Raw genomic sequence first — 46,881 nt, 5'->3', positions numbered from 1 at the left:
AGCGCTGTTGAATGGTGGTGGTCATGTGTTTATGATTGCTATGTATTTTTCGAGGTTCGTATGATGTCTTTATTATGGGGGAGGTTGTTAAGGTTTGTAAAGTGTTTTGTGTTGTAGGGTTTTTTATGGGTTGTATAAGTGTAGCTAATGGGTAGGGTGGGGTGCGATCGTCTAGAGCGTCAGTCCAGTAAACGAGGTTGACAAAATAAACATAATGTAAATTTTTATTTAGACCCTAGCAGGGCGAAGCATTTGGACAGAAAATCTTGGGTTTTGTGTAATAAATTGTCGCCCAAATGCTTCACCCCTACACAATACATATTTCCTTGTTTTTGTCAATTTATTCTAGTGGACTGGCGTTGTAGACTCCAGTATTTATTTTGGGTCACATATCCGAAGAGGCAGTTAAACGTGATATTGAAACTCAAAAACAGCATGGTTAATTTGGCTGACTCGTACCGAAGCCGACCTCGCCTTTCATCTCCGGGGACAAGTCCGCGCAGTCTTTCCGGCGAATTTAATCAAAACAGGCCAACCTGAATGGATGGCCTGTCTTTTTTGTGACTTAGTTATTGTGAGGCTACTAATTGCTACCCATTTGGGCGGCGACTTCTTCGGCAAAGTTGGATTCTTGTTTTTCCAGTCCTTCACCGAGTACAAATCTGACAAAGCGACGCACTTGGATGTTTTCACCCAATTTGGCGACTTGCTGCTTGACCAACTCTTCGACTGTGATATTTTGGTCGCGGATGTAGGGTTGATCGAGCAAAGTCATTTCTTTGAGGCGTTTTTCAATTCTACCCTCAACGATCTTTTCTTTGATGTTGGCGGGTTTGTTGCCCAAGTCATCTCGCCCCATTTCGATCGCTTTTTCCCTTTCCACTACTTCCGATGGGATGTCGCTGACCTTGACGTATTCCACGTTCGGGCAAGCCGCTATTTGCATCGCAATGTTCTGCACTAGGGCTTTGAACTCTTCATTGCGGGCCACGAAATCGGTTTGGCAGTTGACTTCCACCAGCACGCCTACTCTGCCGCCTGTGTGGATGTAGCTGCCTACCAGCCCGTCTGTAGCTGCTTTCGTTTCGATTTTGCCGGCACGAGCGAGTCCTTTTTGCCGCAGCCATTCCATAGCTTTGGTTATGTCACCGCCGGTTTCCGAGAGCGCTTTTTTACAATCCATCATACCTGCGCCGGTTTTTTGACGCAGTTCTTGGACAAGTTTTGCAGATATTTCCGCCATTTTGCCGATCGTCCCTAATCTATTTTCCTTGTTAACGCTGATTATTCATCGCCGTCTTCATCTTCATCTTCATCGGGGAAATCGCTCTCATCGTAGTCGATCTCCTCTTCAGCGCCTTCGTAATCTTCGTAGTCTTCATCTTCCGCTGCTTCCAGCTGACCGTGACGACCTTCGTAGATAGCATCGGCTAACTTGCCAACTATTAGCTTGATCGATCGAATGGCGTCATCGTTTGCCGGAATGGGAATATCGACTAAATCCGGATCGCAGTTTGTGTCCAGCAGCGACACGATCGGAATATTTAATTTCTGACATTCTTGCACTGCGTTGTATTCGCGCCGCTGATCGACAATCACCACTACATCGGGTAGTTTCCGCATCGTCTTGATGCCACCCAAATATTTTTGCAGCTTTTCCATTTCCCGCCGCAAAACTGCTGCTTCTTTTTTAGGTAACAGAGCAAGAGCGCCATTTTCTTCGCGGCGTTCCAAATCTTTCAGGCGTTCCACCCGCGTTTTGATCGTAGCCCAGTTGGTGAGCATTCCACCCAACCAGCGTTGGTTGATGTAGTAAGCTCCACAGCGACTCGCTTCTTGTGCCACAATTCCAGCTGCTTGACGCTTAGTACCGATGAACAGAAACTTTTTCCCCTGTTCCGCAGCAGTCCGCATATAGGTGTAAGCGTCTTCCATCAACTGGGCTGTTTGTACCAAGTCGATGATGTGGACTCCATTGCGGGATGTATAAATGTAGGGAGACATTTTGGGATTCCAACGACGAGTTTGGTGACCAAAATGGACTCCCGCTTCCATCATTTGAGCCAATGAGACAACTGGCATATTTTTTTGAACTCCTTTCGGGTTAATCCTCCATCCGAGCGGATTTCTTGCGAGGCTTACTCTTGTGCAAGAAACACCCGAAATCTCGGATGTGCGATTTAGACAACATCCTTTAACCTAGCACAGTTTGGGCGCTACCTGGAAACTTGCGATCGAATTATTGAGTAAGATCTATTTCGTGGTTACGACTTAGCTGGGTAGCTTCTTTCGTTGCCGAATCGTAAGACCAAGCTTGAATAACCACTTTACCTGTTGGCAAAGTGGAAGGATTGATTGTGGCAGTCCAACCTGAGTTTTTATAAGCAGGATTGTTCAAAGCTTTGGCAACATCGGGTCTTCCTATATTTACGGGAGCTACTGCCAGCACTTTTTTATTGTCTGCTTGCGTAATAATCACGCTGTCAGCTACTTTGCTCTTGTTAGCTAGAACAGCCCAACCGCTCACCTTGATGGGAGTTGATTTTGAAATCTTATGAGTTGGGGCACTAGAGTCATTTATGACATCTAAAACACCATACAGGCTGCCTGGTGTTGGTGCTTTGAATTTTACTTCGCTGACATTTTTTATTTGAGTGGTAGATACGCTTACTGTCGAGGATGTTTTCTCAACAGCTGGAGATGCTGCTGTTGGGGCAGATGCGGAAGAAGAATTATCTGGTGAAGTTGTATTGCTTGCGCTCTCGGAGTTGCCAGAGCAAGCAGCTAATGAAACAGCTAGTACTGAAATTAAACCAAAAATTTTTGCCCGTTCAAGCATATGTATGTCTGAGATTAAAGTAAGTTGCTGTGCCTTGGAAGCTTCAACTTCCACCAAACACCCGACAAAAGGGACGTGCCCGCTAAATAACTTTATTAAGATATCATAAATTCGCTAACTTCTGGTGCAAAGGAGGTAGAGTATTTTACAGCAGTTGGAAAAATATTTCAGGCAAGCCGACTTTTTTTTACCGCATTTGAGCATAAGCAGCGTAAACGGCTTTGACGTTGTACCAATTCAAAAAGATTCGCGCTATTTCCAGGGCTAATTGCGGTTTTCCTCTATCGATGAGAGCTTGCAAAAGCCCTGCCATTGTACGTTCGTTGAGGTGACCGCCAAGGGAGAGGAGTCCCCAAAGCAGTCGGTGCAGCCAAGTCATTTGGATGGCCATCCGCACTTCCCAGGTGGGGTGTTTTTGGTAGAACAGAACGCCCATGCGTCCTCGCTGAATTTCTTTGTCGATCAGTTGCGGTAGCTGGTCTAAGCGAAAAGGTGGATGCCAGTGGTAGCCGATCGCAGCGGGACATTTAATTAGTTTGAGACCGAGTTTTTTGAGTCGGACGCCCAATTCTAGGTCTTCCCAGCCATAAAGTTGAAAGCGGGTGTCAAAGAGTCCGGCTTCTGAAAACCAGTGGCGGGCGATCGCTACATTCCCCGTCGCAAAGTAAGCTGCCGAGAAGTCGGTCAGCTTGTATGGTTCGGAAGTGGGGTTATTAAAGTTACAAGTGTTGATGACGCGCCCGTAGGTAAACAGACGATCGCTCCCCACCGATCGATATCCCTGCATCAACGTATCTGCGTGCGCTTGCAGGAAATTTTCTGTCACTACCAAATCGCTATCGATAAAAACGATCGTATCCCCTGTAGCTTTTTCTACACCGAGATTGCGGGCAGCGGCTGGCCCTTGGTGGTCTTGCTGGAACGATCGTACATGAGGAAACTCAGCCGAATGCGCCGACAGCCATTCCAAAGTACCGTCAGTCGAGCCATCGTCCACCAGCACAACTTCGTAGCCAGTAATGCAGCTAGCAGCACCCAAACGCTGATATTCCAAGGCGCGAAGGCACTTTTCCAAAATGGGTTTGCGATTGTAAGTTGGGATAACGACGCTGAAAAACACCGGTAAAGTTACTCATTGCTATTCGCCCGCTCATTGTATCGCAAAGAAAGGGGCTTGAAAGTCAAAAGTCAAAAGTTAAAAGTCAAAAGTCAAAATTACTGATTTTCCGGTTCTATCTCGATCTGGTCATTCTGCACCTTCCCTAATTTGCCGTTTTGCCATTCTGCCGTTTTCTCTCTCTCCCGGTCTACCTCTCCCGCCCTCTCCCTCTTCTTTTTGACTTTTGACTTTTGACTTTTGACTTTTGACTTTCTCTAGCCTCTAACTATAAATATGTGCTTTGTCCGACAAGAATGAGTGTACGAGTGGGGGATAATAAAAACTCGTTGTTTTGCTGGATGGAAATAATGGGTCGCGTCAACAAAGTTGTGCTGCTGTTGGCGTATCGATTAAAAAAATAGCTCCGGCGGGAACATATTTAGCACGCGATGCTACGGGAAAGGAAAATTTGGCATGAAAGCTCAAGATTTAGTCGGAAAAACGATCGCATTTGCTGGCTCCGGGGGTTTGGATAGCTGCACCATCACCCGTTGGCTGACAGATATGGGTGTACAGGTGATTTGTTTTACAGCCGACCTGGGTCAACCCGACGAAGAAGATTTGGATGTCGTCCGCAAGCGGATGCTGTTGGCTGGAGCAGTTGATTTTGTGTTGTTACCGGCACGAGAAGCTATCGCAGAAGCGGGTTTGAGTGTGATTCAATCTCAAGCTTGCTACGAGGGACGCTACTGGAATACGACCGGTATCGCTCGCTGCGTGTTGGCGAAAATAATGATTGAAGAAATGCAAAAAAGGGGACTGACTATCTTCAGTCACGGCGCAACGGGACGCGGAAACGATCAAGTGCGCTTTCAACTGATCACCAATATGCTCGCGCCGGAGTTTGAGGTGTACGCTCCCTGGCGCGATGAGGAGTTTCTCGCTCGTTTTCCCGGTCGCAGCGAAATGATTGACTTTTGTCAAGCAAAGGGACTTCCCGTGACGGCGACGAAAGATAAACCTTACTCTACTGATGCGAATATGCTGGGTTTAACCCACGAGTCGGGACATCTGGAAGCGCTGACTACACCGGCACATTTCGTTAAGCCAATTATGGGTTGCTACCCCGCCGATGCGCCAGATGAAACAGGCGAGTTCACTGTGGTGTTTGAAAAGGGTCGCCCTGTATCAGTAAATGGCAAATCTGTCAATCTGGTAGAAGCAATTGTAGAAGCAAATGCGATCGGCGGACGGTATGGTATTGGTATCGGTACTCACTTAGTCGAAAATCGCTTTGTGGGTATTAAATCGCGGGGAGTTTATGAAAGCCCTGGTGTAGAATTGTTGGGAACCTGTTATGCCTTTTTACTGCAACTGATTTTAGATCGTCGCGCCCGCGAATTCTACGACCAGCTATCTTTATTAATAGCTAAGCAAATTTATCAGGGTTACTGGTTTGACTTGGCAACTCAGATGGCACTTTTAGCCATTGGAAGAACCGCAGAACTGGCGACGGGAACTATCACCGTTTCTGTTTACAAAGGAAATATTTCTTTTGTTTCCGCAAGCAATACGCCGCATTCCCTATACTCAGAAGAAAATGCCTCTATGGAAGGTATCGGCAGTTACAATCACGCCGATTCTGAAGGATTGTTGCGCGTTTTCGGCGTGAGTGCGCGTGTTCTGGCTACCAGCGGTCAAATTAAAGGTTGAGCGCGGTAATTGGTCAGCCGATTTTGGATTTTAGATTTTGGATTTTGGATTTTGGATTGGCTGGGCTTTGAATATTGTAGAGATGCTTTATGAAACGTCTCTACAATATTCGGAAAAATTTTTGATGATTTGCATTGAAATGGGAGGTTTTACAGTCCTTTTTCGCTCGATCGAAAACTACGAACAACTGACCGATGACTAATGAGTTTATGAATTTGCCCAGTTTAAAAACTTTCTCCCAAAGCCGCTATTTTCATCCGTTGTTACTGTTAGCATCGATAGCAGTAGGAATTGCTTTGCGCTTCAGTCGTCTGGAGGCAAAGCCGATTTGGACGGATGAATTTGCTACGATAGTTTTTAGCTTGGGCAATACTTTTCATAGTGTACCTCTGGATAGATCGATCGCACCAGATGTTCTCTTCCAACCGCTACAACCGCAACTTAAAGATATTGGCGATGTTATCGAGCGTTTATTTAACGAAAGTACGCACCCACCTTTATATTTTGCCATTGCACATTTGTGGTTGAAACTGTTTGCAATCCAATCCAAAATGGTTTTGCTGTGGGCGTCGAGGACGCTTTCCGTTTTGTTTGGCGTGGCGACTATTCCGGCGATGTACGGTTTCGCTTGGTTAGCTTTTCGATCGCGTGTGGTGGCGCAATTAGCAGCGGCGATGATGGCAATATCGCCCTACAGTATATTTTTAGCACAAGAAGCGCGACACTACACTTTGGCGACTTTATTTATCGTCGCTTCTTTGAGTTTTTTTGTTGTTACCATTAATTATATAGAAAAGCGATCGCCTTTACCAGCTTGGGTAGGATTTAGTTGGGTAGCAGTTAATAGTTTGGGTATCGCTACACATTATTTTTTCACACTTTCATTAGTAATTCAAGGTTTAGTATTATCGGTAATTTGGATAAAAAATAAGATAAATTCTCCGTTGGCAAACGCACCGTTAATTTATTGGTGGCGGATTGTAGCTGTAGCGCTGGGAACGCTCGCGGGAGGATTGGTTTGGCTACCTGTTTGGCAAAATATTCACGGTAGCGAATTGACTAGATGGGTTTATCAAGATCCGCTGAGAAATTTTCTGTTACCTGCGATCAGATTGTGCTTGTGGGCAAATTCTATGCTGTCGATGTTGCCAGTTGATATATTCAGTCTACCTTTATGGGTGGTAATTGTTTTTGGCAGCATAATGATAATTTATTTAATCTGGATTGTGCGTTTTTCATGGCGCGGTTGGAGATGGCAAATCAAACAATCCAATAGCAGTTTTACAGCTAAGGCTTTGGGTGGATATGTTGTAAGTATGTTGGGGTTGATTTTGGTTTTAAATTATGGTTTGGGAACGGATTTAACGTTAGCGCCAAGGTTTCAATATATTTATTTTCCAGTTGCGCTCGCATTATTTAGTTATAGCATTTCTGCATATTGGATGACAGCCACTGGTCAAAGGGAATTTGAAGATAAAATTCCATTACCGCAGCCTCTGTCGCCTGTAATGATAGTTTTGTTAATGGGATTAATGGGAGGGATAACTATAGTTGGGAATTTCGGCTATCTGCAACACGAACGTTGCGATATTGTCGCCAAATCAATATACAATGAATCTCAAATGCCAGTTTTGATTGCATCAACTCACAAACATCACGGTAATACTGGTAGAATGATGGGGATAGCGTGGGAGTTAAACCGCTTAAATCAGGGAACTTATCATAGTAGTCCTTTGTTTTTACTCGCTCACAATTATCAAGGTTTGTGTAAGGAAGCTGTGTGTAATGACCCAAATAACGATCCGGGAATTACGCTATCGGAAACTGTCGCGAAATTGCCTCGACCTCTGGATGTTTGGGTGGTGAATTTCCACGCGCCAATTCTAATTGAAAACCAAAATTGTACTAGCGCGGATGCTCGTTGGCGTAAGGTGGAAGGATATCGATTTAGGCGATATGAATGTAGATAATAGGGGTTAGGGGCTAGGGGTTAGGGGTTAGGGGCTAGGGGTTAGGGATTAGGGAAGAGGGAAGAGGAAAGAGGAAAGAGGGAAGAGGAAAGAGGGAAGAGGAAAGAGGGAAAATATTAATTCTTCCGCCCCCCTGCCCCCTAGCCCCTAGTCCCTAGCTCCTGCTCTCCCATATCGCGCTATAACTGGATTGGTGGGATTGGTTTGATTGGACAACCAAGCCCACATTTGATCGCCGCAAGAAAAATGCCACCACTCGTTAGGATGGCGCTGAAATCCAGATGTTTGCATGACATTGTATAAGAGTTGACGATGAGCGTGATATTGCTGTTCGATCGCATTGGTACTGTTGGCGAAATAATCTGGATAGGAGGTAGGTGAAATTTCGTCAATGGCAGAACCCATATTAATTGTGTTGCCACGTTCGTCAACTAAGGTAATATCGATCGCAGCACCTGTACTGTGTGGGGGCGGTGTGGCTGGATCGAGGCTTGGTGGTGCCCAAAACTGATATACTTGTGACCAGATTTGTTGTCGATCGCTTTCCGATATTTCAGATAAGTTCAATTTCTGAGTCGCAACTATTTGCGCGAAGCTGTACTCAACCATAAATTGTTGCACTTGCACGGGTCGATAGGCATCAAATATTTGGATGCGCCAGTTGGGATGCTGTTGCTGTAGGTAGTTTTGGGCGGTGATGAGGTTGGCGAGGACGCTTTGACGGAGGTAATATGGCGATCGATCTCCGTAAGGTGCTAGGAGTTTTTCGTAGGGATGGGGAGACTCGACGGCGAATAGCTCTAGGGGAATGGGGACGAGGGGTTCGCCACATTCTACAATAGGAATCTGCTGGTAGGGTTTCATGGATTGCTTGCGACGATCGGTAGGTGTTTTTTAGGGTAGAGCATTTTTTGAGGCTGGGTTGCTTTGCTGGCGATGGTTTGAGTGCGATCGAAGCGATCGAGCGGTAGTCGCAAAGGCTGTAACCCTTGCTACGTCTGGGTTTAACGGAAGATTTTCAAACGGGTATTTACAAGTCAAAGCTGGAAATGGTACATTTATTTTCGGTAGTCGCAACCGAACCTCGAAAACTAAATACGATAAGGCTTTGGGAAGGCTGCGGTTTCAGAAACATCTAATCCCTTTCAGAGATTGAAACGTGAATTCATTCAAATCGTAAATTTCCCCTTCCACGTTTCAGAAACATCTAATCCCTTTCAGGGATTGAAACCGATCCTCATTATCGGCAAGGTTTTTTAAATAGTTGTTTCAGAAACATCTAATCCCTTTCAGGGATTGAAACCAATCGCAAAAGTTTAAAGCCCGCCTGGGGTTCAAACCCCAGGCTAATAGCGAAAGTCCACTTAAGTGGACTAAAATCTTTTTGCAGTGGCATCGCTCGGAATTGCACAAGCGGTGATAAATTTCTGCAAACATAAATAAACAAAAATATTATTGCAGTCGGATAAATCCGACTTTCGCTATGACGCTCAGACTTGAGTCTGAGGCGGTCTCTCATCCTCATAACCAAGATTAAAACATCAATATTAATGATGAGAATTTTTCTTCTCACCATTATCTAATGTCGGGACAGGATCGTAACCGCCGGGATGGAAGGGATGACAGCGCAAAATGCGGCGAACGGTCATCCAGCTACCGCGCAAGGGGCCAAAACGCTCGATCGCCTGCAAACCGTACTGAGAACAAGTGGGAGTAAAGCGACACGTAGGCGGAAACAAAGGCGAAATAAACATCCGGTAGCCGCGAATTAACCAAATCAATAAAATTTTCATAGTGCCAACCAAATCTAATAAAGTGGTAAATAGGTTTTTACTAACGCTTCAGTTAAATTTTTACCAAACACAGTGCCACTTTTTGCATCCATCCCCGCCATCTGGTACAAAATTGCGATCGTCGCCATCTGGGTAGGCGGCGTTACCTTAACCGCCGAATTGCTGCATCGCTTCACCTCCACAGACCCAGAAAAAATTCGCAAAGTCGTTCACATTGGCACCGGACAAGTAATTCTGCTGGCGTGGTGGCTGCAAATCCCTGCTTGGGTAGGCATTTCCGCTTCGATTTTAGCAAGTGCTGTCACCCTATTATCCTATAAATTCCCCATCCTGCCGGGAATCAACAGCGTAGGACGCAAAAGTTTGGGCACATTTTTCTACGCTCTCAGTATAGGTATCCTCACCGCTTGCTTTTGGCCCTTGCAACAACCCCAGTACGCAGCATTGGGAATTTTGGTGATGACTTGGGGGGATGGACTTGCAGCCCTCATCGGGCAGCGATTTGGCAAACATCCCTACAAAGTTTGGGATATTCAAAAAAGTTGGGAAGGTTCCCTCACAATGGCACTCGTCAGTTATATAGTCAGCACCGTCATTTTCCTGGGAGTGGAAGGCAATATTTGGCAAACTTGGGTGATACCCATACCCATTGCCATAATTGCTACTGCATTAGAAGCTTTTTCCAAGTTGGGTATTGATAATATTACCGTTCCCTTGGGGTCTGCGGCGTTAGGCTTTTTGTTGGGCCAGTTTTTACTTGGCTAAAGCATCGGTCAATTAATGCCAGAAACGGGGCTTATTTAGCAAAATAGCTTGTTTCAGTGATAATTACATCTACATAAACCCGGTTTCTTGAAGAAACCGGGTTTATTGGCGTATTTATTCACTAAATTGCTAAATACTTCGACAAATAAATAAAAACGTTACAAATTGTTTCATAATGTTAATATAATTAAAACTACTTGCACATATAAGTTTTTGTCTCGTTGTAGCGTTGCTGGTAACGGGTGCGATCGCATCTGTCGATCGGCCATTGATGAGGATTTGTTAACAAAACAGCCAAACCAGCTTTTTCGCCAACAGCAACCTTGGCGGCTTTAAATCACCGTCTGCAAGCAGGATATAGCCATTTCCCCCATCAGCATATTGCAGGAGGAACAGCTAAAAATTTAATAATTATTTCCACAGAAACATTTCTGAAAGAATTAAGGCATTTCTGTTGATAGATAACAAACGAACTCTTGTAGAGCAAGTATAAAGCATTAGGAAATAACACTTATTTTTTGGCAAACCGCAATATGACTTTTTTCAATACCGCTATACCCCCTTTACGTCGAAAAGCCACAAATATCGATTTTAGAAAATATCCAGGCGTGTGGCGCATTAATATCCAAATTGGCAACATTAGTTTACATTCAAGCTTTTATACCAAATTGGATCAAGCCTGCATCTTGTGGGGTGCGATATCGGTTGCTATTTTTGTCACAGCACAGTTTCTCCCCCTAGACTGGAAGTTGCAAGCAGTTTTATGGTCGGTTCTGACCGTTGTCGGTACAGTAGCTATGTTAGAGCTATCTCGGTCTTGGATAAAAGAAGAACCGTTTAGGTCAATTATTTATTGTTGGGCTATTTTGATGCTGGGGGGTCTGATCGTAACTGACTTAGGCGTCTTCCTGAATTGGGGAGAAGTTTTGATCGGTCTGTGTCCTTTGTGGTTGGGCTTAAACGCTCTAGGTTACTTCTATACTGGATTGGCGATGCGATCGCGCACATTCCTATTCACCAGTTTAGTTCACCTCTTGGGCATAGCGATTCTACCCTACGTTGGCGGTTGGCAATTTCTCACCACCGGTGCGGTGATTGGATTGAGCGTATTGTTATTGGCAGAATTTGAATGGGATACCACCGCCTCATGCACCGGGAACCCTGCTAATTATTAGGGGTTAGGGGTTAGGGGAAGAGGGAGAGTGGGGGAGCGGGGGAGCGGGGGAGCGGGGGAGCGGGGGAGCGGGGGAGCGGGGGAGCGGGGGAGCGGGAAGAGGAGGACTTTTAGCTTTTGACTTTTGACTTTTGACTTTTGACTCCCCCATAAAAAGTTCGGTGGAGAAAGGTTTTTTCTCCACCGATCGCATTTGGATAAATTGATAAAAGAGAGCAAAAAGAATTGAGCGATGATTACAGATGTTGAACTTCCATTGGCGCAAATTCGTCACAGTAGGCACTCGCGCCCTATATGTGGAAAAGATGTTGACCACTAACTTGTCAGGAAACCTCCAGCTTGCTTAAACTACCAATCGGATTTCTTTGATTCGGGTAAATCGCCATCAAATGGTTGGACGCCTGTTTGGGGATAAGCATCGTCAGTCGGGCCAAAGATCCGAGCAACTGCTTCCGAGAAAAATTGAGTAACGCTGTCGAACACTTTGTAAATACTCATATAATCCTTCTCCCGTTCTAGTATTGCGAGCCAAGATCGTCTTGGTATCTCTTATTTTTATTATCGATAATTTTGTATCATTAGAACCGTATTGCAATAGTTGTTTGGGTATGTTTGCAATACTTAGCTCGCAGCTCGCCTATTTATTGAGTTTAAGTAGCAAACCATATACTTTCTTAAAATTTCGTTATCTTTGTTTGCGATCGGTCATCTCTCCATCACAAATAACCGACGCCCAAAAGCGGCAATTTTAAGCAAAAATACTATTAACTTTAGTATACAAATATTTTTACTAAGTAAAATACTCCGGGCGATTCCAGCTTCGCGAAATCTTTAACAAAAATACCTTGACACTATTATGGTAAATTTTACTATAATTAGAACAACGAATCTCGCAGGAACCTGGGCCATGACGATCGCCCCCGACCGGATGAGCTTGCTAGCTGCCAATCTTGACAGAACCGAAAGCGCAGAAGATAACGAACTGACGCTATGTTCGGAAGACTTGAGCCTTCTGACCGACCTGTATCAGCTGACAATGGCAGCGTGCTACGCAGGCGAAGGTTTAGACGCACGACAAGCAAGCTTCGAGCTATTTGTACGCCGACTGCCAGAAAACTTTGGCTACCTAATCGCAATGGGCTTGCAACAAGCCTTAGACTATTTAGAGAACTTCCGCTTCACCCCAAAACAGATACAAGCATTGCAGGCGACGGGAATATTCCATCTAGCACCCGCAAAATTTTGGTCGCTACTGGCAGAAGCCCGCTTCAGTGGGGATGTGTGGGCAGTACCGGAAGGGACGGCAGTGTTTGCCAACGAACCGCTATTGCGAGTGGAAGCACCCCTGTGGCAAGCTCAGTTGGTGGAAACTTATCTATTAAATACAATCAATTATCAAACCTTAATTGCCACAAAAGCAGCGAGAATAAGGGATGTGGCTGGAAAACAAGCAACACTGCTGGAATTCGGCACCAGACGCGCCTTTAGTCCGCAAGCCTCCGTGTGGGCAGCTCGTGCGGCTTTAGCCGCTGGCTTGGATGCGACATCGAACGTGCTGGCTGCTGTGAAGCTCGGTCAAAAACCCAGCGGTACGATGGCGCATTCTTTAGTGATGGCATTAACGGCAACATCGGGTAGCGAGGCGGAGGCATTTGCTGCGTTTCACCGCTATTTTCCAGGCGCACCTTTGTTGATCGATACTTACGATGCGATCGCAGCTGCCCAAAGTTTAGCAGAAAAGGTAAATGCCGGCGAGATGGAATTGTCTGGAGTGCGGTTAGATTCCGGCGATTTAGTGGCATTATCCCAGCAAGTGCGATCGCTCTTACCCGGCATACCCATCTTTGCCAGCGGCGATTTAGACGAGAGGGAAATTGCCCGCTTAAAGAGTGCCGGCGCTTGCATCGACGGCTATGGATTGGGAACTCGACTGGTGACGGGTTCACCCGTCAATGGCGTTTACAAACTTGTGGAAATTGATGGTATTCCCACCATGAAACAGTCGAGCAATAAAACTACTTATCCCGGTCGCAAGCAAATCTTTCGCCGTTTGGAAAACGGGATTATACAGTCAGATAAATTGGGATTGGTAAACGAAGATTCAGAACAAAGTCAGCCTTTATTACAGTTAGTTTACCGAGATGGGAAAAGACTGCGCTCGGATAATTTAGATCGCATACGCCAGCGCACTGTCGCTGCTGTCGCCAGCTTACCAATAGAAACTCGCCAGATCGATCGGCCTATTTCCCCACCAGTAGAAATATCTGCCGCACTGCTAAGTTTAACCGCACAAACGAAAAGTGTTAGGCACTGAGAAACCCAAAAGAAAAGCATCCTATTTTTGACTTTTGACTTTTGACTTTTGACTTTTGACTATGCACACAATCGCTCTTTTTGGTACTAGCGCCGATCCCCCAACAACGGGACATCAAGCAATTCTCAATTGGCTATCGCAAAACTACGATTGGGTAGCAGTTTGGGCGTCGGATAATCCATTTAAATCTCACCAAACACCATTACAACATCGAGCTGCCATGTTAAGGTTATTGATTGAGTCGATCGATCCTCCCCGACACAACATCGGTCTGCATCAAGAACTCAGCAGTCCCAGAACTTTGGAAACTCTCTCAAAAGCAAAATCAAAATGGCCATTTGCCGAACTGACCCTAGTCATCGGTTCGGATTTGGTGACGCAGCTGCCGCGCTGGTATAGAGTTGAAGAATTGTTGCGACAAGTGCAGCTGTTAGTGGTGCCGCGACCGGGAATTCCCATAGAAGATACAGCGTTGCAGCCACTGAGGGAGATGGGAGGGTCCGTGGCGATCGCATCTCTAAACAGCCCAGATGTTTCCTCTACAGCTTATCGTGAAAAAGGAGATCGCACAAGCTTAACGCCGATCGTTGAGGCATATATTCATCGAGAGCATTTATACGCATGGCAGGACGCGGCACAAAAAAGATAGAAAATCCAGGGAAAAAACAGGCATTAGCCGACTTCAAAGTAGGAGTCGATAACGTCATTTTTTCAGTTGATAACGAACAAAATCGACTTTTAGTGTTATTAGTAATGCGAGACGACGAACCATTTTCAGGTCAGTGGTGCTTACCCGGAACACTGGTAAGAAAAGGAGAATCTCTAGAAGACGCAGCCTATCGAATTTTGGCCGAAAAAATCAAAGTAAAAAATCTCTACTTAGAGCAATTGTATACCTTCGGGGGGCCGGGTCGCGATCCCAGAGAAGCGCCGGATAGCTTTGGAGTGCGTTATCTATCCGTAAGCTATTTTGCGATCGTGCGATTTGGGGAAGCCGAACTTATTGCTGATGGCGTGAGCGGTATCGCTTGGTATCCCATCCAACAGATACCGCAACTAGCATTCGATCACAATAAAATTTTGGAGTACGGCTATCGGCGTTTGCGAAATAAATTAGAGTATAGTCCCGTCGCTTTTGATGTATTACCGGAAGTCTTTACTTTGAATGACCTTTACCAGTTTTACACCACTATTTTGGGAGAAAATTTTTCAGATTATTCTAATTTTCGCTCCCGTTTGCTGAAGCTGGGATTCTTATCTGACACTGGTGTCAAAGTGTCGCGTGGTGCCGGTCGTCCCGCCAGTTTGTATCGATTTGATGCAGAAGCATTTGCACCTTTTAAGGATAAGCCTTTGGTTTTTATTTAAACGCAAAGGGCGCAAAGGCTTACGCAAAGGGACGCCGAGGGTAAAGGGATTATGCTAGCGAAAATTATACTTACTCATTATTTCTTTGCGTTCCTCTGCGATTACCTTGGCGTTCCTTTGCGTTAAAAAAAGAATTTTTGGAGGTAAAAGATAAAATTATGAAAATAGCGATCGCACAACTCAATCCTACCATTGGTGCCCTCACCGATAACGCCCAAAACATTCTCAATCTTGCCAAGCAAGCATTAGATTTAGGTGCCCGTTTATTATTGACGCCAGAACTTTCCCTCTGCGGATATCCGCCACGGGATTTGTTGCTAGACCCCAGTTTTGTAGAGGCGATGGCAACAACTTTGCAGCAGCTAGCACGGGATTTACCGCCAAATTTAGCCGTGTTGGTGGGGACAGTGGAACCGAATCCAAAAGCTTTTACCAGTGGCGGGAAATCTCTCTTTAACAGCATGGCTTTGTTAGAAGGGGGAAAAGTGCAGCAAATCTTCCACAAAAGATTGCTGCCAACTTACGATGTTTTTGACGAATACCGATATTTTGAACCCGGACTTCAGCCTAATTTCTTTACCCTCACTCCTCAGCCAAACCACTCAGCAATTAAGATCGGTGTAACTATCTGTGAAGATTTGTGGAATGATGAACAATTTTGGGGTAAGCGCACCTACGCTGTCAATCCCATTACTGACTTAGCCGAGTTGGGTGTAGATTTGATTGTCAATTTATCGGCTTCTCCTTATAGTGTTGGCAAACAAGTATTGCGAGAAGCAATGCTGCGGCATTCAGCGACACGCTTCGATAAAGCTATTATCTATGCCAATCAAGTTGGTAGCAACGATGATTTAATTTTTGATGGTAGCAGTTTTGCCTTGAATCGTACAGGTGAAATAGTTTGTCGCGCCCGTAGTTTTGAGACAGATTTAATCTTACTAGATTTTGATGTAGAAAAAGGCGATATCGCATCCGTACAACCGAAATATGTAACACCTCTACCAAATTGCGAAGAAGAGGAAATTTGGGAGGCGTTGGTGTTGGGAGTGAAGGATTATGCCCGAAAATGCGGATTTTCTAAAGTTGTAATTGGTTTGAGTGGAGGGGTAGATTCGGCATTAGTTGCCGCTATTGCAGCAGAAGCTTTGGGGCCAAAAAATGTATTGGGCGTCCTTATGCCTTCGCCCTACAGTTCCGATCATTCAGTTAAGGATGCTTTGGTATTAGCCGAAAATTTGGGCATTAAAACTCACACGCTGCCGATCGGCAATCTGATGCAAGGTTACGATGAAAGTTGGGAGGATCTGTTTGCGGGGACAGAGTTTGGTATTGCCGAGGAGAATATTCAATCGCGGATTCGCGGTAATCTATTAATGGCGATCGCCAACAAATTCGGCTATCTTCTCCTCTCCACCGGCAACAAATCGGAAATGGCTGTAGGATACTGCACTCTTTACGGCGATATGAATGGAGGATTAGCTGCAATTGCCGATGTTCCCAAAACCCGCGTTTACTCTTTGTGTAAATGGCTAAATCGCCACGGCGAAATTATTCCGGAAAATATTCTCACGAAAGCACCCAGCGCCGAACTCAAACCCGGTCAAACTGACCAAGATTCTCTCCCAGCTTACGATATTTTAGATGACATTTTGCAACGCTTTATTCACGAACATCAATCGGCTGCACAGATTGTGGCTGCGGGACACGATCCGGATGTTGTCAAACGAGTGATAAAATTGGTAGCGCGGGCGGAATTTAAGCGACGACAAGCACCGCCGGGATTGAAGATAACCGATCGCGCTTTTGGTACGGGATGGCGAATGCCGATCGCCGGTAAATGGTTTGATATAGTTAGTAGTTGATAATGGGTAGGTAGTTGCACTGTCTTCCGTCTCATCGCAACTACCTACAAAAAGATTTAATTAAAAGTTTTTGACAACTCTACGACGAAGATCGCCGTTCTTGCCACCATGAATAAAAATTGGACTTCGATCAAACAACACCTCACCCCTTACCTCTTTCTTTCCCCTGCCCTTTTCCTGTTATTTTTAACTGTATTTTGGCCAACATTCCAAGCGTTTTATCTCAGTTTTACGCAATACGACCTCACAAATCCGCCGCAGTGGGTGGGATTGGCGAACTTCCGCCGTTTGTGGGCAGATTCCTTATTCTGGAAAACGCTGTGGAATACAGTACTTTACCTCGTCGCGGTGGTGCCGATTTTAGTTGTCGCACCCTTGGGACTGGCAATTTTAGTTAACCGCAAATTGCGTGGAATTACTTGGTTTAGAGCATTTTATTATACACCAGTAATCATTTCGATGGTGGTGGCGGGGATTGCTTGGAAATGGCTGTATGCCGAAAACGGTTTGCTGAATCAATTTCTGGGTGCGATCGGATTTAAAGATGGCATTCCTTGGCTGACGAGTCCCAAATGGGCTCTTTACAGCGTCATGGCGGTGACCGTGTGGAAAGGATTGGGCTACTATATGGTGATTTACCTGGCTGGGTTACAATCTATACCAGCAGAACTGTATGAAGCGGCGGCGATCGACGGTTCCGATGGCATACGCAAACACTGGGACATCACCGTACCGTTGATGAAACCTTACCTATTGTTAGTGGCAGTAATTTCCGCAATTTCTGCGACGAAAGTTTTTGAGGAAGTTTACATTATGACCGAGGGAGGGCCGAGAAATAGTTCCAAAACAATTGTTTATTATCTCTACGAACAAGCTTTTAAAAGTTTAGAAATTAGCTATGCTTGCACAATTGGCTTGGTGTTATTTTTGCTGATTTTGGGATTATCGATTTTGAATTTCAAATTGTCATTTAAGCGTGGAACATAGTTTAAAAATAGCTGAGAGTCTCAGTCAGTCGGAGCGAAGCATCCACACCAAAAAGCCCAAAATTTGCTCAACAGGGGGAAGCGGATAATCGCGTGGATCGATCGTCACAGTCTGCTCTTCTAGTTTGACAAATCGCCACTGCGTTCCGCTGCTGACGCTACCGTAGATTGTGGAGATAGGTTGTCCCTTTTTTAAATTGAATCGCTGTGCGGCTACCATTTCAGCGACACATTGACCGTATCCTGTTTTCAAATCGGCTTTTTTGGCTTCGACGATCGCTACAGCAGGAGCGAAAATGGCGATTTCTTGTGGGGATCTGCTGATGAGAAAATCAACAACGCCATTGAGTCCAACGCTTTCATCGACATTGAAATCCTCACCGGAGAACACAGAGACTTGTTTGTTAAGGATACGCCTGACCTCTATTAAAACTGGATAAATAATGCCTTCTGAACGAGCTTTCTCGCTACCAAAAGCGACTACAGGTAATGTATCTTCTAAATAACCTGCTAAGATTGCTGAAGGCGCGATCGGCTCAACATCTGGGAAAAATCGGCTTTCTTCAATGGTGAGATTGAAGGTTTCGGTAGCTTTAACGATCGTTGTGAATTCGCTATAGGCCATAATGCGCTAAACTTCCTCTTGATTGACGAGTGCGAAGATAAAATCAGGATCGATCGTATTTTCAGGAAAAAAAGGAGACTCAGAAGGGAAAGCTTTAACAGATAATTTAGTTTCGGTACTGGCGGCGCGAACTGCTTTTGAGTAGCAATCGGAAAATATTTCTAGATAATAGGGTTTGAGGCTGGGGCTATCTTCTAATAAAGATTCTATTTGATAATACTGCTCCCAAATTGTACTCACCCAACTAGAGGAGCGTCTTTCAGGTTGATATTGGTACTTGAGCAAGTGTATGAGCAAAACGATCGATCGGTTTTTTAGTTCGCGCCGTTTATCTTTGCCTATGTCCTCTATTTCTTCAATAAGATGCTCGAAATCGAGTAAATCCAGTTTGCGATCGCGCAGTAACTTAGCTGTTGTCTCCAGCCACAAGCAGTAATCGCGATCGTAAAGATGATTGCTCTTCAATATTTAAAACCTCCTTTCAAACTCAAATTGCGCTTTGGTATCACCGGAAAAATCAGTGGAACCGCGCAACAGAATATTGTTATTTACCCGATAGCGCAGGTTATATTGTAATGGTTGATCGGTAGTAAGAACTTTTGATACAGAACCAGAAAGTCGATCGGTAATATCGACCACTGCCTCTGCTGCCAATCCCAGTGTAGTGCTACGAGCTCTATCTTCTCTGTTGGGGGGAATAGCTGTGGGGAAAAAGCGCAATTCGCTCAAACCGAAAGCTTGTCCGATCGCACTAATCGTACCCTGAACCTGCTGATTTCCCAACAAAGCAGAACCGGCCAAATTAGCAAGTCCCAAAGTGCTGTCACCCCGACCTAAATTCTGTGCAAATCCACCCCCGATTAAAGCCACAATTTCCGATTCAGTGCGCGGCGGGTTGCTTGTCAGCACCAAGTTATCAGCCAATTGACTGGCCGGCCCCTCGACTCTAGCTACAATGCGAACTGTTTGCACGCTACCGAAAAAGCCGGCATCGGGAACATCGGCAATTTCAGAAGATATGGGAGAAGATGGTAAGCGACTACCGGTCACTTCCGGTACGGTAGTAACGACGCGAACATCTAAAATTGGGTCTAGACCGCGTTCTGGAACAAACACAGCTGTTTGCGTGTAATCGCGATCTAAAGTCATTTGCGTAGTAAACAAATTCACCTGACCTCGGCGCAACTGAATAGTACCTTGCGGTTCGAGATTGCCCAAAAATCCATTCACAATCAGCTCGCCAGTCGATCGAAAACTAAATAGCGGCGGTCGCGTCACATTGACATTATCCGCCAGAGTTAAGCGCAAATCGTTAAATTCTGGAACGATCGATCTCGCACTACCAATTCCGCCTCCCCCTTCTCCCCTCCCCGTGGACAGGGAGGGGCTGGGGGAGGGGTTTTCTTGTTGCTGTCCTAAAAACACTTCCCCGTTTTTCAACGTTACTTCACCACCGATTTGGGGTTCAAAAGCAGTGCCGGTAATTACCGCATTGCCATTTACGCCACCTCGATAAAGTCCTTTGAGATTGATCGCCAATTCGTTCAAAGTGACGCTGAGGGGATTATTGCGATCGGGATCTTGTCGAGACAACTGCCTGGAAATGGGGATAATTCCCTGTGCTGATACCGCACCTTTACTGAAATTACCGACGAGGTTTTCTACCTGGATGCGATCGCGATCGAATCGCACAATTCCATTCACATCCGTCAGCGGTGCAGGTAGCGCCACAGCCGCAATTGTAGCATTTTGCAATTCAGCAGTTCCCGTTATTTGCGGAGCAGATAAAGTACCGCGCACCTGTAATTCCGCTTGTCCTTGACCGCCAGCCCAAGTAACTTGTCCTCTACTTAATAGATTTAACAGCGCCAACCCTTCATTTTGTACGTTCACATCTAAACTAATTGCATTGCTATCCGGTCTAACCGTAGCAAAAGGTAGCTGATAAGGTACGCTACCAGAAATTACAATTGGTTGTGGCGGTTGCACCACTACCTTAGAATTAAAATCCAATCGAGCATTATCATAAGTAAAATCAGCTTGCGCTGACTGCACTTGCGTTCCATTCAAAGTTCCATCCACTAAAGTTAAATCACCGATAACCTGTGGGTTTTGTAAAGTACCTGCCAGATTAGCCGTACCATTCAGCTTGCCTGTAACTGCCACTGGCAAAGGCACAAACTTATTGATAACATCGACTGGGAAATTTTGTAATTCCAATTTACCGTTTTGCTGTTGCAAACCGAGATTTCCAGAGAAAGCCAATCGAGCGTTATCATACTGAATTTCCAAAGGATCTACTCTCAGCGCACCATTTTCAAAATTACCCTTGGCGCTTACTTGATTAAATTTATAGTCACCCCATTGCCAATCTTTTCCACCGATATCGAAACTCACTTGTAACCCTGTTGGCAAAGAATTAATACCTGAAGTTAAAGCACCTGCAACTGTGACAGTACCGCTAAAATTTCCATCTAATTCTGTGATGTCAGGTAGGCGGTTCGATTGGCGGCGGATAGTGCGTTGCTGTGACAGCAAAGCTTCGATTTCCGAAAAGCGACGCAGTTGAGATAGTAGAGAAGCGTTTGGGATGCCAACGGCTACGGTAGGAAGCGCAGCAGATCCAGCATAGTTGCGTTGCGATCGTCTCGTATTTGTCAAATTCAATAAGTTAAACGCTGTTAAAACGTTCCGAACTTTTCCTTGCTCAAATTGCACGCTTGCTTGAAAATCTCTGGGAGTTATCCGACCTGTTACTTGATAAGTACTCTCGCCTTTTTGTAACCGAGCGTTGGTAATTTCAGCTATGCCATTGGCGTAGCTGAAATCGCCACTTATCGCATCTACTTGGAACTCACCTATAGCAGCGTTGGCGAGCGTGACATTATTTGCCACAATACTTCTGGCGTTTAAATTAATAGCAAAGTTGCCCGAAAGTATGCCGCCGATCGGTTGATTGACGATTTCTCTCGGTACGTTTGGCACGTAGGAAGCCAAAGCTTTTAAAGTTGCGATCGGGAAATTTTGGATGTTCGCTTCCAACAAATCTCCCTGCTTTCTTCCCTCTGCTACTACTTCATCGCGCCGAATAGCAAAAGTTACCGGATTATTGTTTCTATCTAATTCAACTGCAATTCTATCTTGAGCGCCCGATAAATTTAACCTGAGTCCTCTTCCTGCTGCTAATTGCACTTCACCCGACATTACCGGATCGAAATCGAAACCGTTGATAACCAAATTTTGCAAACGCAAATTACCTGCTACATTCGGTGCAGTTGGCGTTCCCGATATCCGTCCGTTAAAATCAGCACTACCAATTATAGAAACCGGGTTTCTGCTTATATCTCTATCTCCAACGCGACTTTCCATATAAACCCGGTTTCTTGGCGTCGGAATTTGGACGGGCAAATTTTGTAAGTTTAAGTTTTGCGCCTCAACATTGATATCTAAACTTGTAATATTAGGCTGGTTATTTCTGCCAATATTTGCTATAATTACTCCACTTACATTTAATCCTGGAGCGGTTACCCGTTCGATTTGCAACCGTTGTCCGTTCCAGTCAAATGTAGCTGCGATCGGCCCTTGAATAGAAGCGATTCCCTCAGAAAAGTTGGCATTTCCTCTGGCTTGAATATTTGCTAGCGGCGACCTTCCCGTTGCGGTCAGAGAAGCGACATTTCCCGCTAGATTCAAATCGCCAGTCAACCGTCCTTGCAATTGCTGCGAAAAGCGATTTAATTGCACATCAGCAAGCGAAACATCTGCTTGCCAATTACCTCTATTTAGCTGTGCTTGCCGAATCGTAACGCTTCCGCCAGCAACTTGTTGAATATTTCCTTGAGCGCTGGCTTGAATTTGCGATAAAGGTAAATTATTTGAGGGTGCTGTTAATACATCCAAATTCCCCGCAATTTGCACTTCGCCACTAAAAATAGAACCTCTTAACTGCGTCGGTAATTGTGGTAAACTTCCCAGTTTTATATCTGAAACCGAAAGATTTGCTTGCCAATTACCTCGGTTAATTTCTGCTTGCCTTATCGTTACGTTACCCGCAGCAAGTTGCAGATTTCCTTGACCTATTGCTTGAATTTGGGATAGCGGCGACTTATTGGAATTAGCGAAAAGTGTATCAAGATTTCCGGCTATTTGCGCTGCGCCAGTAAAAGTACCTTGGAATTGTTTTGGTACTTGCGGAAAACGATTTAGCTGTACATTGTTAGCAGCGATATTTGCTTGGAAATTCCCGCGATCGATCTGCACTTCTCGGATATTAACACTACCGCCTGCTACTTGCAGATTTCCCTGACCTCTTCCTTGCAGAAGTGAGAGAGGTGACTTATTTGAATTATTGGAAAGTGCATCGAGATTTCCGGCTATTTCCAATTGACCGGTAAAAGCCGAACTGCGTAATTGTGGCGGGACTTGCGGGAAAGTATTTAGCTGTACATTACTAGCGGCGATATCTGCTTGGAAATTCCCGCGATCGATCTGCGCTTGTCGGATATTAACACTACCGCCACCAACTTGCAGATTTCCCTGACCTCTAGCTTGAATTTGGGATAGCGGTGACTTATTCTTACCCGAAATTGCATCGAGATTTCCGGCTATTTCCAATTGACCGGTAAAAGCCGAACCGCGTAATTGTGGCGGTACTTGCGGGAAAGTATTTAGTCGTACATTGTTAGCAGCGATATCTGCTTGGAAATTACCGCGATCGATCTGCGCTTCTCGGATATTAACACTACCGCCTGCTACTTGCAAATTTCCCTGACCTCTGGCTTGAATTTGCGATAGCGGTGACTTATTTTTATCGGAAATTGCATCGAGATTTCCGGCTATTTCCAATTGACCGGTAAAAGCCGAACCGCGTAACTGCGGCGGTACTTGCGGGAAACTATTTAGTCGTACATTGTTAGCAGCGATATCTGCTTGGAAATTACCTTGATTAATTACTGCTTGTCGGATATTAACACTACCGCCACCAACTTGGAGATTGCCGCGACCTCTGCCTTGAATTTGAGACAGCAGCGATTTATCATCATCATTATTAATATTATCTAAATTCCCGGCTATTTCCAATTCACCGTTAAAAGAACTTTGTAACTGCTTGGGTACTTGCGGGAAACGAGCGAGATTTACACCGCTAGCGATGATATTTGCTTGCCAATTCCCATCGCTAATTGCTGCTTGTCGGATATTAACATTACCGCCTGCTACTTGCAGATTTCCTGCACCTCTAGCGCGAATTTGAGAAAGTGGCGATCGATTCGATTTGTCAGTCAGATTGTTTAAATTTGCGGCAATTTCCAGTTGACCGCTGAAAGAACTTTGTAACTGCTGGGGAACTTGCGGAAAACGACTGAGTTCTACACCTTTAGCGATGAGTTCCGCTTGGAAATTACCGCGATCGAGTTGTGCTTGTCGAACAGTCACATTACCGCCAGCAATCCGAACATTCCCATCACCTCTGGCGCGAATTTGGGATAGCGGCGATTGATTGGAATTATCCGTAAGCGCGTCTAAATTTCCTGCTAATTGAAATTGACCGCTAAAAGCACCTTGCAATTGCGGCGGTAATTGAGCAAAACGACTTAATTGCACATCAGCAACGGCAACATTTGCTCGCCAATCACCGCGATTGAGTTCCGCTTGGCGAATTTGGATATTTCCACCAGCAAGTTGCAGATTTCCTCGCGCTATTGCTTGAATTTGAGATAGGGGAGATTTATTTGTTTGTGCGGTAAGCGTGTCTAAATTTCCTGCTGCTACCACTTGTCCGCTAAAAGCACCTTGCAACTGCGGCGGTACTTGCGCGAAACGCCCTAATTGCACACCAGAAGCGGTAAGATTAGTTCGCCAATTACCGCGATCGAGTTCTAATTGCTGAATTTGTACCCTACCGCCAGCAACTTGGATATTGCCATTGCCAACTGCTTGAATTGTACCCAATTCACCGGAGTTGAGGTTACCTGCGAGGCGGAATTGACCGTTAAATGGCCCTTGTACTTGTGGCGGTAACTGTGCCAATTGTCCTAGATTAACATTAGTTGCTTTGGCGATCGCTTCCCACGCACCGTTGCGAAGTCCTCCCCGCACAATTTGCACATTACCGCCAGCAACTTGAAGATTTCCCTGACCGATTGCTTGAATATCTGCAACTTGGAACGACTCAACATTCCCCGCCAATTTAAACTGACCGTTGCTGAAAGTTGCGTTCTGCAATTGTGGCGGTACTTGGGGGAAACGTCCCAACTGAATGCCGGTAGCGCTGACTAAAGCTTCCCAACGTCCATTATTCAATGCGCCTTGCCGCAATTGGATATTCCCACCCGCAACTTGCAAATTTCCTTCTGCGATCGCTTCAATATCTTGTACTTTAAATGAAGCTAAACTTCCCGATAGCTTCGTTCTCCCACTAATCGTTCCCTGCTGTATCGGTAAAGGCAAATTTTCCTGCGCCTCTCCTCTTCCTCCCCTCCCCGTAGACGGGGAGGGGTTGGGGGTGGGGTTTTCTGCATTTTCCGGCAATGCAGCTAAAATATCCTTGACTGGCAATTGCGAACCTTCCACAAGTGCTTCCCAGCGACCGTCAGCGATACGAGCTGCTGCTTGCAAAGTTTTACCGGCAATTCGGAAAGTCGCATCGCGCAAGACTGTCTGACCTCTAGCAATGACAACTTCGCCAGCTGCGGGATAGGTAGCTTGGGGAGCTTGCCACCTAGTCACTAGGCGGATATCGTTGAGAGGGCCGAATACTTGTGCTTTGGCGGAAACATTGCCAATTTTAAGAGAAGGAGATAAAGTTGTGCCGTATGCTTGAGCGATCGCATCTCCCGGCACGTTTTGAATTTCAGCATCGATTACCAATCCACCTTCTTGACCCAGCTTGACATTGCCTTTGCCAGTGATTTGACCGCCAACAGTTGGTTTTGCTTGCAAATCTGCGATCGCAAGTTCGTTTGTCGTTGGTGCGAGGGCAAAACGAGCGCCTATAGAAGAGAATTGCAGCTTATCAACTTGCGTCGGTTTAGTTGTGGTAAATTGACCTAATAGGATGGGGGCTTCTATTGGCCCGGTCAACCGCACGCCCGCTCGCACCTCGCCGCTTACAGGCAGTGATGTTTTTAAGTTGAGAGTTTGAACAATATTTGCGATCGCTAAACTGGGTACTTGCGCTGTAATATCGTATCCTTTTTGAAGATCGAAACTGCCATTTGCTTGCAGGGGAACTTGACCCAAGCGCGTCGTGACATTATCCAACGTAATTTCGCGATCGTTGAAGCGCAGCATTCCGTTAGTATTGTTGAACGGTGCTGGCAGTTGTTTGAAATTGGCAGTAACATCTTTGAGGAGTGCTGTCCCCGATAAGAATAGTGGCTGTTCGGGGGTGTATCTGACCGTTAAGTTGCCATCGGCGCGACCGTCACTCAAATTAAAGGAAAATTTGACTAGGCGATCGAGATCTGTAACGAGCAGATTTTGACCTTGCAACTGTACATTCGTTTGTTTGAGGGGAATAGAATGTTCCCCGGAAATGTTGAAATTCCCCCCAGTAGCTAATTGTCCGCCTAAATCGAAGCGAATGCGCTGACCGCGATCTTCGATTTGGGCATTGCCATTGAGCGGTGTAATGCCTATGGGGACTCTGGGAAAAGCCGGTTTTGGATTTGGTACCAGTACAACTTTAGCGTTGCTCACCCGCACCGATTTGATTTCGGTTTTAAATGGCCCTGTGCCTTCTCCGACGCTTATTTCACTAACGATCCAGCGATCTTTCTCGTCTTGTTCGATGTAAACATCGGGATTGACCAGGGTGAGGTCTAGCTCTAAAGTGCGGTTTAACAGCAGCTTGACGGGATTGAAACCAACATCGATCGCCCCAACTGCGGCGCGGTCTGGGTCTGTCGGCGTTGCCGGTATTTCCGAAGCCCCAAATCGCAGTCCGCTAACAGAAAAGCGTTCTACTTTACCCAACTTTAGCGGTCGTTTTAAACTCTCGCTGAGATTTTTCTCAACTAATGGCCCTAATTGCTCCTGGACAAACACCCAAGCCCACCAAGCACCAGCCGCGACGCCAACTACCACAAGCACACCAAAAGCAAGACCGGTGCGACTCAGCCAAAGCAGCCATACACGCCGATTTGCACTTGATTGGGGTTCGTTACTGGGATTCGGGGAATTCGTCATCAGAACCTCTAGGCGCTAGGGGAAGAGGGAGTGGGAGAGTGGGAGAGTGGGAGAGTGGGGGAGTGGGGGAGTGGGGGAGTGGGGGAGTGGGAAGAAATTCTTAATGAGTGACTTTTGACTTTTGACTTTTGACTTTTCTCGCCCTATTCCCTATTCCCTGTTCCCTCTCGCTCTTGTTTTTGACTTTTGACCTCGTTCCCTGGCTCTGCCTGGGAAGCCACTTCTGACTAGGATATGTCGATTTGTGGGTTTCGCCAATGCCTATTTAGACGGGCTCAGCGTCAAGTAATTGGCAGTTTCGATCGGTAAGATAAATAACGACGATCCAAAAAGAAGTGGCACCCATGCGCGTATTCGTACTTTTATATAACGCCCGCACGGAAAATGAGGGCATTCACACCATTAAAGTTGGCGATCGCAATACGGTGTTAATGTTTGAGTCAGAAGACGACGCTACTCGCTTTTGCGTGCAGTTGGAAGCTCAAGATTTTATGGCTCCTTCGGTAGAAGCGATCGATGATGAGGAAATCAAAGAATTTTGCGAAAGTGCCGATTATGAATGGCAACTCATTCCAGAAGGCGCTTTAGCCCTCCCACCAGAAACTAACTTAGAACAAACAGACTGGCAAGCGGAAAGCACTCAACCGGAAGTTACCGATTCCGAACTCGATCGCATTCGCCGTCAGCTGGAAGGACTTTTGTGAAAGGATCGAGGATGTAGGGCGAGAGCCCTTACCGAAGGCTAGGATGAAGGATGAAAGAAGGATGAAAGATGAATAATTTGGAGGAACGCGGCCATCTTCTCACAGAACAAATCAATCCCAACAGTCAGAATTTAGACCAACTAAGTTCTCTGGAGTTGGTGGATCTGTTCAATCAAGAAGATACCCAAACTATTGCCGCGATCGCAGCTGCCCGCACTCAGTTGTCTCAGACAATCGATATCACAGCAGAAGCATTACGTCAAGGGGGAAGACTGTTTTATGTGGGAGCCGGTACCAGCGGGCGTTTGGGCGTTTTGGATGCCGCCGAGTGTCCGCCCACGTTTTGCACACCCCCGGAACTGGTACAGGGCATAATTGCCGGTGGTGCCGGTGCTTTAGTCCGCAGTTCGGAAGATTTGGAAGATAGTGCTGAGGATGGGGCGGCAGCGATCGCCCAGCGACAAATCACTCAATTAGATGTAGTAGTCGGAATTACCGCCGGCGGAACGACTCCGTTTGTCCAAGGTGCTTTGCAGGCGGCGCAATCACGAGGCGCTAACACCATTTTTATGGCCTGCGTACCGGCAGAACAAGTTACCACCAGTGCCGATATTGACATTCGCCTGTTAGTTGGCCCTGAGATTTTAGCAGGTTCCACGCGACTGAAAGCGGGAACGGTGACAAAAATGGCTTTGAATATCATCTCTACCGGCGTGATGGTCAAGTTGGGCAAGGTCTACGGCAATCGCATGGTAGATGTGGCGGTTACAAATACCAAGCTGCGCGATCGAGCTTTGCGAATTCTCAACGATCTGACCGATTTAAGTCGCGAAGCAGCTGGGTATTTGTTAGAACGAAGCGGGCGATCGGTTAAGCTAGCGCTACTGATGCACTGGACAGGATTGGATAAAAAAGAAGCAGAAACTCTTCTGTTTGAACATCAGGGTAATATCAGACAAGCAGCCGAAAGCTACCAGAAATAAGCTCTCACACATCTAGTTATTGAGATTGCAGGGGAGCGGGGGGCAGGGGGGCAGGGGAGTGGGGGAGCGGGGGAGCGGGGGGGCAGGAAGAAATTCTTAATGAGTGACTTTTGACTTTTGACTTTTGACTTTTGACTTTATCGCTAGGATTTGTCTGTGTAGCACAGGGAAAGGAAATGTTTACTGCATCGGAGACTTCTGTAATCGCACTAATTCTGCTAGCCGCTTTCGGTATATTGGCTTGGGGATACTTACGTGCCAAGCCTTTTGGCAAACTGGGAATCCTAGCCTGGTTGCAGTCGGTTGCCCTCATGGCTCCCTGGCTGTTATTCTTTGGTTTGTTCGCTGCCGGGATTTACCTCAACTTAGTCAGCATCTTGTTCATGTTGGTGGCTTCGGCTGGGTTGTATATTTATCTGGGTAGGCGATTGCGAGCTGCGGGTCAAGATTTGATGATGCGCGATCGCGCCGAAAAAATGGCGAATGCTAACCAGGAAGCTAGTTCTGGCGAACAAACGCCTCAACCGATCGAGTCGGCAACTGAAAAGCCACAGCCAGTTCAGGTGCAGTTGAAAATTGAGTTCGTGCCGATTCCCCAAGAAGATCTCAAAACGATTCAGGGAATTTTTGGCATCGATACCTTTTTTGCCACCGAAACTATCCCCTACCAGGAAGGCGCGGTTTTTAACGGTAACCTGCGAGGAGAGGCGCAAGCAGTCCACACTCGCCTTTCCAATGCCTTGCAGGAAAGATTGGGCGATCGCTATCGCCTATTTTTGATCGAAAATCCAGAGGGTAAGCCGGTTGTTGTTGTCCTACCCAGCCGCAATGACCCCAAACCATCAACTATAAGTCAAAAAATTCTGGCAGTTGTCCTCATGTTGGCAACAATAGCTACCTGTTTGGAAACTTCTGGCTTAATGTTGGAATTTGACTTATTTCAAAACCCAAATCGATTAGCAGAAGCTTTGCCAATTGGTTTGGGAATATTGACAATTTTGGTAGCTCACGAAATCGGTCACTGGCTGCTAGCTCGCCGTCACAATATCCGCCTTAGCCTGCCTTATTTTATACCCACTTTACAGATAGGTTCTTTTGGTGCCATCACCCGTTTTGAATCTCTCCTACCTAACCGAAATGTTTTATTTGATATTTCTGTAGCAGGGCCTGCTGCTGGTGGCATTGTATCTCTGCTGATGCTGATCGCAGGTATGTTACTTTCTCACAAAGGCAGTTTCTTTCAAGTACCGGCACAATTTTTCCAAGGTTCTATACTGGTGGGAACTTTGGCACGGGTTGTCCTGGGTTCGGCTTTGCAACAACCTTTAGTAGATGTTCATCCTCTGGTAGTAATTGGTTGGCTGGGATTGGTGATTACGGCATTAAATCTAATGCCAGCCGGACAATTAGATGGTGGTAGAATTGTTTTGGCTATATACGGACGCAAAGTAGCGAGCAGAACAACTATAGGGACTTTAATTGTCCTAGCACTTGTCGCTTTGGGAAATCCTCTTGCCATTTACTGGGCAATTGTAATTGTGTTTCTGCAAAGAGATTTAGAGCGTCCCAGCCTCAATGAGATTAGCGAACCCGACGATGCACGAGCAGCGATAGGTTTGCTAGCTTTGTTTTTAACGATCGCCACTCTCATTCCCTTATCCCCAGGATTGGCAGGACGTCTCGGAATTGGAGTGAGCAGCCCATTTTAAGCGATCGTTTGCCATTCGTCATCACTCCTTTGTCATAAGAAATTAGATATTTTCCCTCTCTCTCTAACCCCGACGCTCTTTTTTTCTTTTGACTTGTGACTTTTGGCTTTTCACTTTCAATTTTTGACTTTTGACTTTTGACTTTTGACTTTTCTAGCCCCCATGCCTACACCACCGCCTGTTCTGGTTCTTCTAGACCTCAGCGCCTTGATGGGCAAAACCAGCCGCGAATGGCAGGATTTTTCGCGCATAGGAGCTTGTTACCTACCCCAAGCGGTCTACGAAGAAATTGAGTTTCTCACCGGTCGCGCCCCAGAACCTCAATTGGAAAAAATCGCGAGAGAATTTATGCGCTTTTTCCCAAATAGCGGTTGGCAGCTGACTGATGCACACGCCACTCATCCCGCCTTTACTCCTCCCGGCGGTGCCAATTTGAGCAAACAAGCGAGATTGGTGGTGGCGGTTGCCCAGTGTACCTACGGTTTCGCGCAGGAAAACAGCGATAATATGGTTGTTTTCGTGTCGAATACTCAGCCGATACTGCAACGCATACCTTCTTTGGGGACTGCCAATCTTTGCGGCATCACGGTGGCGGCACTTTTGCAGTGGGTGCGAACCGGTGAGAAACCACCAGCTGTAACTCAGCAATTGCAAGTTTTTGGGGCGGCGGGGTCGCTGGGGGGAAATAATCGATCGCCAGGGGTAGGGCCAAAGCAAACTGCTGCCCCTGCAAACCCACAAGCTACTATGACTGGGCCAGCATCAGCCGATCGCGCTTCTTCCCAGTCTAAAAAAAGAAGTTCTGCAACTGGTTTGCTGACTCGTTTGGTTAGCGGTGCGATTACTTTTGTTGTGCTTGCAGGACTCGGTTTAGTAGGTTGGCGTTTCATCCAACCCACGAGTTTCAACCAATTTTGGCAAAAAATGAATTTACCTGCTTTACCAGGTCAGCCACCCACACAGTCACCAAAACCTGTGAAAAAATAGAATATTTACAGATTTTAAATTTAAGATTGCAGATTTTCAATTGAACAGGGCTTAAGCACGACCAAGCGAGACAGCCGATTTGTCAGTCGAGTTATCGTTGCCAAACCCACGATTTTGCAAAAAAAACCGGGTTTCTTTGGGTAAGCCCTGTAATATTTAATTAAATTTGAAATCTAAAAAAATTTGAAATCTAAAATTAGCTATTGAACAATGGTTAAAGATGCGTGTGCTTACGATGTCATCGGTTTCGGAGATGAGGTTCCGGGAATCTTAGCTCTGATCTGTGCTGCTAGGGAATATCGTCGTCGGACTAACAAGTATCCGCGAGTTCTTCTGATCTCTAACGGTAATTTACAAGCAGGAATAGGCGGTCATTTGGTCAGAGGCGGTTTGGCTTATTTGGATAGAACGCAGATCGATCGTAATTTTCAACAATCTCAAGGTTTAGATCGTTTTGGCGATCCCGCTCCAATCTATAAAGAATTTTTGCATAAGTCTGGCGTTATTGATGTCGGTCTCGATCCTCGCAAAGCAAGTGAAGTACTCCGGCAGATGCTTCGGGAAGCAGGCGTTGATATTCTCACCAATGTTGGCATTCGCTCTGTTACCAAAGAAGGTGACAATTTAGCGAGCATAACCTTAGCGAACGATCGCGGTATATTTTCTGCCAAGCAGTTTATAGATTCTACTGTTAATGCTGAGTTGGCACAAGCTGCTGGTGTCAGAAAACTAAAGGGATTTGAAACATTTTGTCTTCCCGAATCAGAATTAGCCGTTACGCTTGTGTTTGAAACTAAGGGATTGACCCCTAGCAGAATCACAGAAATAGAGTATCGCTATCTCAAACGCTTTACGAACTTGTCCGATACAGAGGGGCAAACGCTTCTGCTGTACGCTGCGGGTTTTGATGTCGAATTTGCAGAAGCACTCAGAAAGGAAATGCTGGAATCTAATGGCGATCTCAAAACTCTCCAAGCAGGTACAGATTATATCGATATCCGTTCTACGGCTTTATCTGTAGGCTACCACTCTTTCAGGAGAAAGAAGTTTTGTTTGGCGAAAACGGGTGTAATTTTAGATAGGGCAAATATAGCAATACTGGGAGACGATCGTCTTTCTTGGAATGCTCTTCTAATCGCTGTTACCGCCGATGAAGCAGAAGCTTTGGCAAAAGCTTCTGCCAAGCCAACTCCTAAAATGTTAGCGGAAATAGCTTGGCTGGAAAAGTGGTTCAAGAGTTTGGGCGCTACTGCCGTTACCCCGGCAAAAGAGCTTTATATTAGACACGCTGGCAATATTACTGGTGTTGTAGAACCGTTGACTGGTACAAAAATGCTCATGGGTGGCGTACCGGAAAATGAATCGATCGGTACTTTTGCTTATCATTTTGATGCGCGGGGAGAAATTAAAGGTATTTCCCAAAGGGCAAATGCAAAAGGTTTTTCATCTGTTCGCTTTCCGCCGCCAGTTTTCCATATCGGTATCCAGCACGCATTAGTTAAGTACGTTCCTAACCTCGCCGTTGTGAGTCCGGCTTCTGGTTTTGAGGGTTATGCTTCTACTGCTGGCAGAATTGTAGAATTTAATTCGGCTGTGGGTCAAGGAGTGGGAATAGCTGCTGTTATTGCAATCCTCGATCGCAAGAACTTGGCAAATGTATCGAATTCGGAAGTCAGAGAAGTGATGAGAGAAACTAATCAATTACCGAAGTTGTTTGGTATGGCTAAAATTGAGGAGGCATCGCAAATGCGATCGTTCGAGTCGGAGATGGCGATCGCTTGATATATGATATAGGATGTGACATTATGAAAACAACTGGGATTCATCATGTAGCGATCGTTTGTTCAAACTATGAAAAATCTAAAAGTTTTTATGTAGAAGTTTTAGGTTTTTTGATTATCAAAGAAACTTTCCGATCGCACAGAAATTCGTACAAGTTGGATTTGCGTGTCGGTAACGGTGACCAAATTGAACTGTTTTCCTTTCCTAATCCTCCTAAACGACTGAATAGCCCGGAAGCTTGCGGTCTCAGACATTTATCTTTTGAAGTTGAAAATATTGATGAGTCTGTCTCTTATCTAAAATCTCAAGGTGTGCAGGTAGAAGAGATCAGAATTGATGAGATTACAGGTAAGCGCTTTACTTTTTTCAAAGACCCAGACGATCTACCTCTGGAGATATATGAAAAATAATGTTAAATATGATAATGCTTAAACCAACCAGAAACTGGCATTGACATAGAATCTAGTTTCTGGAAGAAACCAAGTTTTTGGAGTCTATCAGCGTCTGTAATAAATCGTAATATAAAAAGTATTAAATATTACTTGTAGTTCGGTATTTTCTGGGTTTAAAATTTGTCTGTTAAGTAAGAAATTAGTATTTGACAATACTTGTTAAAACTAGCAAATAAAGATTATTTGCAGAAATAACTCGCAGGGTGCAGATATCTTGCTCTCATAAAGCTGTTTGTGTTTGGGTAACGCAGAGCGAGGAAAATCACTTTCGATCGCAGGTGCGGGCATTGTGCAATTGCATATTAAGCTCAACCAATGAAAAAAGATTTCAGCTTTTCCGAAATCCATCAGAATCAGAGTGTAGTTCCACGTCTGTATAGCCCACTTCGCTGACAGCATCCACTTGCGAGGCTTGCTATGGAACAAATTACTACGACAGGATCTGCCGCAGCGACTATTAGTGAAACAGTTAAGCAGCCACGTCCTTTTGTCTTAGCTTTGGTTTTGACCGGCGTTTTGTATTTCGGCGTCAGACAACCGCTAGGCAATACTAATGTTGCTGTTTCCAATTCATTCCAGACTAATACAACTTTATCGTCATCGGTTAAGAGTGCGGTTATGCACGACTTATCCCAGCGTGAGAAGTTACCAGAGTCCGCACTGCAAATAGTGGAGGCGAGACAGTTGACTTGGTTGAATAGCTGCTTGAATATCGATCGCACTGACGTTTCCTGTAGCAAGGTGCTAGTTCCGGGTTGGCAAATAACGGTAGCGAGTGGCAAAAAACGCTGGGTGTATTTCACAAATACGTCTGGTTCTTTGTTGAAGCTGAATATGAATAATAGTACCAAGCCTTCATCGAGTCGAAATACTCTAGAAATTGCGATCGCTTCTAGAAAAACTAAAAAATAAAAATGGCACGTAAGGGTGATTTTATGACTTCTGCACTAGATTACGAGCAGATTGCACATCTTTATGATTCCTACTTACGTTTTACAGACGATCTGCCCTTTTTCCTGCAAGAGTGTCAAAAAATTGATGGTTCTGTACTGGAGTTGATGTGTCTCTATTGAGGAGGTGTTTGGGAATTACGATCGCTCCCCGTTTATCCCAGATACAAGCCCATACATTATTGTGCGTACTCGCAAGTAGGAAAGAGGGAGAGGGAGGAGGAGGAGAATGATTGACTTTCCCGACGCCCTATCCCCTAATCCTTAACCCCTTTTTTCCTTTTGATTTTTTCCTTTTGACTTTTGACTTTTGACTTTTGACTTTCTAGTCCCCAGCTACATCAGGTCTTGACACCGGCATAGGGAAGAGAATTTTCAATCCATTTTCGCGCTCTGTCGGTGTTTCTTTCGCCCAATTCCAGAGACTTTCATAGAAGAAAAACGACACTCCAGCCAAACCGCGATCGCGAACTACGCCAACTTGAGTTTGAATTTGTTGCATAGAAGTCGAGTTACCTTTCAGACCGGCCATAATACCCACAGCTACGGGGATATGACTTTGAGCCAACTGCACTTCTGCACGCTCCAATTCGGTGGTAAAACGCTTGAGGTCATCTCGATAAACTTGCACAATAATTTCTTGCACTAGATTCCGTCTTTCCCAGGTAAACCAGTCTTGCAAATGTGCTGGCAAGGAAAAATGTAAGGGATTGGGAGAGATAGAAACAATACATTTTGGTTTGCGAGCTTTCACCGCACTGGATAGTCGCGCCATAAAATCGTTAATTTTGTCTGCTCGCCAGCGTACCCAAAAAGTTTCTCTAAAATCGTCGTCAGGAGATAGACCCGGAAGTTCTTGTTTGTAAAGTGCAACCGTGTAATCATCATATCCAAATTCCGCAGGTAAGCCGAAATGGTCATCTAATTGAATCCCATCTACATCGTATTTTGTGACAATTTCGACAATTAAATCTAGGATGAATTGCTGCACTTTCGGATGAAAAGGATTGAGCCAAACGCGCTCTTCTACTCCTTCTTTCCAAATTTTGCTACCATCGCGGCGCTGAGTGAGCCAGTCGGGGTGACGTTTGGCTAATTCAGAATTAGCTGGTGCCATGAAACCAAATTCAAACCAAGGAATAACGATTAAGCCTTTTTTATGTCCTTCTTCGACAACTTCTTTAAGCATATCTCGCCTTTGCAACCCAGGTTCTGGGTCGAGCGATCGCCCGATCGCACTTTTTGCTACGCGGCTGGGATAAAGGGTATAACCACCATTCCAAACTGTGGGATAAACTGTGTTGAAATTTAGCTCGCGCAAGCGTTGCAAAGCATTGGTGAGCCGAGAACGAGAAAACAGCACATCGCTATCTATATTTGTCAGCCAAACTCCTCTGATCTCCGCAGTGGTTGTATTTAATGCTGTTTTTAGCAGAGAAGTTGTTTCGGGTGTTGTCGATGGTGCTGTTGGTGGAGTTAGCGTTTCTACTACAGGAATATACTCTTCTGGAACTAAGCCAAATTTACCCAAAGCTTGACATAAGGAAGCGGCTACTTCTGCTCGCGTTGCTAACCCATTGGGGTTGAGTGTGTTGACATTAGGATAATTGACAACTAGCTGTTTTTCGGTGGCGGCGACAATCGCATTCCGGGCATAATTTTTAATGGTATCCGCATCAGTAAAAAGCGCGTTTAAAGTTTCATTTACTGTCTGGGTGGGCGAATACTTTAAGCCACTTACTAAAGCCACCAACATTTGTTCTCTCGTAATCTTTCTGAGTGGATTGAAAACTTCACCGAGATAACCAGAAAGAAAACCTGTTTCGTAAGCTCTAGTAATTGCACGACCGGCCCAGTAGTTGGAGGGAATATCGGCAAAGCGAACGGCATCTCGGACTTTTGGTAGATTGGGGAATGCCTTATCTAGCATTGTGGCAAATTCAGCCCGCGATACCGCCAAACTGGGTCGAAAAGTTCTATCTTCATAACCATTGATAATATTTTCTTTGATGAGTTTTTCAATGCAAGGTTGCGCCCAATGTCCTTGAATATCTCTAAATCTGGTTTGCGAGTAAGAGGGTTGCGGTGCGATCGCTACAATGATTGTGCTGGCGGCAATCAAAAGGGCAAACCATCTGTGTTTGCGAGGCTGTAGGTGACAGATAAAGTGCCGGATATACCCGAAAAGCCTGTCTGCACAGGCTGTCATAAAGCGTTTGACAGATCTTTTCACCATATTTCTGGACTTGTAAACAAAGTAACGTCTGGGTCTGGGGGTTTTTTGATTTTAATCCGAATTTGTGTACTGAGGATAATTAAAACATTGGTATGACCGAGATATTTATGATACCGCACACAAATCAGCATATTTAACCCAAAGCAACGATTTTCTTTGACAATCTGATTGCGATCGCAGAAACTTAGCAAAATTACTTCTGCGCTAAATATGTTTTTAATCGCGCATTCGTCAATCTCAGCACTTTTGTACAGTGCCTTAGCTATTACCTACAGACAATCTGGGAAATTACGGAACTAAACAAATGCTTTTGAACGTCTAGGTTCTGTGTATACCTGGTATTGCAACTGCGCCGCAGGCATAGTGCCGGTGCTTGCACTAACGCTACGATCGCCATAGCGTGACGCGGCTAAATTCCATATCGGATCGTTTTTCGCTGTAGAAAGTTCCCATGAAACCTATGTTCGATCGCTCCACACCAAGCCAAACAAACACGAAGCCTCGGCGGATTTTGTCAGCCTTAGTGTTAGCTGGAATTTTGTCTTTAGGCTCCAGCTTCACTGTCTTAAAAACTGCCGTTGCTTACCCTCAAAATCTTGCTCAATCTACTAGCGAGACTGTTGAAACTACAAGCGAACTTATCAGCCAAAGTCCTTCTGATGCTCGCGCCAACCGCCTTCCCGCTCAAGTAGATCGTGCTGTTCGCCAGGATCTGTCTGCCAAAACTGGAATTGCTCCCGGAAAGCTGAGAATTACCCGCTACAGTCGGCAAACTTGGCCGGATGGTTGCCTGGGTCTCGCCGAACCCGATCGAATTTGCACTCAAGCATTGGTAGAAGGTTGGCGCGTTGTGGTATCTGACGGTAGCAAAACCTGGACTTATCGTACCAACAGCAACGGCACAATCTTACGCCTAGAAGATTCCCGCGTCTCTGTTAATTTACCGAAATCAGTCGAGGAAGTGGTTAGCCAAAGAACGGCTACTGGCTCTCTCAGACCCGTTCCCATTCCTGCCAGCCAATTACCCCCTCGTTTGGATAGAGGTATACTCTTTCAGGCTACTTCCAGTGGTGGAATTACCGGTCGCACTTATCAAACTACCCTCATGAATGACGGACAATTGATGCGAGTTCGCATTGGCGATGCCAACGACTCGGAACGCAGCGTGCGTCAAATTTCTCCCCAACAATTGCGCGAATTTAAGCAGTTATTGCAACGGCAATCGCTAGCGCGGTTTAACGGTCTGAGTTACCCGGCACCCAGAGGTGCTGCCGATTACATTACCGTTACTGTGACTAGCTCGACTGGTACTACCCGCTACGCCGATATTGTTCAAGATCGTTTACCTCAACCTTTGCAGCAAGTTGTCCGCGCTTGGAGCCAGATTGCTAGAGGCTAGAAAAAGTCAAAAGTCAAAAGTCAAAAGTCAAAAGTCAAAAGTTAGAATTTAGGGGATTTTACTGACCTCTATTCGCTCATTGCTCTTATTTACTCCGTTTAACTTTCTATTGCTCTTATTTTTGACTTTTGACTTTTAACTTTTGACTTATTTTCTGCACCTCTGCTTATAATCTCCGGTTTATACATGGAGAATATGTTGTTTTTTTGAAAGAGTTTTGATACTATATGTAGATATACTCGGTAATGCCAGTCAACTATGATATCCCTCGCCCAGTTTCAGCAATTTCGGACACTATCTCGCAATCTACAACAGCAGCAACAAACACCAGAGCCGATGTTTTACTATTTTGCATACGGTTCTTGTATGTGTCCAGTGGATCTGAAGCGGACGTTGGGCGAAAATACTCATGACTACGCGATCGGCCCTGCTACGCTCAAAGGTTATCGGTTGGGTTTTTATAAGCACTCGCAGCTTCGCAACTGTGGGGTATTGGATATTGTGCCCGATCGCACTTCTTCAGTGGAAGGGGTTCTCTACAGGTTACCTTGGCGACTGAGCGATCGCCTGGACGAACGGGAAGAAGTCCCCACGAACGGCTATCGTCACGAAATGGTAAGCGTTAGCTGTGGCGATATCTTGTATAAAAATGTTCGCACCTACGTAGTAGTCAACAAATTATCGGAAGAACTACCACCGAATGACTGGTATTTCAACGTCGTGCTGCGCGGTGCTGTCACTTGCGGACTGCCGGAACAGTATTGCTGGAATTTGTTCGATCATATGTATAAATTGCAACAGCGTGGCTATCAGTTGCAGACTTTGCGATCGGCTTAGGAAATTTAGTACCACCCTTTTTTTATTGCTCTGTAAAATAGGAGTAATTGCTCAATCAATGACAAATCACCCGACCCAAAATGAGTACAATCGTATATAAAATTGATGCTTTCTGGGATCGAGAGGCGCAAGTCTGGGTTGCGGAGAGTGAAGATGTTCCCGGATTAGTAACAGAAGCTAGTACGATCGAATTGTTAACGGACAAACTAAAGCAGATGATTCCAGAATTATTATTCGTCAATCATCTGGTCTCTGCTGATTATACAGGTTCGATCTCTTTTGAATTGACCAGCCATCGCCAAGAATTGATTCAGGTAGCTTGATAAAATGGTTCTTTCATTTACTCCTCAATTAAAAAAGCTGCTTTTGGAAGCTGGTTGCAATTTTGAACGTCAATATTTTCTCACCAATCTTGTCCACCTGGCAACTCAATTAAATATTCATCGATAATATCGGGTAAATCAGTTGCAGAATATTCGTAAGTTAAAGCAAGCAATTGTTTAGCCTTCGCCATTAACTTTGCGTTATCTAGCATTTGTGAAACCTGAGACGGTTTTAATCTCCCGTTGAGCAGTTCCGCACTTGCTGGACGAATTGCATTTGCGATCGCTTCTTCAAGCATTAACTCCCATTCATCTGCTTTAACATAGTAAGAAGTTTTATTTTCTTTGAGATTCAAGCGCTTAATTTGTACAATGGAATCAGAAATCGAAGCTACCCAAGAATTAGTTAATCGCTGTTCGATTTGGTTTTTAATCAAGTGGATCGTCATCCTATCTAAAAAAGATTGGATATTCCGCAGAATAGCTTGCCTGCTCATTCCTTCTAACTCATCGATAAGTATCAAAGCATCTTCATAACGTTTCTCCAAAATGCAATTTCTTAAATCTGTGAGTTCCTGTGTCATAATTATTGCCTACCTTGTTTCCAATCTTCGCCACCCGGTAATTGAGCCAAATATTCATTAACAACTCCGGGTAATTCTCTAACTGAATATTCATAGGTCAAAGCCAGAAAAGTTTGTGCAGTTAGGAGTATTTGCTCTCTATCCACCATTTCTAGTAGTTCTGACTCGCTGTAAGAACCATCCCTCACTTCTAAACTCGCATCGCGAATTGCTGCTTCAAATTCATCTTCAAGCATTGTTTGCCATTCATCTGTTTTGATGTAATAGGAAATTTTATTATCTTGAAGATTCAGTTTTTTTATTTGACGAATTGAATGACGAATTGAATATCGAATAGAAGCCGCCCAAGATTTTGTTAATCGTTGTTCGATTTGGTTTTTAATCAAGTGCATCAACAATCTGAGTAAAAAAGATTGGATATTCCGCAGAATAACTTGCCTGCTCATTCCTTCTAACTCATCAATAAGTACCAAAGCATCTTCATAACGTCCTTCTGTAATGCTATTCCGCAAATCTAATAATTCCTGAGTCATTATCTAACCTCCAATTTGCACGAAATCAAACAACCGATGCGCTATTTCTAATTTAGAACAACGTGCAATTTCTATCTGTCTTCCTTGTGCGTCGATAAATATCGCTTGGTTATTGTCGCTGCCAAAACCGCTATCGGATTTATCGATAGGATTGGCAACAATAGCATCTAATTTTTTAGAGTGCAATTTTTCTAAAGCAGGCGTTACGATGTCGCCAGTTTGAGCCGCGAATCCGATTAAAAGTTGATGGGGTTGTTTCAATTTTCCCAACTCTGCCACAATATCGGTTACTGAGGACAAAGGTAAGGAAGTTGGCAGCAATTTTTTCGGCAATTTCTCGGCTGCATAATTAGTAGGTTTTACATCTGCTACTGCTGCTGACATCACAATTAAATCGGCGTTAGGAAAACATTCCAACATCGCCTCTCGCATTTCTGCTGCACTGGTGATGGGGATATCGCGCACACCCATCGGCGTTTCCCAAGTAGCGGGTGCGCGTACTAATGTTACCGATGCACCGCGATGTAGCGCTGCTTGTGCAACAGCTAATCCCATTTTACCAGTGGAGGGATTGCCGATAAAGCGCACGGGGTCTAAATGTTCTCTAGTTCCACCAGCACTAATTAATACTTGTTTTCCGAGTAAATCTCGTTTACCGTTAGTATGCAATAAAGATTGAATGTATGGCAAAATTTGAGCAGGTTCTGCCATGCGACCGGAACCGATACGATCGCACGCTAAAATTCCCGCATCCGGCCCAACGCTGTGATATCTTTTATCTGTAAGAACTTGTTGCCAATTTCGCTGCACCGCCACCTGTTCCCACATATCCGTATTCATCGCTGGTGCTAATAAAATCGGACAGGTGGAAGCAAGCACCGTATTCGTCAGTAGGTTATCGGCAAAACCATAAGCTAATTTTGCTAAACTATTGGCTGTCAAGGGAGCGATCGCAAACACATCCGCCCATTCTCCCAATTCTATGTGTAGCGGACGACCGTGTATAGGTTGCCAAAAATCTTTATCCGTGTAAGCTGGATGACGAGACAGCGTGGCTAGGGTCAAAGGGGTGATAAATTCACAAGCTGCATCCGTCAAGATAACTCGCACCTCGACCCCGGATTTTGCCAGCGCTGAAACGACTTCGCAAACTTTATAAGCGGCAATACCTCCACCAATGCCAATGAGAACCTTTTGCAATGTTGGATTTTGGATATGAGATTTTCGATCGATGAGTTGTTTGTCATTTTCCGCCATAAGCGCTCCCGACTCGTCAACTCTAATCTAAAATCTCAGATCGAAAATGCTTATGCTTCATCGTAAGCTTCTAAGTCAAGCAGGTGGATATATGGTTCAACTAAATCTGGACGCTGAAAGGCGATCGATCTCAGAAAATGCCAATCATCTAAACCCTCAAAAGCATTAGCGTAATCATCCCGTTCCAGACGCGCAGCCAATTCAGCTATATCTGCTGCCGTCAAGGCTGATATATCCCGCTTAGAAATGCTTAAAGTTTTCATCCTGAGCGCCTCCTTTGAGCAGTATTTGCATTCAGCGTGGAGTCTACTGGTTATAGATGCAGCCACCGCTACTATCTTAGACCAGTCCTGGCTCAGTATTTATCTAGTACGAAACGCTAAATTGCAATTTCCGCATCAATCCGATTGTTAATTTTTTTCGCCGTTTCTACTTCATCTTAACAATCGGTAATATACAGAGACGATTTTAGGGCATTTTAGAGCTTGTTGATGACATTACCTGCATTACAAAACTTCGCATTAAATTCAAAACCGCCGGTGTAACTTGATGCCCCATATCAAATTCTTGATACTGCACCGCTACTCCCAAGTTAGATAGAATATCCCGTGCTTTCACCGCAGCAGTTACAGGTACGATCGAATCTTGTCTGCCATGTAATATCAAAACAGGCGGAAAGTTACGATTTGTTGCTTCTTGAGTGATGGGATGCAAATAGCCACTCAGACATACTAAGCCGGCCAGTGGCAAGTTCAGTCCCACATCGAGAGTCATCGCCCCACCTTGGGAAAATCCACTCAAAATAGTATTTTCCAGAGGAATGCCCGTGCGTCCCTCTAAAGAGGTAAGCCATTCAGTCAGCAGTTGGCGACTTTCTGTTAAACCGTAATTTTTCTGAAAATCGTACCACGCTCTTCCACCCGGTACGTGCGGGTGAGGAAAAGGCCCATTGAGAAACAGGAACTCGTAATCGGGTAAATTCAAGAAAGGCGCTAAAGATGCCAGATCTTCGGCGTTGGCACCCCAACCGTGCAAAGCGACGATCGCACCTTTTGGGGGTTGACCTGTTTTCGGTGGCAAGGTAATTACTTCTAAAGACAAAGACTTTCTCCTATAGCTTTTCACAATTATCCTAGTTCCCAAAGCAGTCACAATTCCTCTAGCCTGCGACGACAATCCGGTCAAACCAGATCTGGACTGCGATCTCGATCGCCTCTATCCTTAATAAGGCAACTATAAGGAATTTCACAAGTCATGGCGCGTCTGGCACTGCTGAGTGTATCTAATAAAACCGGGTTAATTGACCTAGCACGCAGTCTCGTAGAAGAATTTGGTTTTGATTTAATCAGCAGTGGCGGAACTGCCCAATCTCTCAAAGATGCTGGTTTACCAGTAACGAAAGTTTCCGATTACACCGGACACCCGGAAATCCTGGGCGGTCGAGTCAAAACTCTGCATCCGCGAATTCATGGTGGTATTCTGGCGCGTCGCAATTTACCGGAAGATATCGCCGATTTGGAAAATAATCAAATTCGTCCGATCGATCTGGTAGTAGTCAATCTTTATCCATTTGAGCAAACAATTGCCAGATCGGGTGTGACATTGCCAGAGGCGATCGAACAAATCGATATCGGTGGGCCAGCTTTAATTCGCGCATCGGCAAAGAATTTCGCGCACCTGACTGTTTTATGCAATCCCGATCGATATCATGCCTACTTAGAAGAATTGCGCCAACATGGGGGAGAGGCATCTTTAGAATTTCGACAACAGAGTGCCTTGGCAGCATTTTCCCACACAGCGGCTTACGATATGGCGATCGCTTCCTATCTCGCCAAACAGCAGCCAGAAAACCTCACCCCCTCAGTCCCCCTCTCCGCCGACGGAGAAGGGGAAAAGGAGAGAAGTTTATCTTTCGCCCTTTCCGGACAACAGCTGCAATCTCTGCGATATGGCGAAAACCCCCATCAACCAGCTGCATGGTATCAAACAGGAACCGTTCCCCAAGGTTGGGCAGCTGCGACTAAACTTCAAGGTAAAGAATTAAGCTATAATAACTTAGTCGATCTCGAAGCAGCGCGACGAATTATTGCTGAATTTCCCGATACTCCTGCTGCCACAATTATCAAACATACCAATCCCTGCGGTACGGCAATGGGAAATAGTATTTCCGAAGCTTACGAAAAAGCTTTCAATGCCGATCCCGTTTCCGCTTTTGGCGGTATTGTTGCACTGAATAAACCGATCGATGCAGCGACCGCAACTGCATTGACAAAGACATTTTTAGAATGCGTTGTCGCACCGGAATGCGAAGCAGAAGCCAAAGAAATTTTGGCGGCGAAATCGAAAGTCCGAGTTTTAATTTTACCGGATTTGATTGCTGGGCCAAAAGAAACCGTGAGGTCAATTGCTGGTGGTTTCTTGGTGCAAGCTGCCGACGATGCAGTGGAAAATCCCAGCCAATGGCAGGTAGTCACGGAAAACCAACCAACGCCAGCACAATTAGAAGAATTGCTCTTTGCCTGGAAAGTGTGCAAACACGTTAAATCTAATGCTATTGTAGTGACACGCGATCGCACTACTCTCGGTGTCGGTGCCGGTCAAATGAATCGCGTTGGTTCTGTTAAAATTGCCTTAGAACAAGCAGCAGAAAAAACTCAAGGTGCTTTTCTTGCCAGCGATGGTTTCTTCCCATTTGATGATTCGGTGAGAACAGCAGCAGCAGCGGGAATAGTCGCTATTGTTCAACCCGGTGGCAGTTTGCGAGATGCAGATTCTATTAATGCTGCGAATGAATTGGGAATGGTGATGGTATTTACTGGCATCCGTCACTTTTTACATTAAAAGGGTCTGTCAGCGGGAATATCTTGTTCGGTTGCTTCGGTAGTATATGACTGATGCCAAAGATTATCTGTGGGAATCTGGGGTTAATTTTTTACCGCAGATGAAGGCAGATAAACGCAGATGAACGCAGATTAAAGGTTTACCATAAGCGATTACAATCTGCTGTAATTCTATTCGTCCCATTCTTCCGGCTTAATTCCATCAAGCCAGGGACGATACATTTGCCCAACAATTTCTATATCAACTTCGTCTCCATTGCGGCGCAAAATTGCATAAGGCGTGTATGCTTCTGCCATTTTCATATCTTGGTGGCAACCTTCCTTGCAAAAAGCCGCGAATGCAGGGATAGCTATTCCATTGTCTTCCCAATAGAGAAATTCTTCTTCATCTTGAACTCGCTCATCTACCGACAACCAAGCGTCATAAATTTCGCCAGTATATTCAAAACCTGGGAGGTTAACGGGATCTTCAAGATAATCTTCATAGGCTTTAAATGCGGCTGACAAGTCTGGAGTTTTCAGAACGGAAAAAATCGTGCTGTTGTGTACGGCGTCGTCGGCTTCATCTGCCCAGTATTGTGCCACTAACACCATCGCTGACTGTAGTTGAGCATAACGTTCAAAACAAGCTTTAACGCGAGGTTTTATATATTCATTCATTATCCGCGATCGCATTTCAGCAGCTTGTTCCTTAGTATACAAATATTCCACCATGATGTTTTCGTTTGTTCTCAATTGTGATATTTGCGGCTTTTCTTTTGATCTGTTACCCTACAACATTTAAAAGAAGTTCAACTTGTTTTCTTCGTTCTGTGGGAGTAAGTCGGTGCATATAGCATTCTAAAATTGCAGGAGTTCCATCTTGAGTGCGATCGCGTAACCATTCCAAGCCAAAAGTTTGCTCTGTAATTGGTTGATGGATATCTGATTTTCCATGATTGGCAGAGATATGAATTTCACCTATATTTTCGTAGTTTTGAAGTCTTTCCCAAACAGTATTATCCAAGGCATTTTGGCAAATCTGAATGTAGATATGCGACACATCGACTGCCAGTTCCAACTGAATATCCATCGCCCAAGATAGTCGATCGCCATCACCCAAACAATAACCTGGATACATTGTTTCCAAGAGAATTCCTGCATAGTTACCTTGCTCTGCTTGCTGTTTCCAAACATCAGCAATTCCGGCGTTTGTTTGTGGAGGGTGAACCGAATCTGCATCAACCAAACAATCGGCAGTTTCGCTCCAAACTTTACGCCTAAGAGCTTCCCAGTGAAAACCATGATGTTTTCGGATCGAAACTTGGCGCTCTTGCAGCCATTTATTAAACTCTGGCGTGGGAACGTTACCGGGTGTCAACTGAAGATTGTTAGCACCAATTTCCAGCAGGTCTTCTGCCGCAGACTGCATTGTTCGCCCCTGCAAACAGCTTAAAGCAAGATACAGCATAGCTTTCCTATCTGTGCAGAGAAGTTTGGCAAAAAACTAATACAAGTGTACCATATGCCGTTGCGATCGTTGCCCAGCCAATCCAAAATCCTCTCTTGTGAAGGTGGGCATCGTGACGGGAACCGCCAAGACGCCCACTTCGCGCAAAATCGAAAATTGGGTGAGAACATGACCGACTGGTTGCGATCGCACATCTGAATTTAAGATATTTCTTAAAATATGGAGATGTACAGATAGTATTAAGCGATGTGACAGGTCAACCAATTTCTGCAACCGATACATCAACAGAAATGATTTACGAATTGCGAACATACACCGTTTTCCCTGGCAAAATGGCAGCTTTGCTCAAACGATTCGGCGAACACGCAATCCGACTGCTGGAAAAGCACGGTATGACGAATGTCCTCTACCTGACGCCGGAAGGCGAAGAAAAGGACACAAAGTTAATCTACCTGCTAACTCACGAAAGCAAGCAAGCGGCTGAGAAAAATTGGGCTGCGTTCAAGAACGATGCGGAATGGCAAAGCATTTTTGCGGAGACGGAAGCTAACGGCGCTCTCGTTGAGAAAATCGAAAGCCTTTACCTAAATCCCACGGAATTCTCCAACTTACCCGGACTTGTGCAGCGTCGGAATAAGGCTATTTCTGTAAAGTTCCTTGATGAGTTTTTCAACAAAAAAAACTTTGCAGTAGCCGAACAGTTCTTAACGGAGGACTACAAGCAGCACAATCCGGGTGTGGTTACCGGTCGTCAAGGGCTGATAGAATTCGCCACAGAGTTCTTAAAGGCGAATCCCGAACTGACGATGGAAGTTAAGCGTGTCATGGCGGAGGGAGACTACGTATTCCTACACGTACATCTCAAATTCCATCCGACAGACCGTGGTGCAGCTGTAGCGGATATTTACCGCATAGAAAATGGCAAAATTGCCGAACATTGGGATGTTATGCAGCCAATTCCCGAAACTGCTGCCAACGACAATACGATGTTTTAAAGGGCGTCGGGACTGCGGGCTGCTGTTAAACTGGAGTTCCCTTTTGACAAAAAGGGGGAAGGTATGCTGGGCTTGGCTTTAAGGGTTCAAGCTCGGCCAATTACATGGGTACACTACAACCCAACTCCCAGCAAATCCAAAGCTGTTTGTTGCAGAGGAGTAGGC

At 45.2% G+C, this 46,881-nt stretch carries 43 protein-coding genes and 1 CRISPR repeat array; of the genes, 23 read left to right on the top strand and 20 right to left on the bottom strand.

Going from position 1 to position 46,881, the window contains the following annotated elements; genetic code table 11:
* Window positions 1–583: 583 nt before the first annotated feature.
* The 4 genes from tsf to ACE1CD_RS28755 all read right to left on the bottom strand — a co-directional run bounded on the left by tsf (window position 584) and on the right by ACE1CD_RS28755 (window position 3,959).
* Window positions 584–1,243 carry a translation elongation factor Ts gene (gene tsf / locus ACE1CD_RS28770; protein ID WP_374826982.1) on the bottom strand — a complete coding sequence of 220 codons (660 nt, stop codon included), beginning with the start codon at window positions 1,241–1,243 and terminating at the stop codon, window positions 584–586.
* A 41-nt stretch (window positions 1,244–1,284) separates the two neighbouring features.
* Window positions 1,285–2,082, bottom strand: a complete 798-nt coding sequence (gene rpsB / locus ACE1CD_RS28765) for a 30S ribosomal protein S2 (RefSeq protein ID WP_374796417.1) — start codon at window positions 2,080–2,082, stop codon at window positions 1,285–1,287.
* Between the two features lie 157 nt (window positions 2,083–2,239).
* Entirely contained in the window at window positions 2,240–2,839 is a 600-nt protein-coding gene (locus ACE1CD_RS28760) for a hypothetical protein (RefSeq protein ID WP_374796419.1), read from the bottom strand.
* Between the two features lie 187 nt (window positions 2,840–3,026).
* On the bottom strand, window positions 3,027–3,959 hold the full coding sequence (locus ACE1CD_RS28755; RefSeq protein WP_374796421.1) for a glycosyltransferase family 2 protein: 933 nt from the start codon (window positions 3,957–3,959) through the stop codon (window positions 3,027–3,029).
* Window positions 3,960–4,412: 453 nt separating this feature from the next.
* Between ACE1CD_RS28755 and argG the strand changes: the two genes are divergently transcribed.
* From argG to ACE1CD_RS28740, 3 genes are read left to right on the top strand one after another with little or no spacing between them, the layout of a single operon-like run.
* Window positions 4,413–5,651: an argininosuccinate synthase gene (argG, locus tag ACE1CD_RS28750; protein WP_374826981.1), complete on the top strand. Its 1,239-nt coding sequence runs from the start codon at window positions 4,413–4,415 to the stop codon at window positions 5,649–5,651.
* A gap of 37 nt (window positions 5,652–5,688) precedes the next feature.
* Window positions 5,689–5,853 carry a hypothetical protein gene (locus ACE1CD_RS28745; RefSeq protein ID WP_374826980.1) on the top strand — a complete coding sequence of 55 codons (165 nt, stop codon included), beginning with the start codon at window positions 5,689–5,691 and terminating at the stop codon, window positions 5,851–5,853.
* Window positions 5,846–7,621 (top strand): hypothetical protein, encoded by a 1,776-nt coding sequence (locus ACE1CD_RS28740; RefSeq protein WP_374826979.1) that lies wholly within the window; start codon window positions 5,846–5,848, stop codon window positions 7,619–7,621. Before ACE1CD_RS28745 ends, ACE1CD_RS28740 begins: the two co-directional genes overlap by 8 nt.
* Before the next feature lie 147 nt (window positions 7,622–7,768).
* Here ACE1CD_RS28740 and ACE1CD_RS28735 read toward each other — a convergent pair whose 3' ends face one another.
* Both ACE1CD_RS28735 and yidD read right to left on the bottom strand, forming a co-directional pair.
* On the bottom strand, window positions 7,769–8,485 hold the full coding sequence (locus tag ACE1CD_RS28735; protein WP_374796427.1) for a M15 family metallopeptidase: 717 nt from the start codon (window positions 8,483–8,485) through the stop codon (window positions 7,769–7,771).
* Window positions 8,486–8,743: 258 nt separating this feature from the next.
* Window positions 8,744–8,925: a CRISPR direct-repeat array (repeat unit 27 nt; unit sequence GTTTCAGAAACATCTAATCCCTTTCAG).
* Between the two features lie 243 nt (window positions 8,926–9,168).
* The gene (yidD, locus tag ACE1CD_RS28730) at window positions 9,169–9,414 is read right to left on the bottom strand and encodes a membrane protein insertion efficiency factor YidD (protein WP_374796429.1); all 246 of its coding nucleotides are present in this window, start codon (window positions 9,412–9,414) and stop codon (window positions 9,169–9,171) included.
* 72 nt (window positions 9,415–9,486) lie between these two features.
* On the opposite strand from yidD, the gene ACE1CD_RS28725 reads away from it, so the two are divergent.
* Both ACE1CD_RS28725 and ACE1CD_RS28720 read left to right on the top strand, forming a co-directional pair.
* The gene (locus tag ACE1CD_RS28725; protein WP_374826978.1) at window positions 9,487–10,179 is read left to right on the top strand and encodes a diacylglycerol/polyprenol kinase family protein; all 693 of its coding nucleotides are present in this window, start codon (window positions 9,487–9,489) and stop codon (window positions 10,177–10,179) included.
* A gap of 533 nt (window positions 10,180–10,712) precedes the next feature.
* The gene (locus tag ACE1CD_RS28720; protein WP_374796433.1) at window positions 10,713–11,354 is read left to right on the top strand and encodes a hypothetical protein; all 642 of its coding nucleotides are present in this window, start codon (window positions 10,713–10,715) and stop codon (window positions 11,352–11,354) included.
* A gap of 347 nt (window positions 11,355–11,701) precedes the next feature.
* Here ACE1CD_RS28720 and ACE1CD_RS28715 read toward each other — a convergent pair whose 3' ends face one another.
* Entirely contained in the window at window positions 11,702–11,851 is a 150-nt protein-coding gene (locus ACE1CD_RS28715; protein ID WP_374796435.1) for a hypothetical protein, read from the bottom strand.
* A 409-nt stretch (window positions 11,852–12,260) separates the two neighbouring features.
* On the opposite strand from ACE1CD_RS28715, the gene ACE1CD_RS28710 reads away from it, so the two are divergent.
* From ACE1CD_RS28710 to ACE1CD_RS28690, 5 genes are all read left to right on the top strand, one after another.
* Window positions 12,261–13,667 carry a nicotinate phosphoribosyltransferase gene (locus tag ACE1CD_RS28710; RefSeq protein WP_374826977.1) on the top strand — a complete coding sequence of 469 codons (1,407 nt, stop codon included), beginning with the start codon at window positions 12,261–12,263 and terminating at the stop codon, window positions 13,665–13,667.
* 61 nt (window positions 13,668–13,728) lie between these two features.
* Window positions 13,729–14,316 carry a nicotinate-nucleotide adenylyltransferase gene (locus tag ACE1CD_RS28705; RefSeq protein ID WP_190469391.1) on the top strand — a complete coding sequence of 196 codons (588 nt, stop codon included), beginning with the start codon at window positions 13,729–13,731 and terminating at the stop codon, window positions 14,314–14,316.
* Window positions 14,289–15,035, top strand: a complete 747-nt coding sequence (locus ACE1CD_RS28700; RefSeq protein WP_374796439.1) for an NUDIX domain-containing protein — start codon at window positions 14,289–14,291, stop codon at window positions 15,033–15,035. The genes ACE1CD_RS28705 and ACE1CD_RS28700 overlap by 28 nt, the downstream gene beginning before the upstream one ends.
* A 158-nt stretch (window positions 15,036–15,193) precedes the next feature.
* Window positions 15,194–16,897, top strand: a complete 1,704-nt coding sequence (locus ACE1CD_RS28695; protein ID WP_374826976.1) for an NAD+ synthase — start codon at window positions 15,194–15,196, stop codon at window positions 16,895–16,897.
* A 108-nt stretch (window positions 16,898–17,005) separates the two neighbouring features.
* Complete coding sequence (locus ACE1CD_RS28690) at window positions 17,006–17,884, top strand: carbohydrate ABC transporter permease (protein ID WP_374826975.1); 879 nt, start codon at window positions 17,006–17,008, stop codon at window positions 17,882–17,884.
* 24 nt (window positions 17,885–17,908) lie between these two features.
* On the opposite strand, the gene ACE1CD_RS28685 is transcribed toward ACE1CD_RS28690, so the two are convergent.
* From ACE1CD_RS28685 to ACE1CD_RS28675, 3 genes are read right to left on the bottom strand one after another with little or no spacing between them, the layout of a single operon-like run.
* Window positions 17,909–18,508, bottom strand: coding sequence for a hypothetical protein (locus tag ACE1CD_RS28685; protein ID WP_374826974.1), 600 nt, complete (start codon window positions 18,506–18,508; stop codon window positions 17,909–17,911).
* Between the two features lie 6 nt (window positions 18,509–18,514).
* Window positions 18,515–18,973: a DUF29 domain-containing protein gene (locus ACE1CD_RS28680; protein ID WP_374826973.1), complete on the bottom strand. Its 459-nt coding sequence runs from the start codon at window positions 18,971–18,973 to the stop codon at window positions 18,515–18,517.
* 3 nt (window positions 18,974–18,976) lie between these two features.
* Complete coding sequence (locus ACE1CD_RS28675) at window positions 18,977–26,695, bottom strand: translocation/assembly module TamB domain-containing protein (RefSeq protein WP_374826972.1); 7,719 nt, start codon at window positions 26,693–26,695, stop codon at window positions 18,977–18,979.
* A 344-nt stretch (window positions 26,696–27,039) separates the two neighbouring features.
* Here ACE1CD_RS28675 and ACE1CD_RS28670 point away from each other — a divergent pair, with 344 nt between their 5' ends.
* From ACE1CD_RS28670 to ACE1CD_RS28635, 8 genes are all read left to right on the top strand, one after another.
* Window positions 27,040–27,399 (top strand): DUF3110 domain-containing protein, encoded by a 360-nt coding sequence (locus ACE1CD_RS28670; RefSeq protein WP_374797047.1) that lies wholly within the window; start codon window positions 27,040–27,042, stop codon window positions 27,397–27,399.
* A 68-nt stretch (window positions 27,400–27,467) separates the two neighbouring features.
* Window positions 27,468–28,382: an N-acetylmuramic acid 6-phosphate etherase gene (gene murQ / locus ACE1CD_RS28665; RefSeq protein ID WP_374826971.1), complete on the top strand. Its 915-nt coding sequence runs from the start codon at window positions 27,468–27,470 to the stop codon at window positions 28,380–28,382.
* A gap of 176 nt (window positions 28,383–28,558) precedes the next feature.
* Window positions 28,559–30,091 carry a site-2 protease family protein gene (locus ACE1CD_RS28660; protein ID WP_374797049.1) on the top strand — a complete coding sequence of 511 codons (1,533 nt, stop codon included), beginning with the start codon at window positions 28,559–28,561 and terminating at the stop codon, window positions 30,089–30,091.
* Window positions 30,092–30,235: 144 nt separating this feature from the next.
* A complete protein-coding gene (locus ACE1CD_RS28655) occupies window positions 30,236–31,078 on the top strand; it encodes a PIN domain-containing protein (protein ID WP_374796453.1) in 843 nt (280 codons plus the stop codon).
* A 210-nt stretch (window positions 31,079–31,288) separates the two neighbouring features.
* Window positions 31,289–32,860, top strand: a complete 1,572-nt coding sequence (locus tag ACE1CD_RS28650; RefSeq protein WP_374796455.1) for an FAD-dependent oxidoreductase — start codon at window positions 31,289–31,291, stop codon at window positions 32,858–32,860.
* 23 nt (window positions 32,861–32,883) lie between these two features.
* On the top strand, window positions 32,884–33,270 hold the full coding sequence (locus ACE1CD_RS28645; protein WP_374796457.1) for a VOC family protein: 387 nt from the start codon (window positions 32,884–32,886) through the stop codon (window positions 33,268–33,270).
* A gap of 459 nt (window positions 33,271–33,729) precedes the next feature.
* Window positions 33,730–34,224 carry a hypothetical protein gene (locus tag ACE1CD_RS28640; RefSeq protein WP_374796459.1) on the top strand — a complete coding sequence of 165 codons (495 nt, stop codon included), beginning with the start codon at window positions 33,730–33,732 and terminating at the stop codon, window positions 34,222–34,224.
* Window positions 34,225–34,247: 23 nt separating this feature from the next.
* On the top strand, window positions 34,248–34,385 hold the full coding sequence (locus ACE1CD_RS28635) for a hypothetical protein (protein ID WP_374826970.1): 138 nt from the start codon (window positions 34,248–34,250) through the stop codon (window positions 34,383–34,385).
* 202 nt (window positions 34,386–34,587) lie between these two features.
* On the opposite strand, the gene ACE1CD_RS28630 is transcribed toward ACE1CD_RS28635, so the two are convergent.
* On the bottom strand, window positions 34,588–36,498 hold the full coding sequence (locus ACE1CD_RS28630; RefSeq protein ID WP_374796463.1) for a family 10 glycosylhydrolase: 1,911 nt from the start codon (window positions 36,496–36,498) through the stop codon (window positions 34,588–34,590).
* The gene (locus ACE1CD_RS28625) at window positions 36,492–36,689 is read right to left on the bottom strand and encodes a hypothetical protein (RefSeq protein WP_374796465.1); all 198 of its coding nucleotides are present in this window, start codon (window positions 36,687–36,689) and stop codon (window positions 36,492–36,494) included. Before ACE1CD_RS28625 ends, ACE1CD_RS28630 begins: the two co-directional genes overlap by 7 nt.
* 260 nt (window positions 36,690–36,949) lie before the next feature.
* On the opposite strand from ACE1CD_RS28625, the gene ACE1CD_RS28620 reads away from it, so the two are divergent.
* From ACE1CD_RS28620 to ACE1CD_RS28610, 3 genes are all read left to right on the top strand, one after another.
* On the top strand, window positions 36,950–37,897 hold the full coding sequence (locus ACE1CD_RS28620; protein ID WP_374826969.1) for a hypothetical protein: 948 nt from the start codon (window positions 36,950–36,952) through the stop codon (window positions 37,895–37,897).
* A 336-nt stretch (window positions 37,898–38,233) separates the two neighbouring features.
* Window positions 38,234–38,734, top strand: a complete 501-nt coding sequence (locus tag ACE1CD_RS28615; protein WP_374797051.1) for a gamma-glutamylcyclotransferase — start codon at window positions 38,234–38,236, stop codon at window positions 38,732–38,734.
* Window positions 38,735–38,814: 80 nt separating this feature from the next.
* Window positions 38,815–39,057, top strand: coding sequence for a DUF1902 domain-containing protein (locus ACE1CD_RS28610; protein ID WP_374826968.1), 243 nt, complete (start codon window positions 38,815–38,817; stop codon window positions 39,055–39,057).
* 80 nt (window positions 39,058–39,137) lie between these two features.
* Here ACE1CD_RS28610 and ACE1CD_RS28605 read toward each other — a convergent pair whose 3' ends face one another.
* The 5 genes from ACE1CD_RS28605 to ACE1CD_RS28585 all read right to left on the bottom strand — a co-directional run bounded on the left by ACE1CD_RS28605 (window position 39,138) and on the right by ACE1CD_RS28585 (window position 42,532).
* Window positions 39,138–39,641, bottom strand: a complete 504-nt coding sequence (locus ACE1CD_RS28605; protein WP_374796471.1) for a DUF29 family protein — start codon at window positions 39,639–39,641, stop codon at window positions 39,138–39,140.
* A 2-nt stretch (window positions 39,642–39,643) separates the two neighbouring features.
* Window positions 39,644–40,174 carry a DUF29 family protein gene (locus tag ACE1CD_RS28600; protein WP_374796473.1) on the bottom strand — a complete coding sequence of 177 codons (531 nt, stop codon included), beginning with the start codon at window positions 40,172–40,174 and terminating at the stop codon, window positions 39,644–39,646.
* A gap of 3 nt (window positions 40,175–40,177) precedes the next feature.
* Complete coding sequence (gene coaBC, locus ACE1CD_RS28595) at window positions 40,178–41,431, bottom strand: bifunctional phosphopantothenoylcysteine decarboxylase/phosphopantothenate--cysteine ligase CoaBC (RefSeq protein WP_374826967.1); 1,254 nt, start codon at window positions 41,429–41,431, stop codon at window positions 40,178–40,180.
* Window positions 41,432–41,481: 50 nt separating this feature from the next.
* Window positions 41,482–41,694: a DUF2555 domain-containing protein gene (locus ACE1CD_RS28590; protein WP_190468558.1), complete on the bottom strand. Its 213-nt coding sequence runs from the start codon at window positions 41,692–41,694 to the stop codon at window positions 41,482–41,484.
* Between the two features lie 205 nt (window positions 41,695–41,899).
* Window positions 41,900–42,532: an alpha/beta hydrolase gene (locus ACE1CD_RS28585; protein WP_374826966.1), complete on the bottom strand. Its 633-nt coding sequence runs from the start codon at window positions 42,530–42,532 to the stop codon at window positions 41,900–41,902.
* A 153-nt stretch (window positions 42,533–42,685) separates the two neighbouring features.
* On the opposite strand from ACE1CD_RS28585, the gene purH reads away from it, so the two are divergent.
* A complete protein-coding gene (purH, locus tag ACE1CD_RS28580; RefSeq protein WP_374796482.1) occupies window positions 42,686–44,272 on the top strand; it encodes a bifunctional phosphoribosylaminoimidazolecarboxamide formyltransferase/IMP cyclohydrolase in 1,587 nt (528 codons plus the stop codon).
* A 170-nt stretch (window positions 44,273–44,442) separates the two neighbouring features.
* Here the strand turns inward: purH and ACE1CD_RS28575 are convergent, their stop codons facing one another.
* The 3 genes from ACE1CD_RS28575 to ACE1CD_RS28565 are packed head-to-tail and all read right to left on the bottom strand — an operon-like array spanning window position 44,443 to window position 46,033.
* Entirely contained in the window at window positions 44,443–45,006 is a 564-nt protein-coding gene (locus tag ACE1CD_RS28575) for a hypothetical protein (protein WP_374796484.1), read from the bottom strand.
* Between the two features lie 31 nt (window positions 45,007–45,037).
* On the bottom strand, window positions 45,038–45,721 hold the full coding sequence (locus tag ACE1CD_RS28570) for a hypothetical protein (protein ID WP_374826965.1): 684 nt from the start codon (window positions 45,719–45,721) through the stop codon (window positions 45,038–45,040).
* A gap of 36 nt (window positions 45,722–45,757) precedes the next feature.
* A complete protein-coding gene (locus ACE1CD_RS28565; protein WP_374796488.1) occupies window positions 45,758–46,033 on the bottom strand; it encodes a hypothetical protein in 276 nt (91 codons plus the stop codon).
* Between ACE1CD_RS28565 and ACE1CD_RS28560 the strand changes: the two genes are divergently transcribed.
* Complete coding sequence (locus ACE1CD_RS28560; RefSeq protein WP_374796490.1) at window positions 46,012–46,716, top strand: ester cyclase; 705 nt, start codon at window positions 46,012–46,014, stop codon at window positions 46,714–46,716. The two genes, ACE1CD_RS28565 and ACE1CD_RS28560, sit on opposite strands and share 22 nt — an antisense overlap.
* The last annotated feature ends 165 nt before the right edge of the window (window positions 46,717–46,881 follow it).

Origin of the sequence: Aerosakkonema sp. BLCC-F183 (assembly GCF_041929145.1) — a bacterium.
Taxonomy (GTDB): domain Bacteria; phylum Cyanobacteriota; class Cyanobacteriia; order Cyanobacteriales; family Aerosakkonemataceae; genus Aerosakkonema.
Note: the sequence above shows the minus strand (reverse complement) of the source record. Positions and strands in the feature narration are given on the sequence as shown.

Coding starts and splice junctions, on each gene's coding strand:
- ACE1CD_RS28670 (WP_374797047.1), top strand. CDS start 27,040: ATGCGCGTATTCGTACTTTTATATAACGCCCGCACGGAAAATGAGGGC.
- ACE1CD_RS28565 (WP_374796488.1), bottom strand. CDS start 46,033: ATGTTCGCAATTCGTAAATCATTTCTGTTGATGTATCGGTTGCAGAAA.
- ACE1CD_RS28615 (WP_374797051.1), top strand. CDS start 38,234: ATGTTTTACTATTTTGCATACGGTTCTTGTATGTGTCCAGTGGATCTG.
- ACE1CD_RS28735 (WP_374796427.1), bottom strand. CDS start 8,485: ATGAAACCCTACCAGCAGATTCCTATTGTAGAATGTGGCGAACCCCTC.
- ACE1CD_RS28740 (WP_374826979.1), top strand. CDS start 5,846: ATGACTAATGAGTTTATGAATTTGCCCAGTTTAAAAACTTTCTCCCAA.
- ACE1CD_RS28760 (WP_374796419.1), bottom strand. CDS start 2,839: ATGCTTGAACGGGCAAAAATTTTTGGTTTAATTTCAGTACTAGCTGTT.
- ACE1CD_RS28710 (WP_374826977.1), top strand. CDS start 12,261: ATGACGATCGCCCCCGACCGGATGAGCTTGCTAGCTGCCAATCTTGAC.
- ACE1CD_RS28700 (WP_374796439.1), top strand. CDS start 14,289: ATGGCAGGACGCGGCACAAAAAAGATAGAAAATCCAGGGAAAAAACAG.
- ACE1CD_RS28640 (WP_374796459.1), top strand. CDS start 33,730: ATGGAACAAATTACTACGACAGGATCTGCCGCAGCGACTATTAGTGAA.
- ACE1CD_RS28660 (WP_374797049.1), top strand. CDS start 28,559: ATGTTTACTGCATCGGAGACTTCTGTAATCGCACTAATTCTGCTAGCC.
- ACE1CD_RS28560 (WP_374796490.1), top strand. CDS start 46,012: ATGATTTACGAATTGCGAACATACACCGTTTTCCCTGGCAAAATGGCA.
- ACE1CD_RS28590 (WP_190468558.1), bottom strand. CDS start 41,694: ATGAAAACTTTAAGCATTTCTAAGCGGGATATATCAGCCTTGACGGCA.
- ACE1CD_RS28705 (WP_190469391.1), top strand. CDS start 13,729: ATGCACACAATCGCTCTTTTTGGTACTAGCGCCGATCCCCCAACAACG.
- ACE1CD_RS28600 (WP_374796473.1), bottom strand. CDS start 40,174: ATGACTCAGGAATTATTAGATTTGCGGAATAGCATTACAGAAGGACGT.
- ACE1CD_RS28635 (WP_374826970.1), top strand. CDS start 34,248: ATGACTTCTGCACTAGATTACGAGCAGATTGCACATCTTTATGATTCC.
- yidD (WP_374796429.1), bottom strand. CDS start 9,414: ATGAAAATTTTATTGATTTGGTTAATTCGCGGCTACCGGATGTTTATT.
- ACE1CD_RS28570 (WP_374826965.1), bottom strand. CDS start 45,721: ATGCTGTATCTTGCTTTAAGCTGTTTGCAGGGGCGAACAATGCAGTCT.
- ACE1CD_RS28620 (WP_374826969.1), top strand. CDS start 36,950: ATGAAACCTATGTTCGATCGCTCCACACCAAGCCAAACAAACACGAAG.
- ACE1CD_RS28650 (WP_374796455.1), top strand. CDS start 31,289: ATGGTTAAAGATGCGTGTGCTTACGATGTCATCGGTTTCGGAGATGAG.
- ACE1CD_RS28605 (WP_374796471.1), bottom strand. CDS start 39,641: ATGACACAGGAACTCACAGATTTAAGAAATTGCATTTTGGAGAAACGT.
- tsf (WP_374826982.1), bottom strand. CDS start 1,243: ATGGCGGAAATATCTGCAAAACTTGTCCAAGAACTGCGTCAAAAAACC.
- rpsB (WP_374796417.1), bottom strand. CDS start 2,082: ATGCCAGTTGTCTCATTGGCTCAAATGATGGAAGCGGGAGTCCATTTT.
- ACE1CD_RS28685 (WP_374826974.1), bottom strand. CDS start 18,508: ATGGCCTATAGCGAATTCACAACGATCGTTAAAGCTACCGAAACCTTC.
- murQ (WP_374826971.1), top strand. CDS start 27,468: ATGAATAATTTGGAGGAACGCGGCCATCTTCTCACAGAACAAATCAAT.
- ACE1CD_RS28675 (WP_374826972.1), bottom strand. CDS start 26,695: ATGACGAATTCCCCGAATCCCAGTAACGAACCCCAATCAAGTGCAAAT.
- ACE1CD_RS28610 (WP_374826968.1), top strand. CDS start 38,815: ATGAGTACAATCGTATATAAAATTGATGCTTTCTGGGATCGAGAGGCG.
- ACE1CD_RS28630 (WP_374796463.1), bottom strand. CDS start 36,498: ATGGTGAAAAGATCTGTCAAACGCTTTATGACAGCCTGTGCAGACAGG.
- ACE1CD_RS28690 (WP_374826975.1), top strand. CDS start 17,006: ATGAATAAAAATTGGACTTCGATCAAACAACACCTCACCCCTTACCTC.
- argG (WP_374826981.1), top strand. CDS start 4,413: ATGAAAGCTCAAGATTTAGTCGGAAAAACGATCGCATTTGCTGGCTCC.
- purH (WP_374796482.1), top strand. CDS start 42,686: ATGGCGCGTCTGGCACTGCTGAGTGTATCTAATAAAACCGGGTTAATT.
- ACE1CD_RS28720 (WP_374796433.1), top strand. CDS start 10,713: ATGACTTTTTTCAATACCGCTATACCCCCTTTACGTCGAAAAGCCACA.
- ACE1CD_RS28645 (WP_374796457.1), top strand. CDS start 32,884: ATGAAAACAACTGGGATTCATCATGTAGCGATCGTTTGTTCAAACTAT.
- ACE1CD_RS28695 (WP_374826976.1), top strand. CDS start 15,194: ATGAAAATAGCGATCGCACAACTCAATCCTACCATTGGTGCCCTCACC.
- ACE1CD_RS28715 (WP_374796435.1), bottom strand. CDS start 11,851: ATGAGTATTTACAAAGTGTTCGACAGCGTTACTCAATTTTTCTCGGAA.
- coaBC (WP_374826967.1), bottom strand. CDS start 41,431: ATGGCGGAAAATGACAAACAACTCATCGATCGAAAATCTCATATCCAA.